This is a genomic window from Streptomyces nogalater, from assembly GCF_039532885.1.
GTDB lineage: Bacteria > Actinomycetota > Actinomycetes > Streptomycetales > Streptomycetaceae > Streptomyces > Streptomyces nogalater.
Genome location: NZ_BAAASM010000069.1, coordinates 179,746 through 223,372 on the forward strand (window position 1 = coordinate 179,746; position 43,627 = coordinate 223,372).

At 72.5% G+C, this 43,627-nt stretch carries 34 protein-coding genes; 18 read left to right on the plus strand and 16 right to left on the minus strand.

Annotated elements, in window-relative coordinates:
* A partial coding sequence (locus ABD350_RS34620) for a CDP-glycerol glycerophosphotransferase family protein (RefSeq protein ID WP_344353048.1) occupies window positions 1–1,205 on the plus strand: 1,205 nt, incomplete at its 5' end.
* A gap of 52 nt (window positions 1,206–1,257) precedes the next feature.
* Here the strand turns inward: ABD350_RS34620 and ABD350_RS34625 are convergent.
* The gene (locus tag ABD350_RS34625) at window positions 1,258–1,671 is read right to left on the minus strand and encodes an organic hydroperoxide resistance protein (RefSeq protein WP_344353049.1); all 414 of its coding nucleotides are present in this window, start codon (window positions 1,669–1,671) and stop codon (window positions 1,258–1,260) included.
* Window positions 1,672–1,772: 101 nt separating this feature from the next.
* Between ABD350_RS34625 and ABD350_RS34630 the strand changes: the two genes are divergently transcribed.
* Entirely contained in the window at window positions 1,773–2,231 is a 459-nt protein-coding gene (locus tag ABD350_RS34630; RefSeq protein WP_344353050.1) for a MarR family winged helix-turn-helix transcriptional regulator, read from the plus strand.
* Here ABD350_RS34630 and ABD350_RS34635 read toward each other — a convergent pair.
* The gene (locus ABD350_RS34635) at window positions 2,185–3,669 is read right to left on the minus strand and encodes a glycosyltransferase family 39 protein (protein ID WP_425584214.1); all 1,485 of its coding nucleotides are present in this window, start codon (window positions 3,667–3,669) and stop codon (window positions 2,185–2,187) included. The genes ABD350_RS34630 and ABD350_RS34635 overlap by 47 nt on opposite strands.
* Window positions 3,670–3,903: 234 nt before the next feature.
* Here ABD350_RS34635 and ABD350_RS34640 point away from each other — a divergent pair, with 234 nt between their 5' ends.
* From ABD350_RS34640 to ABD350_RS34650, 3 genes are all read left to right on the plus strand, one after another.
* The gene (locus ABD350_RS34640; RefSeq protein WP_344353052.1) at window positions 3,904–5,175 is read left to right on the plus strand and encodes a glycosyltransferase 87 family protein; all 1,272 of its coding nucleotides are present in this window, start codon (window positions 3,904–3,906) and stop codon (window positions 5,173–5,175) included.
* Window positions 5,176–5,366: 191 nt separating this feature from the next.
* Window positions 5,367–6,407, plus strand: a complete 1,041-nt coding sequence (locus ABD350_RS34645; RefSeq protein ID WP_344353053.1) for an aldo/keto reductase — start codon at window positions 5,367–5,369, stop codon at window positions 6,405–6,407.
* A 4-nt stretch (window positions 6,408–6,411) separates the two neighbouring features.
* Window positions 6,412–6,831: an SRPBCC family protein gene (locus ABD350_RS34650; protein ID WP_344353054.1), complete on the plus strand. Its 420-nt coding sequence runs from the start codon at window positions 6,412–6,414 to the stop codon at window positions 6,829–6,831.
* A gap of 186 nt (window positions 6,832–7,017) precedes the next feature.
* Here the strand turns inward: ABD350_RS34650 and ABD350_RS34655 are convergent, their stop codons facing one another.
* Complete coding sequence (locus ABD350_RS34655; protein ID WP_344353055.1) at window positions 7,018–7,653, minus strand: TetR/AcrR family transcriptional regulator; 636 nt, start codon at window positions 7,651–7,653, stop codon at window positions 7,018–7,020.
* Window positions 7,654–7,852: 199 nt separating this feature from the next.
* Here ABD350_RS34655 and ABD350_RS34660 point away from each other — a divergent pair, with 199 nt between their 5' ends.
* The 4 genes from ABD350_RS34660 (at window position 7,853) to ABD350_RS34675 (ending at window position 13,540) form a co-directional block, all read left to right on the plus strand.
* On the plus strand, window positions 7,853–8,767 hold the full coding sequence (locus ABD350_RS34660; protein WP_344353056.1) for an ABC transporter permease: 915 nt from the start codon (window positions 7,853–7,855) through the stop codon (window positions 8,765–8,767).
* Entirely contained in the window at window positions 8,760–9,569 is an 810-nt protein-coding gene (locus ABD350_RS34665) for an ABC transporter ATP-binding protein (protein ID WP_344353057.1), read from the plus strand. Before ABD350_RS34660 ends, ABD350_RS34665 begins: the two co-directional genes overlap by 8 nt.
* Before the next feature lie 108 nt (window positions 9,570–9,677).
* Window positions 9,678–11,897 carry a CDP-glycerol glycerophosphotransferase family protein gene (locus ABD350_RS34670; protein ID WP_344353058.1) on the plus strand — a complete coding sequence of 740 codons (2,220 nt, stop codon included), beginning with the start codon at window positions 9,678–9,680 and terminating at the stop codon, window positions 11,895–11,897.
* Entirely contained in the window at window positions 11,894–13,540 is a 1,647-nt protein-coding gene (locus ABD350_RS34675) for a glycosyltransferase family 2 protein (RefSeq protein ID WP_344353059.1), read from the plus strand. Before ABD350_RS34670 ends, ABD350_RS34675 begins: the two co-directional genes overlap by 4 nt.
* 102 nt (window positions 13,541–13,642) lie before the next feature.
* Here ABD350_RS34675 and ABD350_RS34680 read toward each other — a convergent pair whose 3' ends face one another.
* Both ABD350_RS34680 and ABD350_RS34685 read right to left on the minus strand, forming a co-directional pair.
* Window positions 13,643–15,154: a hypothetical protein gene (locus tag ABD350_RS34680; RefSeq protein WP_344353060.1), complete on the minus strand. Its 1,512-nt coding sequence runs from the start codon at window positions 15,152–15,154 to the stop codon at window positions 13,643–13,645.
* A gap of 118 nt (window positions 15,155–15,272) precedes the next feature.
* Complete coding sequence (locus ABD350_RS34685; protein WP_344353061.1) at window positions 15,273–20,219, minus strand: NAD-glutamate dehydrogenase; 4,947 nt, start codon at window positions 20,217–20,219, stop codon at window positions 15,273–15,275.
* A gap of 668 nt (window positions 20,220–20,887) precedes the next feature.
* Here ABD350_RS34685 and ABD350_RS34690 point away from each other — a divergent pair.
* Complete coding sequence (locus ABD350_RS34690; protein ID WP_344353062.1) at window positions 20,888–21,454, plus strand: DJ-1/PfpI family protein; 567 nt, start codon at window positions 20,888–20,890, stop codon at window positions 21,452–21,454.
* Between the two features lie 112 nt (window positions 21,455–21,566).
* On the opposite strand, the gene ABD350_RS34695 is transcribed toward ABD350_RS34690, so the two are convergent.
* Both ABD350_RS34695 and ABD350_RS34700 read right to left on the minus strand, forming a co-directional pair.
* Window positions 21,567–22,235: an HAD family hydrolase gene (locus ABD350_RS34695; RefSeq protein ID WP_344353063.1), complete on the minus strand. Its 669-nt coding sequence runs from the start codon at window positions 22,233–22,235 to the stop codon at window positions 21,567–21,569.
* Between the two features lie 46 nt (window positions 22,236–22,281).
* Window positions 22,282–22,794 carry a DUF6912 family protein gene (locus ABD350_RS34700; protein ID WP_344353064.1) on the minus strand — a complete coding sequence of 171 codons (513 nt, stop codon included), beginning with the start codon at window positions 22,792–22,794 and terminating at the stop codon, window positions 22,282–22,284.
* A 325-nt stretch (window positions 22,795–23,119) separates the two neighbouring features.
* Between ABD350_RS34700 and ABD350_RS34705 the strand changes: the two genes are divergently transcribed.
* Window positions 23,120–23,584, plus strand: coding sequence for an Rv3235 family protein (locus tag ABD350_RS34705; protein WP_344353065.1), 465 nt, complete (start codon window positions 23,120–23,122; stop codon window positions 23,582–23,584).
* A gap of 149 nt (window positions 23,585–23,733) precedes the next feature.
* Here the strand turns inward: ABD350_RS34705 and secA are convergent, their stop codons facing one another.
* Window positions 23,734–26,547 (minus strand): preprotein translocase subunit SecA, encoded by a 2,814-nt coding sequence (gene secA, locus ABD350_RS34710; protein WP_344353066.1) that lies wholly within the window; start codon window positions 26,545–26,547, stop codon window positions 23,734–23,736.
* A 252-nt stretch (window positions 26,548–26,799) separates the two neighbouring features.
* Between secA and ABD350_RS34715 the strand changes: the two genes are divergently transcribed.
* A complete protein-coding gene (locus ABD350_RS34715; protein WP_344353067.1) occupies window positions 26,800–27,369 on the plus strand; it encodes a GNAT family N-acetyltransferase in 570 nt (189 codons plus the stop codon).
* 77 nt (window positions 27,370–27,446) lie between these two features.
* Window positions 27,447–28,622 carry a winged helix-turn-helix domain-containing protein gene (locus ABD350_RS34720; RefSeq protein WP_344353068.1) on the plus strand — a complete coding sequence of 392 codons (1,176 nt, stop codon included), beginning with the start codon at window positions 27,447–27,449 and terminating at the stop codon, window positions 28,620–28,622.
* Window positions 28,623–28,625: 3 nt separating this feature from the next.
* Here the strand turns inward: ABD350_RS34720 and ABD350_RS34725 are convergent, their stop codons facing one another.
* The 8 genes from ABD350_RS34725 to mtnA all read right to left on the minus strand — a co-directional run bounded on the left by ABD350_RS34725 (window position 28,626) and on the right by mtnA (window position 37,726).
* The gene (locus ABD350_RS34725) at window positions 28,626–29,372 is read right to left on the minus strand and encodes a response regulator (protein WP_344353069.1); all 747 of its coding nucleotides are present in this window, start codon (window positions 29,370–29,372) and stop codon (window positions 28,626–28,628) included.
* A gap of 203 nt (window positions 29,373–29,575) precedes the next feature.
* A complete protein-coding gene (gene hpf, locus ABD350_RS34730) occupies window positions 29,576–30,268 on the minus strand; it encodes a ribosome hibernation-promoting factor, HPF/YfiA family (RefSeq protein WP_382466939.1) in 693 nt (230 codons plus the stop codon).
* Window positions 30,269–30,580: 312 nt separating this feature from the next.
* Window positions 30,581–31,264, minus strand: a complete 684-nt coding sequence (locus tag ABD350_RS34735) for a hypothetical protein (RefSeq protein WP_344353087.1) — start codon at window positions 31,262–31,264, stop codon at window positions 30,581–30,583.
* On the minus strand, window positions 31,261–31,434 hold the full coding sequence (locus ABD350_RS34740; RefSeq protein WP_344353088.1) for a hypothetical protein: 174 nt from the start codon (window positions 31,432–31,434) through the stop codon (window positions 31,261–31,263). Before ABD350_RS34740 ends, ABD350_RS34735 begins: the two co-directional genes overlap by 4 nt.
* Before the next feature lie 413 nt (window positions 31,435–31,847).
* Window positions 31,848–33,680: an LpqB family beta-propeller domain-containing protein gene (locus tag ABD350_RS34750; RefSeq protein ID WP_344353071.1), complete on the minus strand. Its 1,833-nt coding sequence runs from the start codon at window positions 33,678–33,680 to the stop codon at window positions 31,848–31,850.
* The gene (gene mtrB / locus ABD350_RS34755) at window positions 33,670–35,781 is read right to left on the minus strand and encodes an MtrAB system histidine kinase MtrB (RefSeq protein WP_344353072.1); all 2,112 of its coding nucleotides are present in this window, start codon (window positions 35,779–35,781) and stop codon (window positions 33,670–33,672) included. The genes ABD350_RS34750 and mtrB overlap by 11 nt, the downstream gene beginning before the upstream one ends.
* Window position 35,782: 1 nt before the next feature.
* Window positions 35,783–36,472, minus strand: a complete 690-nt coding sequence (mtrA, locus tag ABD350_RS34760) for a two-component system response regulator MtrA (RefSeq protein WP_187279108.1) — start codon at window positions 36,470–36,472, stop codon at window positions 35,783–35,785.
* A gap of 108 nt (window positions 36,473–36,580) precedes the next feature.
* Window positions 36,581–37,726 (minus strand): S-methyl-5-thioribose-1-phosphate isomerase, encoded by a 1,146-nt coding sequence (gene mtnA / locus ABD350_RS34765; protein ID WP_344353073.1) that lies wholly within the window; start codon window positions 37,724–37,726, stop codon window positions 36,581–36,583.
* A gap of 140 nt (window positions 37,727–37,866) precedes the next feature.
* On the opposite strand from mtnA, the gene ABD350_RS34770 reads away from it, so the two are divergent.
* Genes ABD350_RS34770 through ABD350_RS34790 form a run of 5 tightly spaced genes read left to right on the plus strand, consistent with a single transcriptional unit; the run spans window position 37,867 to window position 43,525 of the window.
* Window positions 37,867–39,252 (plus strand): DUF7847 domain-containing protein, encoded by a 1,386-nt coding sequence (locus ABD350_RS34770; protein WP_344353074.1) that lies wholly within the window; start codon window positions 37,867–37,869, stop codon window positions 39,250–39,252.
* 4 nt (window positions 39,253–39,256) lie between these two features.
* Complete coding sequence (locus ABD350_RS34775) at window positions 39,257–40,030, plus strand: DUF4129 domain-containing protein (RefSeq protein WP_344353075.1); 774 nt, start codon at window positions 39,257–39,259, stop codon at window positions 40,028–40,030.
* Window positions 40,027–41,226, plus strand: coding sequence for a DUF4350 domain-containing protein (locus ABD350_RS34780; protein WP_344353076.1), 1,200 nt, complete (start codon window positions 40,027–40,029; stop codon window positions 41,224–41,226). Before ABD350_RS34775 ends, ABD350_RS34780 begins: the two co-directional genes overlap by 4 nt.
* Window positions 41,226–42,215, plus strand: a complete 990-nt coding sequence (locus tag ABD350_RS34785; protein WP_344353077.1) for an AAA family ATPase — start codon at window positions 41,226–41,228, stop codon at window positions 42,213–42,215. Before ABD350_RS34780 ends, ABD350_RS34785 begins: the two co-directional genes overlap by 1 nt.
* Window positions 42,215–43,525: a DUF58 domain-containing protein gene (locus ABD350_RS34790; protein ID WP_344353078.1), complete on the plus strand. Its 1,311-nt coding sequence runs from the start codon at window positions 42,215–42,217 to the stop codon at window positions 43,523–43,525. The genes ABD350_RS34785 and ABD350_RS34790 overlap by 1 nt, the downstream gene beginning before the upstream one ends.
* The last annotated feature ends 102 nt before the right edge of the window (window positions 43,526–43,627 follow it).

Here is a 43,627-nt window from a genome sequence, read left to right on the forward strand (position 1 = left end):
CCGCCGCGCGGGCCGGCGCCGGCTGGGCCGCGCTGCACGCCCGCCGCCCGCTGGACGAGGGCCTCGTGGTGTACTCGGCGTCCTCGCACCGGGGCGTGCTCGGCGATCCGGCGGCGGTCTACCACGCGGCCCGCGAGTTCGCGCCGCACCTGCGCGGGGTGTGGGTGGTGCGGGACCAGGAGACGGCGGCGGGGCTGCCGGACGGGGTGGAGCACGTGATCGTCGGCTCGCGGCGCTACCGGGAGGTCACCGCGCGCGCGAAGTTCTTCGTCAACGACGTGAACTGGCCCGGCACCCTGGCCAAGCGGCCCGGCAGCGTGCACATCCACACCCACCAGGGCACCCCGCTGAAGTACCTGGGCGCCGATCTGCGGGACAAGCCCGGTGCCCGGCTCGGCTTCGACGTACCGCGGATGCTGCGCCGGGCCGACCGCTGGGACTACAGCCTGGTCGCCAGCCGCCACGCCGAGCTGGTGTGGGAGCGGGCCTACCCCTGCCACTTCACCTCGGTGCGCACCGGCAGCCCGCGCAACGACGTGCTGGTGCGCGGCGGGTCCGGCGGTTTCCGGGAGCGGCACGGCATCCCGGCGGACCACACGGTGGTGCTGTACGCGCCGACCCGCCGGGACTACCGCCGCGGCGGGCACGTGGACCGGATCGACCTGGCCCGCTTCGCGGCCGATCTCGGCGAGGGGTACACGCTCGTGGTCCGGCTGCACCCGTCGCTGGCGAACGGGCCCGCGCGGGGCATGGGCCTGGCGGAACTGGCCCGGCGCCGGATCGTGGTCGACGCCACCGACGAACCGCACCTGGCGGACGTCCTGCTCGCGGCGGACGCGCTGGTCACCGACTACTCGTCCCTCATGTTCGACTACGCCGTCCTGGACCGGCCGATCGTGATCCACGCCGACGACTGGCCCGCGTTCACCGCGAGCCGGGGCACCTATCTCGACATCACCGCCGAGCCGCCGGGCCATGTCACCCGCACCTGCCGGGAACTGTCCGGGCTGTTCGGCTCGGAGGGCTGGCGGGATGAGGAGTCGGCGCGGCTGCGCGCGGCGTTCCGGGCCCGGTTCTGCGAGTTCGAGGACGGGCGGGCCGCCGAGCGGGTGGTGCGGACCCTGCTGCTGGGCGAGCCGATGTCCGGCCCGGCGTCCCGGGTCCCGGGCCAGTCCGGGTCCCGGGACGCGCTGTCCCCGGCGTAGCGGAGCACCCGGCTGCCCGCTCACCCGCTCACCCGGTCACGCGGTTGCCCGGTTACTCGATGACGAGGTCGACGTCGATGTTGCCGCGGGTGGCGTTGGAGTACGGGCAGACCTGGTGGGCGGTCTCGACCAGCTCGCGGCCGGTCGCCTCGTCCACCGTGTCGGGCAGTTCGATGCGCAGGGTGACCTTCAGCCCGAAGCCCTCGCCCTGCTTGCCTATGCCCACCTCGGCGGTCACGGCGGCGTCGCTGACGTCGACCTTCGCCTGACGGCCGACCAGGCCGAGGGCGCTGCCGAAGCAGGCGGCGTACCCGGCGGCGAAGAGCTGCTCGGGGTTGCTGCCCTGACCGTCGCCGCCCAGCTCGACCGGCATCGCCAGGGCGAGGTCGATCCGGCCGTCGGAGGAGACGGCACGGCCCTCGCGGCCGTGGGTCGCGGTGGCGACGGCGGTGTAGAGCGCGTCCATGGAGACCATCCCTCTCGGATGCGGGAGTTCGTTACGGCCATAAGTAGAGCACACAACTAAATTGTGCACAACTAAATGTCGCCCAGAGCTACCCTGGTGGCATGACCGAACCGGAGTGGCTCCGCCTGGACCGCCAGATCTGCTTCTCCCTGCACGCCGCGTCCCGCGCCTTCAACGGCGTCTACCGCCCCCTCCTCGCCGACCTCGGGCTCACCTATCCCCAGTACCTGGTGATGCTGGTGCTGTGGGAGGAGGGCGACCTGCCCGTCAAGAAGCTCGGCGAGCGGCTGCGGCTCGACTCCGGCACGCTGTCCCCGCTGGTCAAGCGGCTGGAGGCGGCCGGCCTGGTACGGCGCGAGCGCAGCGCCGAGGACGAGCGGTCGGTCCTCGTCCGGCTCACCGGGGAGGGCGCGGCGCTGCGCGAGCGGGCCTTCGAGGTGCCGCGCCGGATCATGTCGGCCACCGGCTTCGACCCGGCGGAGATCGGGGAGCTGCGCGAGCGGCTCGACCGGCTCACCGCCGCCCTGGACGCGGCGGCGCGGACGGAGGCCACCCGCTGACCGGGCGGACGTAGAGCCGTACGGTCGCCACGCCCCGCACGGTCTCCTCACGGCCGGCGAACTGCTGCCAGAGCACGGTCACCTTCGCCCGCTCCACGGGGTCGCGCGGCACCCAGCGGGCGCCGAGCAGCCGGCGGTCCCCGACGACCCACACCCGGTCCAGCCGCGCCAGCCTGCGGCGCAGCTCCGCCACGCCGGCCTCGCGCCCGTACAGCGTCCCGGACTTTGCCGCCCCCGCCACCCGCAGCACGTCCCGGGTCCCACGGAACGGCCGGGGATAGGTGAGCGCCACGTTCCGCATGGCCGCCGGCACGAACATCACGGCGTCCCCCTCCCCCAGCCGGCGCCCGGCGGCCCGGGAGACGGCCCCCAGGTCGTCCGCCCGGGCACCGGGCTCGCGGTCCGCCCGGAGGAGGGGGAACTGGTGGAACACCGAGAGCGCGACGGCGGCGACCCCGAGCAGGGCGAGGGCGCGGGAGTCCGGGAGGCGGCACCGCGCCCCCCGGCCCCCCGGCCGCAGCCGCTCCACCGCCCCCGCCACCCGCTCCGCCCCGCAGGCCACCAGCAACGGCGCCCCCGACAGGGCGTAGAGCACATACCGGTCGACGTACAACGGCGACGCCTGGGACACCAGCATCAGCACCAGCGGCGGCACCACCGCCACCGGCAGCGCCACCCCCGCACACGTCAACTCCCCCCGCCGTCCGACCAGTCGCAGCAGCCCCAGGCAAGCGAGCGCGACACACACCCAGTACACCGAGTCGGCCGGTCCCAGGAACTTCCGCAGCAGCCCCCCGGCCGTCTCCGCCGTGGGCGCCCGCAGCCACGCCAGCTGCGCCGACTGGCCCCGCGACACCAGCACCATCGGCAGCAGCGCGAGGACGACCGCCGCCGCCGCGCACCCCCAGCCCCGCCACACCCGCCCCCCGGCCCGGGCCAGCGCCAGCGACACCGCGTGGGCGAGCAGCAGCAGCACGGCGAACTCGTGCAGCCAGCAGGTGAGGGCGAGGACCACGCCGTAGGGCCACCAGGAGCCGCTCGGCACGGCGCGGACGAACAGCAGGGTCGCCGCGGTGGCACCGGCCGCGACCAGGGCGTAGGAGCGGCCCTCCTGCGCGTAGTGCCCGGCCATCGGTGTGACGGCGTAGAGCAGTCCGGCCCACAGTCCGGCCCGCGGCCGGACCAGCCGGCTGCCGAGCGCGGCCACCAGCGCCGCCGTACCGGCCGCCGCGCACACCGACGGCAGCCGCAGCACGACCTCGCCGGGGTGGACGGCGAGAACGGCGTGCAGCAGCAGGTAGTACAGGCCGTGCACCGCGTCCACATCGTGCAGCAGATGCCAGATCTGGGGCACCGTACGGCGTCCCACCTGGAAGCTGACGGCCTCGTCGCGCCACATGCCGCCCCGGTCCAGCCGCCACAGCCCGAGGACCAGCATCACCAGCGCGGGCACGGCCCAGGCGGCGGCCCGCCGCAGCCGTTCCCGGTCGGGTGGCCGGCTCGTTGTACCGGTCGGTGCGCCCGTGGGCGTGCCGGCCGCTCGACGCGATCGCGGTTTCACAGGAAGCCCGACGTTCACCATGGCCCGATCTCTTGCGATTAGCCAATATTTGCGGCCTTTGACGGCGTATCAGCATGGATACACCATCCGCACCGCTTAGGCTCCCATGTGATGAACCGTCTCCGTGTCACCCCCGGACCGATCGTCACCCTCGCCGCCCTGTGGGTCCTCACCCGTGCCCTGATGCTGTGGCTGACCGCGCACAGCGGCCCCCGGCTGCTGGGCGGGGGCGCGGTGACCCGGGAGGTGTGGCGGCTGTACTTCCACTGGTACGGCGTGCTCGCGCACGGCTCCTTCCCGGTGCACGACACGCTGTGGCAGTACCCGCCGGGCGCGGGTGCGGTGCTGCTGGCGCCGGGTCTGCTGCCGGGCCTGACCTACTTCCAGGCGTTCGTGCTGCTCACCCTGGCCGTGGACGCGCTGACCGTGGCGGCGCTGCTGCGCGCCGGCGGCCGGCCCGGCCGCAGCCTGCTCGGCGCGGCCCTGTGGACCGGCGGCCTGCCGCTGCTGCTGCACCTGCCGCTGGCCCGCTACGACGTCCAGGTCACCGGCCTGGCCGTGCTGTCCCTGCTGGCCACGGCCCGCTCCCCGCGCGCGGGCGGCGTGTTCGCGGCGCTGGGCGCGCTGGTGAAGGTGTGGCCGGCGCTGGTGCTGCTGGGCACGCCCCGGGGCCGGCCGACGCGCACGGCGTGGCTGTCGGCGGCGTGGACCGGGGCGGGCTGCCTGGCCGTGCTCGCGGTCTTCTTCACCCACCCCTTGTCCTTCCTGCGGGAGCAGGGCGGCCGGGGCGTGCAGATCGAGTCGCTCGGCGGTACGGCGCTCAATCTGGCCCGGCACTTCGGCTGGTCCGGCCGGTCCCGCTACCAGTACGGCGCGGTGGAGCTGGTCGGCCCGTACGTACGCGCGGTTGCCGTCGCCTCCCTCACGCTGACCCTGCTCTCCTTCGGGCTGCTGGTGCTGTGGCGGGTGCGGGCGCGGCGCTTCAGCGAGGCGACGCCGTTCGACGCGGCGCTGAGCGCGGTGCTGCTGTTCACGGTCACCAGCCGGGTGATCAGCCCGCAGTACATGATCTGGCTGATCGGGCTGGCCGCCGTCTGCCTGACCTCGCGGCACACCGGCCAGCGGGCGGTGGCGGTACTCGTCCTGGCGGCGTCCGCGCTGAGCACGGTGGCGTTCCCGATGTACTACCGCGAGGTGATCGACGGCACCTGGGCGGGCTGCCTGCTGATGCTGGCCCGCAACGGGCTGCTGACGACCGCCGCCGTGCTGTCCTTCGTACGGCTGTGGCGCTCCGCGCGCCCGCCGGCCGGCGAGACCGGGCCCACGACACGGCCCCGGCCCGACTCCGACCGCCTCCCGGACCGGGCACTGAGCGCGTCGTAGGGGGGCACCCTTCACGCGGGCACCCTTCACCCGGGCCCCCATTTGCATTACCCCGCGCCTGCAATTATTGTCGTCAGCAGTTAAAGCGCGTCTGCAATTAACTGGGCCACGCAACCGCTCCGGCGGGTGCGGCCGCGCACCCGGCGCCAGGGCGGCCCCGGCGCGCAGACACCGATCGAGAAGGCATCACCATGTCACTGAAGAACCTCCTTCCCGGCCGGCTCGGCTTCGGCACCGCCCCGCTGGGCAACATGTTCCGCGCGATCCCCGACGAGGAGGCCCGCGCCACCGTCGAGGCCGCCTGGGACCAGGGCATCCGCTACTACGACACCGCCCCCTTCTACGGCGCCGGCCTCGCCGAGGAGCGCCTGGGCCAGGTCCTGTCCACCAAGCCCCGCGACGCCTACGTGCTGTCCACCAAGGTGGGCCGGGTCATCCTCGACGAGCCGGAGACCGACGTCCCCGACTTCGGCGAGAAGGGCGGCCTCTTCGAGCACGGCAACCCCAACAAGATCCTCCACGAGTGGACCGCCGACGCCACCGAGCGCTCCATCGAGGGCAGCCTGAAGCGCCTGGGCGTCGACCGGCTCGATATCGTCTGGGTGCACGACATCGCCCAGGACTTCCACGGCGACGCCTGGATCGGCAAGTTCGAAGAAGCCCGCACCGGAGCCTTCCGCGTGCTCTCCCGCCTGCGCGACGAGGGAGTCATCAAGGCGTGGGGCCTGGGCGTCAACAAGACCGAGCCCATCGAACTGACCCTCGCCCTGGACGAGCCGCGGCCCGACGGCTTCCTCCTCGCCGGCCGTTACACCCTCCTCGACCACGAGCACGCTCTGCAGCGGCTGCTGCCCATGGCCCAGGAGCAGGGCGTCGACATGATCGTCGGCGGTCCCTACAGCTCCGGCATCCTCGCCGGAGGCAGCCACTTCGAGTACCAGCAGGCCCCGCCGGAGATCGTCGAGCGCGTCGGCAGGCTCAAGGCCCTCGCCGAGAAGCACGGCATCGGCATCAAGGCCGCCGCGCTGCAGTTCTCCCTCGCCCACCCGGTCTCCGCCGCGGTCATCCCGGGCGCCACCCGCCCGAGCCGGATCGCCGAGGACGTCTCCGCCCTGAACGAGGACATCCCGGCCGCCTTCTGGCACGACCTGCGCGCCGCCGGCCTGGTAAGCGCCGCCGCCCCGCTGCCCGACGCCGCCTGCCCCCCTGCCCCACCCCAGCACGAGGAGTAAGACCGTGGCCTCGACCTCCGTCAGCCGCATAGTGCCCGCCTCGCCCGACAAGGTCTGGAGCCTCATCGGGGGCTTCGACGCCCTGCCCGACTGGCTCCCCTACATCCCCGAGAGCACCGCGCTCGAAGGCGGCCGGGTACGCCGGCTGAAGAACCCCGAGGGCGAGGTCATCATCGAGCGCCTCGTCGGCTTCGACGACGCCGAGCGCCACTACAGCTACACCATCCTCCAGGCCCCGTTCCCCGTCGACGGCTACGTCTCCACGATCCGCGTCCACGCGGTGCCCGGTCAGGACAACGCCGCCGAGGTCCAGTGGTCCGGCCGCTTCCACCCGGCCGGCGCCACCGAGGACGAGGTCGTCGACCTGTTCACCGGCATCTACCGCGAGGGCCTGGAAGCCCTCCACCAGACCCTCGCGGCCTGACACCGGCCCCACCCCCGCACAGCCCCGGGCACGCACCCCCGCGTACCGGGGCCGCGGTATATCCGGCCGGGCGCGCCGGAGGGCGAAGTGCGCTGCCGCGGGGCGCGTGGCCGGGTCGGCGCCTTCCCGGTCGTGGCTCCGGCGCGCGGCGGGGCCGGGCCGGTCCCCGTCGTCGGCCGGCGCCCGTTACAGCGCCCTGAGGGCCGCCGCCGTGGTCCGTGCCAGTTTCTCCAGGTAGCCCTTCGGCGGCTTGGGGGCGCGGATCACCACCGAGCGCCAGTACAGGGGACCGGAGATCAGGTCGAGGGCCAGGTCCGGGTCGGCCCCGGCGCGCAGTTCGCCCCGCTCTTCCGCCGCCACCACGATCCGGCTGGCCACGCCCTCCTGGCCGTCCCGCAGGGCCTTCCGGAAGGCCTGGGCGAGGTCGGGGTTGCGGGCCGCCTCGGCCTGGAGGTCGGGGATGATCTGGGACGCGACCGGGTGGCGCAGGGCGCGGGACGTGACCTCGTACAGCAGGCGCAGGTCGCCCTCCAGGGAGCCGGTGTCGGGCGCCGGGAAGCCGGTCACCGCCATCGCCGAGACCACGTCCAGGACCAGGTGGAGCTTCGACCGCCAGCGCCGGTACACCGCCGTCTTGCCGACGCCGGCCCGGCGGGCGACCCCCTCGATGGACACGCGGGCGTAGCCGACGGCGGCCAGTTCCTCGAAGACCGCCGTCCGGATGGCCTCGGTCACGTCCTCCCGGAGCACGGCGGCCCCGGCGGGCGCCCGGCGGCGCGGACGCGCCGGCGGCTCGTCGGCGGAGGCGGCGTTCGTCGTCATACCGCACAGCATAGGCCGTGACGACGAAACGGTTGCGTTCCGACGTGGGCTGACCTACGCTCACGTTGCGACGATACGGTCCCGTCCCGACGTAAGAGCACGTGAAGAGAAACGTAAGGAAACGCCGGCCGACGGGCACCGCGGCGCTCCCGGCGCGAGCCGGGCGCGGCATCCCCTCCCCCGAGCGAAAGCAGCGGATGTGAGCCAGGTCCTCCACGCACCGCCCCCCACCAGGGCCCCGGCCGGCGACGATCTCGCGGCGCTCGCGGCCCGGCACGGCTTGTCGGTCAGCGGCGCCCGCCCCTCCCTGCCGCAGTACGTCCGTCAGCTGTGGGCCCGCCGCCACTTCATCGGCGCCTTCGCCACCGCCAAGCTCACCGCGCAGTACAGCCAGGCGAAGCTCGGCCAGGTCTGGCAGGTCATGACCCCGCTGCTGAACGCGGCGGTCTACTACTTCATCTTCGGCGTGCTGCTCGGCACCAAGCAGAACGTGCCGGACTACGTGCCGTTCCTGGTCACCGGCATCTTCGTCTGGACGTTCACGCAGAGCTCGGTCATGGCGGGCACCCGGGCGATCTCCGGCAACCTCGGCCTGGTGCGGGCCCTGCACTTCCCGCGCGCCGCCCTGCCGATCTCCTTCGCCCTCCAGCAGCTCCAGCAGCTGCTGTTCTCGATGTGCGCGCTGGCCGTCATCCTGCTCTGCTTCGGCGTGCCGGTCGCCGCCTCCTGGCTGCTGGCCGTCCCGGCGCTCGTCCTGCAGTTCACCTTCAACGCGGGCGTGTCCATGATCATGGCGCGGCTGGGCGCCAAGACCCCGGACATCGCCCAGCTGATGCCCTTCGTGCTGCGCACCTGGATGTACGTGTCCGGCGTGATGTGGAGCATCGACAAGATCGCCGAGCACGACGATCTGCCGCGTCTCGTCACGGTTCTGCTACAGATCAACCCGGCCGCCGTCTACATCGACCTGATGCGTTTCGCCCTGATCGACAGCTTCGACGCCGGTCAACTGCCCCCGCACGTCTGGGCGGCGGCGGTCGGCTGGGCCCTGCTCGCCGGGGTCGGCGGCTTCATCTACTTCTGGAAGGCTGAGGAGACGTACGGTCGTGGCTGAGCACCCCTCCGAGAAGGTTCCCACCGTCGTCGCCGACCGCGTCGACATCGTCTACCGGGTCAACGGCACCGGCGCGGGCCGCGGTTCGGCCACCGCCGCCCTCAACCGCATCCTGCGCCGGGGGCAGGCCGAGAAGGCGGCCGGTGTGCGCCGGGTGCACGCGGTGAAGAAGGTGTCGTTCGTCGCCTACAAGGGCGAGGCGATCGGACTCATCGGCACCAACGGCTCGGGCAAATCGACCCTGTTGAAGGCGGTCGCGGGCCTGCTCCCGGTGGAGAGCGGACACATCTACACCGACGGCCAGCCGTCCCTGCTGGGCGTGAACGCGGCCCTGATGAACGACCTCACCGGGGAGCGGAACGTCTTCCTCGGCGGTCTGGCCATGGGCATGTCCCGGGAGCAGATCAAGGAGCGCTACCAGGACATCGTCGATTTCTCCGGCATCAACGAGAAGGGCGACTTCATCACCCTGCCCATGCGCACGTACTCTTCCGGCATGGCCGCGCGACTGCGCTTCTCCATCGCGGCCGCCAAGGACCACGACGTCCTGCTCATCGACGAGGCGCTGGCCACCGGCGACCGCTCCTTCCAGCGGCGTTCGGAGGAGCGGATCCGGGAGCTGCGGCAGCGGGCCGGCACGGTGTTCCTGGTCAGCCACAACAACAAGTCGATCCGCGACACCTGCGAGCGGGTCCTCTGGCTGGAGCGCGGCGAACTGCGCATGGACGGGCCCACGGAGGAGGTCATGAAGGAGTACGAGGCCTTCACCGGCGAGAAGAAGCCGGCGGGCGCGAAGGCGTAGGGTGCGACCTTCCGGCGGGGTCGTCACCGACGTATCCCTTTTATATGTCTCTTACATGATGTTGTGGAAGATGTGCCGGACCATCACCAGCCTAAGGAGTCCACCGCGATGCCCCAGTTGAGCCTGATCGTCTATGGGCCGAATGCCCAGGGGCATCTGACGGACCTACTGGACTCCCTGACGGCCCATCCGCCACCCGACACCGAGGTGATCGTCGCCGCCGTCGGCGACTGGGCGCGCGAGACGGCCGAGAGCCACGCGCCCGGGACGACCGTCGTACCGCTGCCGGACGGCACAAAGGACGCGGAGGCCCGCGCGGCCGGTGCCGCCCGGGCCACCGGCCACTGGCTGCACTTCGTCCACGCCAAGGACGGCCTCCCGCCCGGCGGTCCCCGGCTGATCGCCGAGCGGACCGCCGAACTGGACGCCGCGGCCGCCGCGGACGGCACGGACCCCGTCGACGTGCTCCTGTTCGACCACGTCAGCACCGACTGGCAGGCCGCCACCAGACCCTCCCCCGACGGCCGCCGGCTGGCCGCCGCCGGCCGGGCCGCCCGGCCCCTGGACGAGGCCGCCGACCTGCTTCGGCTCGCCCCGCTGCTCGGCAACCGCGCCCTGCGCACCGCTTTCTGGCGGGCCCACGAGGAGCTGCACACCGAAGCCGACGAGCCGCGCGCCGCCCACGCCGCCCTGCTGGCCGCCGGCCGGGTCGCCTGCCTGACCCAGGCGGCGTACGAACGCCGCCTGCCGCGTCCGGAGAGCCTGCCGCCGCGCGCCCCCGAGGACCGGTTCGCGCTCATCGACCGCTACGAGTGGCTGCTCCCGCTCGCCGGGGACCGCCGCGCCCCCCGCGCGGTGCTGTACGACCTGATGGTGCGTGACCTGGTCACCACCTTCGCCCGCGAGGACCTGCCCGACGCGGTGGCCCGCGAGTTCTTCCGCCGCGCCTCGCTGGCCGCGGTCCGCTGGCGCCCCGAGAACCACCAGCGCCCGGCCGGCCTGGACGGCATACGGCACGCGCTGCTGGAAGAGGGCGCCTACACCCGGTACCGCGCGCTGCAGGCCGCCAACCGCACCCGCCGCGCCGCCCGCGCCACCTTGCGCACCCGCAAGCGGCAGCTGGGCACCAAGGTCCGCGAACAGCAGTACCAGCGCGCGCTGAGCCGCCCGGTCAACCCCGACCTCGCCGTGTTCGCGGCCTACTGGAACCGCGGAGTGGCCTGCAACCCGGCCGCGATCGCCGCCAAGCTCGGCGAACTCGCCCCGCACATACGCCCCGTGTGGACGGTGAGCAAGAAGAACGCGGCCCTGCTGCCGCCCGGCACCGACCACGTGATCCCCGGCTCCCGCCGCTACTGGGAGACCATGGCCACCGCCAAGTACCTGACGAACAACGTCAACTTCCCCAACGCGATGGTCAAACGCCCCGACGCGATCCATCTGCAGACCCACCACGGCACCCCGCTCAAGCGGATGGGCATGGACCAGCGGGACTACCCGGCCGCCGCCCAGGGCCTGGACTTCGCCGCGCTGATGGCCCGCGTCGACAAATGGGACTACAGCCTCAGCGCCAACAGCCACACCACCCGCATGTGGGAGCGCGCCTACCCGTCCCGCTACACCTCGCTGGACTACGGCTACCCGCGCAACGACGTCTACTACACGGCCACCGCCGCCGACGTCCGCGCCGCCCGGGAGCGCCTCGGCATCGCCCCCGGGCAGACGGCCGTGCTGTACGCGCCCACCCACCGCGACTACGAGGCCGGCTTCACCCCCCGCCTCGACCTGGCCGCCCTCGCCGACCGCCTCGGCGACGACACCGTCCTGCTGGTGCGCGCCCACTACTTCTACGGCGGCGCCGCCGCCCGGCTGACCGGCCTGCGCCGCTCCGGCCGGATCATCGACGTCTCCGTCTACGACCCCGTCGAGGAGCTGTGCCTGGCCGCCGACGCCCTGGTCACCGACTACTCGTCGATCATGTTCGACTACGCCAACCTGAACCGGCCGATCGTGATCTACGCCGACGACTGGGAGACCTACCGCACCACCCGCGGTGTCTACTTCGACCTGATGGCCGACCACCCCGGCCAGGTCGCCCGCACCCAGGAGGAACTGACGGAGATCTTCCGCTCCGGCGCCTGGCGCGACGAGAACGCGGCCAAGGCACGCGCGGCGTTCCGGCACCGGTTCTGCGAGTACGACGACGGGCGCGCCGCCGAACGGGTCGTACGGCGGGTGTTCCTCGGCGAGCCGGAGGAGGCGCTGCCCCCGGTCCTCCCTGTCGAGCAGCGCACCCCTGCCCCGACGCCCGAGGAGGCCACGGCATGACCCGCCCCGACGTGACGGTCACGATCATCGTCCACAACGACGCGGCCCGCCTGCCCCGCGCGGTCGCCTCCGTGCGCGCGCAGACCCACGCCGACATCGAGATCGTCATCAGTGACGACCACTCCACCGACGACACCCCCGAGGTGGCCCGGCGGCTGGCGGCCGAGGACGACCGCATCCGCACCATCCGGCTGCCGGAGAACAGCGGCGGGTGCAGCGCCCCGCGCAACCGGGCCATCGAGATCTCCCGGGCGCCGTACCTGATGTTCCTGGACAGCGACGACGAACTCCCGCCGCGCGCCGTGGAGGTGCTGCTCGCCGCGCACCGGGAACGCGAGGTCGACTTCACCATGGGAGCGGTGCGCCGGGTCCGGGTCGACAACGGACGCCGCTCCACCTGGATGCCCCACCTGGTCGCCGAGCGCCGCACCCTGGAGGGCATCGAGGAGGACCCCCGGCTGCTCTTCGAGCACCTGGCGACGAGCAAGATGTACACGCGCGCCTTCCTCGACCGCCACCGGCTCCGCTTCCCCGAGGGCATCCACTACGAGGACCAGCTCTTCTCGGCGCAGGCGTACTGCCTGGCGAAGGCGTTCACGATCGTCCCGGACCCGGTGTACGTCTGGTACATCGAGCCGTTCGCCGCCGCGGCCTCCGCCTCCATATCCAACCAGCGGGACCGGATATCCAACGTCCGCGACCGGGTGCGCGTCCAGCAGCTGATCGACGAGTTCCTGCTGAGCAGCGGGCACGAGGGGCTGCGGGAGGACAAGGACTTCAAGTTCCTCAAGCACGACTTCCGCATGTACGCCGGCGATCTGCCCTACCGGGACGACGCGTGGCTGGCCTCCTTCGCCGAGATCATGAACCCGTACCTGGACACGCTGTCCCCCGAGGCGTACGGCAGGCTGCCGCGGGCCGAGCGGGTGGTGCTGGAGCTGCTGCGGCAGGGACGCACGGACGAGGTACGGCTTGCGGCGCGCGGGCTGGGGCACGGGGTGGCGCCGCGCCGGGTGACGACCGACGGCGCGGGTGTCCCGTACTGGGGCGAGACGCCGCCGACGACGGAACGGGCCCGCCGCGAACTGGACCTGTCCGAACTGGAGCTGGACACCCGGCCGTTTTCGACCGCCCAGTTCCGCCACGAGATCACGGACCTGGCCTACGATCCCGGCGCGGTCCTCACCCTGACGGTCCGCACCTACGACCCGGGCCTGCGCCTGCCCGTCGGCCCCCAGCGCGCGTCCCTCCTGCTCACCCCCGGCAAGCGCCGGATGACGGTCCCGTTCCGCCTGGACCCGGTGCGCCCCGGCGTCTTCACCGGCACGGTCCGCCTCGACCTCGCCTCGGCGTCCCTTCCCGTCCAGGGCTTCGACGGCTACCGCCACCCTCTGATCCGCCTGGACCACCAGGGCCTGGCCAACTCGTCCGTGCTGCTCGCTCCGCCGGACTTCCCCGCGCGCACGGCCCGCGTCCCGCACCACACCGTCACCGTCGAACCGGAACCCCGCAACCCCGGGCGGCTGCAGATCCGCTGGGCGCCGGTGGGGGCGACGGCCCGGATCCTGCGCCCGATGGCCCGCCGGGTCGCCCACCCCCGCCTACGGAGTGCCGCGCGGCTGGTGGCGAGTGTCCTGAAGTAGGCGACGCGTGCGAGGCGCCGTCGTGCGCGTCCTCCCGGCCGGCCGCGAGTACGTCGTGGCCGGCCGAGTGGTTTCCCGCGCCCCCGGCGGGACGCCGCCGGCTCAGGGAACCACTCGGTACAGCACCTGCCCACGGGGCCCCACGGCCGTCTTGTGAAGCCACGGTGCCGGGGCGCCCCCGACCACCCACCGCGCCCCGTACTCGCGCAGGATCCCCCGCCGCTCCTCGGACCCGGTCGCCGCCGAGAAGTACCGCTCCACCGCCGCCTCCCGCCGCTTCGCGTCCGGCAGGAACACGTCCGGATACCCGGGCGCCACGGTGTACGGCCCGTACGCGGGGATCTGCCGGGCCGGGAACCTGCGGGCCATCACCACATCGCCGTACCGCACCCCGGCCCGTACGATCCACTGGTACCCCGCCCACGGCTCCCGGTACTTCACCGCGACCGCCTGGGGCAGCGCGTCCCGGCGCACCACGTACCCGAGCGTCCCGGCCTGTGTCCACACCCCCGCCACCAGCGCCACGAGCAGCACGCACGCCCATGCCCGGCGCGCCGCCCACCGCCCCGCCGACACCGCCTCCAGGGCGGCGGCGAGCTGGGCCGGGATCAGCGCGGCGGGCAGGGCGCGGCCCCAGGAGTAGTGGCCGGTCAGCCAGCCCGCCGCGGCCATCGCCACGCCCAGCAGGAAGAACAGGGCCAGCGGATCCCGGCGGTCCCGGCGCAGCCGGAACCCGAGCGCCACCACCCCGAGCAGCACATACCCGAACCGCCCGGCCAGGTCCCGGTACAGCGACCGGTGGACCGCCTCCAGGTCCCCGCCGGCGGAGAACAGCGCGAAGAAGTCGTAGTACGGCCAGAGCCACAGCACCAGCAGGCCGAGGAGCGGTCCGGTGCCGAGGCGGAGCAGCGTCGCACGCGCCGGGCGGGCCGCTGCCACCATGGCCAGTGCGCCCAGCGTCGCGACCACCCCGGTGAACTGATGGCACAGCAGGATCCCCGCCCACAGCGCCCCGAGCGCGGGTCCCGCGCCCCACCCGGCCGGCCCGCGCGCCGCCCGGGTCAGCCATGCCCAGAAGTGGAAGGTGAGCCCGAGCGCGAACACGCTCGGGTACGACACCGTCAGGGCCAGGGAGTTCAGGCCGAGGAAGCCGCTCCAGGCGAACAGTGCCGGGCCCCACAGGAACAGCAGGCTCAGCAGGGCCAGGGCGGGGGCGGCGCGGTGCGCGGTGAGGGTGCGGACGTAGCGGTGGACGCCCGTCACCAGCAGGGCCAGCCCGGCGAGCGCGGCCAGGCGCAGGACCACGAAGACGGACAGGCCCGTCACCTTGGCGACGATGCCGAGCAGCAGCGTCCACGGCGAGTAGTACGGGCTCGGCGTATCGGCGTCGACCAGCGGGTTGCCGGGATGCGGCAGGCTGTGCCGCAGCCGCTCGACCGTGGCCGCGTGCATGCCCAGGTCGCCCGCCCACGGCAGCCGGACGACGACCAGGAGCAGCAGCACCAGGACCAGTGCGGCGGCGCCCTGCGCCGATATCCGGCCGGCGCGGGCCGCCGGGCCGCGCGGCGCCGCCGTGCGCTGCTCCGGTTCGGTGTCGGATGTCGTGGTGTGCATGATCCACCGACCTTACCGCCGCCCGTGCCACTGCCGCCCGGAGCGAGGAAAGGCCCCCGGACGGACGGAAGGCGCCCGGGGCCACCACGGGCCCCGGGCGCCTTTCACCGCCAAGGAGCTACGAGTGCGTGCGCAGCAGCGTCCGCATGGTGCGCATCGCCACCGACAGGTTGGCGAGGTCGAAGGAGTCCGAGCCGCGGATCTCGTCCAGCGTGGTGCGGGCCCGGCTCAGGAGCGCCGCGTTCTTCTGCTCCCACGCCTTGAACCGCTGCTCCGGCGTCGAGGTGCCGTTGCCCACCGCGAGGATGTCCGCGGTGAGGGCCGCGTGCGCCGCGTACAGGTCCTCGCGGATGGAGGCGCGGGCCATCGACTGCCAGCGGTCGGTGCGGGGCAGCTCGATGATGCGGTCCATGAGCTGGGTGATGTCCAGCCGGTCGGCGAGGTCGTAGTACACCTCGGCGACGTCCAACGGCTCCTTGCCCATGCGGTCGGCCACCGAGACGATGTCGAGCGCCGGGAAGGCGGAGGAGAAGCCGGCCACGCGGGTGGCCAGCTCGTCCGGGACGCCGACCGCGGACAGCTCGTCGTACACGTGCTCGTACCACTCCAGGTCCGCGCCGCGCAGCAGCTTCGGCAGCTCCTGCCAGACCCGCTCGACCCGGTCGGCGAAGAACTCCACCGTCTCGGCGAGCTGGAGCGGCTGCGGCCGGTTGTTCAGCAGCCAGCGCGTGCCCCGCTCGACCAGGCGGCGCGAGTGCAGCCGGATACGGGTCTGCACGGCCGCGTCGACCTTGTTGTCCAGTGCCTCGACGGCGTCCCACACCGGTGCCGCGCAGAAGATCACACGGGCCGCGGTCTGGGCGCGGACGATCTCCTCCAGGGAGGCGCCGGTCTCCTCGCGCAGCCGGTGCAGATACGTCGTACCGCCCGTGTTGACCGTGTCGTTGACCAGCACGGTGGTGGTGATCTCGCGGCGCAGCGGGTGGTGGTCGATGGCGTCGGCGAACCGCTCGCGCAGGGCCGTCGGGAAGTAGGCGTGCAGCAGACCGCGCAGGTAGGGGTCGTCCGGCAGCGAGGTGTGCAGCAGCTCCTCGGCCACCGTGATCTTCGTGTACGCCAGGACGACGGCCGTCTCCGGGCCGGTCAGGCCCTGGCTCTGGCCCAGCCGCTCGCGGATCTGCCGGTCGGTCGGCAGGAACTCCAGCGCCCGGTCCAGGTGGCCCTCGCGCACCAGGTGGCGGATGAACCGCTGCTGGGCGTGGAGCATGTCCTTGGCCTGGAACAGGGCGTTGGCCAGGGCGGTGTTCTGCGCGTAGTTGTTGCGCAGGACCAGCGCGCCGACCTCGTCGGTCATCTCGGCGAGCAGCTTGTTGCGCTGCTTGACGGTCATGTCGCCGTCCGCGACCAGGCCGTTCAGCAGGATCTTGATGTTCACCTCGTGGTCGGAGGTGTCCACACCGGCGCTGTTGTCGATCGCGTCGGTGTTGATCTTGCCGCCGTGCCGGGCGAACTCGATCCGGCCGAGCTGGGTCAGGCCCAGGTTGCCGCCCTCGCCGACGACCTTGGCCCGCAGGTCCTGGCCGTCCACGCGGATGGCGTCGTTGGCCTTGTCGCCGACGTCGGCGTTGGACTCCGTGGACGCCTTGACGTACGTGCCGATGCCGCCGTTCCACAGCAGGTCCACCGGCGCCTTGAGGATGGTCCGCATCAGGTCGGCCGGGGTCATCTTGGCGACCTTGCCGTCGATGCCGAGGGCCTCGCGGATGTGGCTGTTGAGCGGGATCGACTTGGCGGTGCGCGGGAAGATCCCGCCGCCCGCCGACAGCAGGCTCGTGTCGTAGTCGGCCCAGCTGGAGCGGGGCAGCTCGAACAGGCGGCGCCGCTCGGCGTAGGAGGTGGCCGCGTCCGGGTTCGGGTCGATGAAGATGTGCCGGTGGTCGAAGGCGGCGACCAGGCGGATGTGCTCCGACAGGAGCATGCCGTTGCCGAACACGTCACCGGACATGTCGCCGATGCCGACGACCGTGAAGTCCTCGGTCTGCGTGTCCACGCCCAGCTCGCGGAAGTGCCGCTTGACCGACTCCCAGGCGCCGCGCGCGGTGATGCCCATGCCCTTGTGGTCGTAGCCGGCCGAGCCGCCGGAGGCGAAGGCGTCGCCGAGCCAGAAGTCGTAGCTGTTGGCGACGTCGTTGGCGATGTCCGAGAAGGTCGCGGTGCCCTTGTCGGCGGCGACGACCAGGTAGGTGTCGTCGCCGTCGTGCCGGACCACCTCCCGCGGCGGCACGACCTCGCCGGCCACCATGTTGTCGGTGATGTCGAGCAGCGCCGAGATGAACGTCTTGTAACTGGCGATGCCCTCGGCCAGCCAGGCGTCGCGGTCCACGCCCGGGTCGGGCAGCTGCTTGGCGACGAAGCCGCCCTTGGCGCCGACCGGCACGATCACGGTGTTCTTCACCATCTGTGCCTTGACCAGGCCGAGGATCTCCGTACGGAAGTCCTCGCGCCGGTCCGACCAGCGCAGGCCGCCGCGCGCGACCTTGCCGAAGCGCAGGTGCACGCCCTCCACCCGCGGCGAGTACACCCAGATCTCGTACGCCGGGCGCGGCGCGGGCAGGTCCGGGATGGCCTGCGGGTCGAACTTCATGGAGACGTAGTCGTGCGGCTCGCCGCCCGGCCCCTCCTGGAAGAAGTTCGTGCGCAGGGTCGCCTTGATGACGGTCAGGAACGACCGCAGGATGCGGTCCTCGTCCAGGCTGGCGACCTGCTCCAGGGCCGCGTCCAGCTCCTCCAGCAGGGCGTCGGTGATCTCCACGCCGGCCTGCTGCCGCTCCGGGGACATCCGGGCCTCGAACAGGGAGACCAGCAGCCGGGTGGTGTGGACGTTGTTGCGGAGGGTGTCCTCCATGTAGTCCTGCGAGAAGGTCGAGCCGGCCTGCCGCAGGTACTTGGCGTAGGCGCGCAGCACCATGGCCTGCCGCCAGGTCAGCCCGGCGCTGAGCACGAGGGCGTTGAAGCCGTCGTTCTCGGCCTTGCCGGTCCAGGTCGCGGCGAACGCGTCCTGGAACCGCTCGCGGCCGTCGTCGCCCAGGTAGTCGCCGTTGCCGCCGCCGAGCGACTTCGGCATGCGCAGACCGAAGTCGTAGATCCAGGCGGTGGTGCGGTCGGCGCAGCGCATCTCGTACGGCCGCTCGTCGGTGACCTCGACGCCGAGCCGGCTCAGCACCGGCAGCACCTTGGACAGCGAGACCGTGCCGCCCTTCTGGTAGATCTTGAACCGGCGCTCGTCGGGCGCGGCGCCCACCGGCTCGTACAGGCTCAGCGAGAAGTCCTTGTCCTCGCTCAGCTGTTCCAGGTGGACCAGGTCGGCGACGGCGGCCCGCGGGCTGTGGTCGGCCTTGTAGCCCTCCGGGAAGGCGTGGTTGTAGCGGCGCAGCACCTCGGCCGCGCGCTCCTCGCCGCACTCGGCGGTCAGCGCCTCGGCGAACGCGTCGGCCCAGGAGCGGGCCGCCTCGACCAGGCGGGCCTCGATGCGCTCCTTGTCGGCGTCCGACAGCTCGGGCAGCTCGGTGCCCTGCGGGACGCGGACCACGAAGTGCAGCCGGGAGAGGATCGACTCGGTGTTCCAGGCGGTGAAGTCGACGCTGGTGCCGCCCAGCTCCTCCTTCAGGATGTCGATGATCCGCAGGCGCACGCCGGTGGTGTAGCGGTCGCGCGGGAGGTAGACGAGGGCCGAGTAGTAGCGGCCGTACTCGTCCTGGCGCAGGTACAGCCGCAGCCGGCGGCGCTCCTGGAGGTAGAGCACGCTGGTGACGATGGCCTGGAGCTCGGCGACCGGCGTCTGGAACAGCTCGTCGCGCGGGTAGGTCTCCATGATCTGGAGCAGGTCGCGGCCATCGTGGCTGTGCGGCGAGAAGCCGGCCCGGGCCAGCACCTCGTCCACCTTGCGGCGGATCACCGGCACCCGGCGCACGGACTCGGTGTACGCGGCGGAGGAGAACAGGCCGAGGAAGCGGCGCTCGCCGACGACGTTGCCGTCCGCGTCGAACTTCTTGACGCCGATGTAGTCCAGGTACGACGGCCGGTGCACGGTGGCCCGGCTGTTGGCCTTGGTCAGCACCAGCAGCTTGTGCTCGCGGGCCTTGGCGCGGGCGTCGGCCGGGAGGCGCTCGAAGGAGGGGCTGACCGGGTGCTGGTCCTCCTTGGCGTGGTGCGGGTCCGAGCGCAGTATGCCGAGACCGGTGCCGGGCACGGCGGCGAGCGTGTCGTCGTCGCGCAGCTGGTACTCGCGGTAGCCGAGGAAGGTGAAGTGGTCCGCGGCCAGCCAGTGCAGCAGCTCGCGGGCCTCCGCCACCTCGGGGCGGGGCAGGTCGCCGGGGGCGGGCTCGCTCTCCAGGCCGTCGGCGATCCGGATCGCCGCGTCCCGCATCTTCTCCCAGTCCTCGACGGCCTCGCGCACGTCGGACAGCACGCGCAGCAGGTCGGCCGAGACCTGCTTCAGGTCGGCGCGGTCGGTCTCCCGGTCGATCTCGACGTGGATCCAGGACTCGATGTGCGCGTCGTGCGGGAGTTCGCCGCCGACCGGCGGGGTCGGCAGCACCTCGATCAGCTTGCCGGTCAGGTCCCGGCGGACCACGAACTGCGGGTGGATGACGACGTGGATGCCACGCCCCTGCCGCGTCAGCTCGTTGGTGACCGAGTCCACGAGGAAGGGCATGTCGTCGGTGACGACCTCCACGACGGTGTGGCTGCACGTCCACCCGTTCTCTTCCACGGTCGGGGTGTGCGCGCGCACGTTGGCGGTGCCCTGCGGGCGGCTCTCGGCGAGCCGGTAGTGCGAGACCGCGGCGCCGAAGACGTCGACCGGGTCGCGGTCGGCGAGGTCTTCCGGCGCGGTGTGCAGGTAGTAGCGCTGGAGGAACGCGAGCACGGATTCGCTGTCCGGGGTGCCGGGGGTGCCCTCGCTCGTCGGCCCGGTCGGTAGGTGCCCCCCGACCGGGCTGTTCTCAGCTACCCGGGCGGCCCTTTCGAGCAGCTCGGCCTTGGCTTCGTCCAGCTTGGTCTGCATTGTCCTCTGGCTCCTGTCGCGCGCCGTTGCGTGACGTAGAAGGAAGTTCTGTCTCTTCCCTTGCGACACAACGCCACGTCCCGGGGTGTCCGGTCGCTATCGACGGTATGCCGCGAGGTGAGATGAGCGGGGAGAATTCGGCCAATTTCATAACGCCGGGCGAGTGTGACGCTGCTCTCGGCACCGCCGTGACCCGGACCGTTCCCGGCGCCGCGGAGGCGTCCGCGCCCCCGTCCCGCCCGCGAAGACCAGCGACTGCCGCCCGGTCACGGAGGTAAGCCGTGCAACCCGGGCGCAGGGCAGGAGCGGCATCGCCCCCGCGAGATATCGCGCTGATCACGCCACAAGGCTATCGCTCCTGCCCCGGGGCGCGTCATGAGCCGCATGTGTACAAAACCGAGTGGTGAAGTTTGACGTTCCGCACAGCGGCGGAACGGGGGCGGGTGACGTATCCGGCCACCCGGCGGGAAGGCCGTCCGTCCGGGCCGGGTCGGGCCGCCGGTCATCCGGTCGCGTCCCCGCGTCCGCCGCCGCACCCTGAAAAGCACCGGGCCCTCTTGGCAAACGCGCCCGGCGGGGGCACGGTGCCAGGGTCCGCCGCGGACCCCAGCGTCCCACCGCGGAGCCCCGAGTTCCACCCTGCTGCACGGAGTCTGCGAGGAGCCGACATGCCCACGAAGATCCTCATCGTCACCGGGGACGCGGCGGAGTCCCTGGAAGTGCTCTACCCCTATCAGCGGCTGCGCGAGGAAGGCTACGAGGTCCATATCGCGGCCCCCACCCGCAAGACGCTCCGCTTCGTCGTCCACGACTTCGAGCCCGGCTACGACACCTACACCGAGAAACCCGGCTACACCTGGCCCGCCGACCTGGCGTTCGCCGAGGTCGACCCCGGTGAGTACGCCGCCCTGGTGATCCCCGGCGGCCGGGCGCCCGAGTATCTGCGCAACGACGCGGAGCTGCGCAAGATCCTCAAGGCGTTCTTCGACGCGGACAAGCCCGTCGCCCAGATCTGCCACGGCCCGCTGCTCACCGCCGCGGTCGACTCCCTGCGGGGCCGCCGGGTGACGGCCTATCCGGCCCTGGAACCGGACATGCAGGCGGCCGGCGCGGACTTCCAGGACACCGAGGCGGTCGTCGACGGCACCCTGGTCTCCTCCCGCGCCTGGCCGGACCACCCGGCGTGGATGCGGGAGTTCCTGCGGGTGCTGCGGGCGGCCGCGCCGGCGGGCTGAGGCCCGCGTACGGCGAACCCGCCGCAGGGGCTTGGCCGCGTCGCGGAGCGGCGGCGCGTCGCGGCCGAGCGCGCGGTTCCCCGCGCCCCGCGGGGCGCGCCTCGCGCCCCGGTTACGCCGCTATCCTGCGCGCCTCCGCGACGGCCTCGGCCAGCGAATCCACCACCGGCACCCCCACGCCCTCCAGGCTGGCCCGGCTGTGCGACCCGCCGCTGTACAGCACGGCCCGTGCTCCCACGTGCCGGGCCGCTGCCGCGTCGTCCGCCGCGTCCCCGATCACCACGGTCCGCTCCGGCTCGGCCACCCCCGCCAGCGCCTGAAGGTGCCGCACCATGTGCTCGGCCTTGCTCCCGCCGGACGGCCCGGTCCGCCCGTCGACCCGTACGAAGTGCGGCTCGATGCCGAAGCCCCGCACCACCGGCACCAGTTCCTCGTGCCCGTACATGCTCAGCAGCGACTGGCTGTGCCCGTCCGACCGCCACCCGGCGAGCAGTTCCGTCGCCCCCTCGGTCAGCCCGCACCGCACCCGGTGCTCGGCGTAGTGCCGGTGGAAGGCGCCGTCCATCAGCTCCCACTCGGCGTCGCTCGGCAGCCGGCCGAGCAGCCGCTCGTAGAACTTCGGCACCGGTACGCAGTACAGCGAGCGGTACTGCTCCAGTGTGATCGGCGCGAGTCCCAGCTCGGCGAAGGCGGCGTTCGTCGCCCCGATGATCGCGTCATTGTCGTGGAACAGCGTCCCGTTCCAGTCCCAGACGATGTGCGCGCGTGCGTGCGTCCCCATGCCCACGACCGTACCCGCCGCCACTGACAAGCACGGTCGGTCCAGGTCAGCCCCGGCCGACCAGGTTGGGGATCTCCTGCGTGGCGTACCACAGCAGCTCGTGGTCGTCCGCCCCGTCCACGACGAACCGGGCGTCGTCGTCCCCGCCGTCCGCGGCCTGGAGCGCCTGCGCCGCCGCGGCCACCTCCGGCTCCGCGTCGTCGGCGTCGACGTGCACGGAGGCCGCCTTCGCCAGCGGCACCGACACGGTCACGGTCACCTGGCCGAGGGCCAAGGGGTCGAGCCCGCGGTCCGGGTCGACGCTCGCCGCGCCGTCGGGCACGTCCACCGCGACCACGACCCGGCGCCGTACCGCGTCCGGGTCCGCCGCCAGCAGCCGCAGCGAGGCCAGCGCGGCCCGGCCGAGCGCCGCGTACTCCAGCTCCTCGATGTCCTCGGAGAGGTACCACTCGCGCAGGGCGGGCGTGACGGCGTACGCGACGAAGGGGCCGCTCCCCAGCTCACCCGTCCTGTGCGCCTCGGCGAGAGCGGGAAGGGTCAGGGGGACGTAGACGCGCATACTGGCCGCTCTTTCCTGGTCAAAGGCTCCGCTGGGCCCCGGGGAGAGCGGCTGGCGCGTCTCCCGGAGGGCCTTCAGGATACGTGCGCCCGTCCCCTTTCGAGCCCCTGCCCACCCCCGTCGAGACGTCAGTTCCAAGCCGCTGATTCACCCTGTCCGGCCGCTTGTCCACGGGGTCCGGGCCCCTCGTCTCACCCTGATAGGTGAACTTTCCGGCCCCCTCCCGCCGGTCGTTCCCCGCTTGTCCGTGCCGTCCGCACCCCGTACAAGATCCCCACCACTTGTTACCGCCCGGTACCCCCGGGCCCGCCGAACGGGGTTCCCCATGAACAAGGTGATGAGCCGTACCGTCCAGCCCCGCCCGCGGCACCGCCCGCCGACCCGCCGCGACACCCGCCGCCCCGGCGGAGCCCCGTCCCGCACGGCCGGCCGCGCCCACAGCCCCCGTACGGCCCCGCTGCCGGACGCACGCCGGCCCCGCCCCACCGACCTCTTCGCGGACCGCCTGCTCGCCGTCCTGAGCGGCCAGCGGCCCGTCCACTGGATGCTCCGCCACACGGCGGGCCGCGCCTACGACGATCTGGCCCGCCTGGCCGAACGCAGCCCCCTGCGCGCCCGCGGCACCCGCCCGGTCGTCCAGGACATCGGCTACTACGTCCCCAGCGAGGGCGCCCTGGAAGTCTTCGCCCGGGTCACCACCGGCGACCGCCTGCGCGCCATGGCCTTCCGGCTGGAAAGAGGCCAGGACCTCCGCTGGCGCTGCACGGCGGTCGAGACAGGCCCTGTGTGATCCCCGCCCCGGTCGCGGCCCGCGGCATCGCGGAAGGGCCGGGCCCTCTGGGGAACCCGGCCCTTCCGGACCGCCGGCCTCGTCAGGCGCCGGCGTCACCTCCGGCGCCGCTTCCGGCGCTGCTTGCGGCGTTACTGCTGCTTCCGCAGTTACTTCTTACGACGCCGGCCGCCCTTGGCCTGCCGCCGCCGCTCCGCCCGGGTCAGCCCGTCCGACTCGGACCGCACCGGCTCCTCGTCCTCCAGGTCCCGCTCCACGATGCCGCCCTCACCGTCCACCGTCGGCGCGGAGAAGTGCAGTTCCCGGCGCTGCGGAACATCCAGTCCCTTCGCGCGGATCTCGGGACGGGCGCTCGTCTGCGCCGGCACCGTGTCCTGCGCGCCCTCGCCGGCCGGCTGGGCCTGCGCCTCGACCGGGACCTCCTCGACCTGCTGCTCGACCTGGACCTCCAGGTTGAACAGGTAGCCGACGGACTCCTCCTTGATGCCGTCCATCATCGCGTTGAACATGTCGAAGCCCTCGCGCTGGTACTCGACCAGCGGGTCCTTCTGGGCCATCGCGCGCAGGCCGATGCCCTCCTGGAGGTAGTCCATCTCGTAGAGGTGCTCGCGCCACTTGCGGTCCAGGACCGACAGCACGACCCGGCGCTCCAGCTCACGCATGATCTCGGAGCCGAGCTGCGCCTCGCGGGCCTCGTACTGCTCGTGGATGTCCTCCTTGATGGACTCGATGATGAACTCGGCGGTCAGACCGGCCCGGTCGCCGGCCGCCTCCTCCAGTTCGTCGATGGTGACCTTCACCGGGTAGAGCTGCCGGAAGGCGCCCCACAGCCGGTCCAGGTCCCAGTCCTCGGGGAAGCCCTCGGAGGTCTCCGCGGTGACGTACGCCTCGATCGTGTCGTCCATGAAGTGCCGGATCTGCTCGTGCAGGTCCTCGCCCTCCAGGACGCGGCGGCGCTCGCCGTAGATGACCTCGCGCTGCCGGTTGAGCACCTCGTCGTACTTCAGGACGTTCTTACGGGTCTCGAAGTTCTGCGTCTCGACCTGTGCCTGCGCGGACGCGATGGCGCGGGTGACCATCTTGTTCTCGATCGGCACGTCGTCCGGCACGTTGGCCATGGACATCACGCGCTCGACCATCTGGGCCTTGAACAGGCGCATCAGGTCGTCGCCCAGCGAGAGGTAGAAGCGGGACTCGCCCGGGTCGCCCTGACGGCCGGAGCGGCCGCGCAGCTGGTTGTCGATGCGCCGCGACTCGTGCCGCTCGGTACCGAGGACGTAGAGGCCGCCGAGCGCCTCGACCTCCTCCTTCTCCGCCTTGACGGCCTGCTCGGCCTTCTGCAGGGCGGCGGGCAGGGCCGCGGCCCACTCCTCGATGTGCTCCTCCGGGTCGAGGCCGCGCTGGCGCAGCTCCGCCTCGGCGAGGTCCTCGGGGTTGCCGCCGAGCTTGATGTCCGTACCACGGCCGGCCATGTTGGTGGCCACCGTCACCGCGCCCTTGCGGCCCGCCTGGGCCACGATCTGCGCCTCGCGCTCGTGGTGCTTGGCGTTCAGCACCTCGTGCTGGATGCCGCGCTTGCTGAGCTGCTGCGAGAGGTACTCCGACTTCTCGACGGAGGTCGTGCCGACGAGGATCGGCTGGCCCTTCTCGTGCTTCTCGGCGATGTCGTCCACGACCGCCTCGAACTTGGCCACCTCGGTGCGGTAGATCAGGTCGGACTGGTCCTTGCGGACCATCGGCCTGTTGGTCGGGATCGGGACCACGCCGAGCTTGTAGATCTGGTGGAACTCGGCGGCCTCGGTCATCGCCGTACCGGTCATGCCGGACAGCTTGTTGTAGAGGCGGAAGAAGTTCTGCAGGGTGATCGTGGCGAGCGTCTGGTTCTCGTCCTTGATCTCCACCCCTTCCTTCGCCTCGATCGCCTGGTGCATGCCCTCGTTGTAGCGGCGGCCGGCGAGGATACGGCCGGTGTGCTCGTCGACGATCATGACCTCGCCGTCGATGACGACGTAGTCCTTGTCGCGCTTGAACAGTTCCTTGGCCTTGATGGCGTTGTTCAGATAACCCACGAGCGGGGTGTTCACCGACTCGTAGAGGTTGTCGATGCCCAGCCAGTCCTCGACCTTGCCGACACCGGACTCGTGGATGGCGACCGTGCGCTTCTTCTCGTCGACGTCGTAGTCGCCGGTCTCCTCCATGCCCTTGAGCGGGTTGCCGGCCTCGCCGCGCTTGAGGCGGGTGACCAGCTTGGCGAAGTCGCCGTACCACTTGGTGGCCTGGTCGGCCGGGCCGGAGATGATCAGCGGCGTACGGGCCTCGTCGATGAGGATGGAGTCGACCTCGTCCACGATGGCGAAGTTGTGGCCGCGCTGCACCAGCTCGTCCTTCGACCACGCCATGTTGTCGCGCAGGTAGTCGAAGCCGAACTCGTTGTTCGTGCCGTAGGTGATGTCGCACGCGTACTGCTCGCGGCGCTGGGCCGGGGTCATGCTGGCGAGGATGCAGCCGACGTCCAGGCCCAGGAACTTGTGGACGCGGCCCATCATCTCGGAGTCGCGCTCGGCCAGATAGTCGTTGACCGTGACGATGTGCACGCCGTCGCCGGACAGGGCGTTCAGATAGGCGGGCAGGGTGCCGACGAGGGTCTTGCCCTCACCGGTCTTCATCTCGGCCACATAGCCGAGGTGGAGCGCGGCACCGCCCATCAGCTGCACGTCGTAGTGGCGCTGGCCGAGGACGCGCTTGGCGGCCTCGCGGACCGTGGCGAACGCCTCGGGGAGCAGGTCGTCCAGGCTCTCACCGTCGGCGTACCGCTGCTTGTACTCGTCGGTGAGGGCCCGCAGCTCGGCGTCGGAGAGGTCGACGAAGTCCTCTTCGATGGAGTTGACCTGGTCCGCGATGCGGTGCAGCTTGCGCAGGATCTTGCCTTCGCCTGCACGCATGATCTTCGAGAGGACGGACACGGGGGCTGGTCTCCTTGCCGGTCGGGCCTGGGACGGTCGGTTTTCCTTCTGACTACTGAGCAACGGCCATCGTATGCGAGGACCCGGCCGCGCCGGGAGGTCTGGCGACCCGACGGCTGCTTCATCCAGGACAACGGACGGGGTATCCGGATGGTGCCGCTTCGGCGCGAGGAATCACGCGAATTGTGATCGCGCGCTCACGCAGCGCGGAAATCCGTGGCCCCGGCCGGGTGCCCCGCGCAGAATCGGGCGATGGAACACGTCACGCTCACCACGGACCGAATCGTCCTGCGCCCGGTCGGCCCCGAGGACACCGACGCGGTGTACGCGGCCGCGCAGGATCCGGCCATCCAGCGCTGGACGACGGTTCCCTCGCCCTATCTGCCCGAGCACGCGGTCGGCTTCACGGAGCGGATCGTCCCCGACGGCTGGGCGCAGGGGTCGATGTTCACCTTCGGCGTGTTCGTCACCGGCGGCGAGCTGGCCGGCATGCTCGCCCTGACCACGCGCTCGCCGGGCACAGCCGAGATCGGCTTCTGGGCGGCCAGGGAGCACCGCGGCCGGGGCTACGTCGTGGAGGCCACGCTCACCGCCTGCCGCTGGGCCTTCACCGAGGCCGGCGTGGACCGGGTCGAGTGGCGGGCCGAGGTCGGCAACCACGCCTCCCGCGCGGTGGCCGAACGCGCGGGCTTCACCGTCGAGGGCGTGCTGCGCTCCGGCGTCGCCAACAAGGGGGTGCGCCGGGACTGCTGGATCGGCTCGCTGCTCCCCTCGGACCTCGGTCTGCCATCCACGGCCCCGTATCTGCCCGCGCGCCCCTGAGGCCCCGCGCGCTGCGGACCTCCGGCGAACGCGCTGGTCGTCGCGGACTGTCGGTGCCACCCTCTATCGTCCGGGGCATGACGACCCTTCCGCGTCCCACCACCACGCTCACCGCGGACGAAGCCCGCCGGATAGTCCTGCGGGCCCAGGGCCTGCTCGGCGCGCCCGACCGGCGCGCGGGGGTCCGCGGGGTGCTGCGCCGCCTCGGCGCGGTCCAGCTCGACACGATCTCGGTCCTGGCCCGCTCCCACGAACTCGTGCCCTACGCCCGGCTCGGCGCGGTCGGCCGGGGGGCGGTGGAGGCCGCGTACTGGACGGACACGCACGCCTTCGAGTACTGGTCGCACGCCGCCTGCCTGCTGCCCATCGAGGAGTGGCCCTACTTCGCCTTCCGCCGCCGCGCCTTCCGCGACCGTCCGCACTGGCACCACGAACTGCCCGACGGCGTCTACGACCAGGTCGTCAAGCAGTTGCGCGCGGAGGGCCCGCTGACCGCCACGGAGCTGGGCGGCGCGAAGCGGACGAACGACTGGTGGGACTGGTCGGGCACGAAGATCGCCGTGGAGCGGGCGCTGATGTACGGCGAGGTGGTGTGCGTGGAGCGGCGCGGCTGGAAGCGGGTGTACGACCTCGCCGAGCGCGCCGTCCCGGCCGCGCTGCTGCACGACGAGCCGGACGACACCGAGTGCCTGCGGCGTCTGGTGCGGCTGGCGGGCGAGGCGCTCGGCGTGGGCACGCGCGCGGACATCGCCGACTACCACCGGCTCCGCGGTGAGCAGGTGGACTCGGCGATCGCGGACTCGGGTCTGGTGCCGGTCGAGGTGGAGGGCTGGTCGAAGCCGGCGTGGGCCGACCCGGCGGCCCTGGCGGCACCGCCGCGCGGCCGGCACCGCACCACGCTGCTCTCCCCCTTCGACTCCCTGATCTGGGAACGGGCGCGCACGGAGCGGATCTTCGGCTTCACCCACCGGCTGGAGGCGTACGTCCCCAAGCCCAAGCGGGTGCACGGGTACTTCGCGATGCCGGTGCTCGCCGGCGGCCGGCTGGTCGGGCGGGTCGACCCGGCGCGCCAGGGCCGCACGCTGGTGGCCAGGCAGGTCACCCTGGACGGCCCGAAGGCGGTCCCGGCGGTGGCCCGCGCCCTGACCGAGGCGGCGTCGTGGGTGGACTGCACCGACGTCCGCGTGGAGCGGACGGACCCGCCGGAGCTGCGCGAACCCCTCACCAGGGAACTCGCCGGGCTCCTCGGATAGGCGCTAGCGGATCTCCAGGATCTTCTCCCGCATCGCGTAGACCACGGCCTCCATCCTGGAGTGCAGCTGGAGCTTCTCCAGGATGTTGCGGACGTGGTTCTTCACGGTGTTCTCGGAGATGAACAACTCCTTGGCGATGTCCCGGTTGTTCATGCCCGTGGCGACGAGTTTGAGGACCTCCAGCTCCCGGTCGGTGAGCCGGGGCGCGGGCACCAGCCGGCGCTCGTCGGTGCGCTGGATCATCGACTTGAACTCGGTGAGGAGTTTGGACGCCATCGACGGGCTGATCTGCGACTGCCCGTCGGCCACCGCGCGAATGGCGGTGGCCACCTCGTCGGTCGAGATCTCCTTGAGCAGGTATCCGGTCGCGCCCGCCTTGATCGCGTCGTAGAGGTCGGCTTCCTCGTCGCTGATCGTCAGCATGATGATCTTCGCGCTGGGGGCGACCTCCTTGATGGAGGTGCAGGCCTCGATCCCGCCGCGCTTGGGCATGCGGACGTCCATCAGGATGATGTCGGGCAGCAGATCGGCGGCCTTGTCGACGGCCTCGGCGCCGTCGCCCGCCTCGCCGACGACCTGGATGTCCTCCTCGGCCGCGAGCACGATCTCCAGACCGCGCCGGAAGAGGGCGTGGTCGTCCACGACCAGGACTCTGATCGGCTCCTTGCGCGGCGCGTCCGCGCCCGGGTCCCTGCCGATGACAGCGTCGTCGGCGTCCCCGTCCCGCATCGGTCCGAAGGTGTCCGCCATCGTTCCTCCCCCTGAAGGCTGTGGCCTGTGGTCCCGTGCCATCGCCAACCCAAGGCAACGGCCCACCGGTTGGGCCGGTGCGGCCATGATTTCATGCCCGGACGGCACCGGGGTGACGTGCGGGGCGCGAAGTGGTCGCACGCCGGTGCCCCTGGGGGCGCACGCTCGCTCCAGGGGCACCGGCTCAGCTTCAGCCGGGTGGGTCAGCCGCCCAGCGTGCCCCCGGCCGTGGGTGCCTGCGCCTCGGCGACCATCGGGTCCGTGCTGAGATGGATCACGCCGTAGTCGTATGCGTGCCGCCGGTAGACGACGCTCGGTTCCTTCGTCTCGGAGTCGACGAACAAGTAGAAGTCGTGGCCGACCAGTTCCATCTCGTAGAGGGCCTGGTCGAGGGACATCGGGGCGGCGACGTGGGTCTTCTCGCGGACGACGAGGGGGCCTTCACCCTTGACCTCCAGGGAGCCGATCTTCTTGGTCGGCACTCCGTCGGAGTCCTCCTCCGAGACGGGCAGACCGTCGCCGTTCAGCGTCGCCACGCCCGGGACGTGGTCGGGGACCTCCGCCGCCGAGATCCGGCGCGCGCCTCGACGCGAGAACCGCTTGTCGTGCTGCTTGCGCAGCCGCGCGTCCAGCTTCTCCGCCGCCAGGTCGAGTGCGGCGTACGGGTCGCTGGCCGCTGCCTCCGCCCGGATCACCGGACCGCGGGAGCGGAGCGTGATCTCCACTCGGTCACAGCGGTCGGCCTGTCGGGGGTTGGGCTCCTTGGACACCTCGACGTCGAGGCTGATCACCTTGGCATCGAGCCTCTGGATCTTCTCCAGCTTCAGCTTCTCGGCCACGTGCTTGCGGAACCGCTCGGGCACCTCGGTCTTGCGGCCCTTGACGACGATGTCCACGCAGAACTCCGTTCCCGGATCGCTCCGCTCCATCGGCGGAGCGTCTCCCTTTCGCACCAGGTCCGGTGATCACCGGACCTCGGACTCGGTGACTTCCACCTCCTCCTCCCCCATGGGCGAGATCTCCACCCCACCGCCGCGGGTGATTGCGGAAAACCCGCACACGGCATTCGGATTTGCGAGGTGTGTGGCCTGCGCCTTTCCTCACAACCGAACATATCTCGCCCGGAGCGATGTCGTCACCCTCTCTGCCGCCGCACCTCCATTCAGGCGAATTAAGCTCTCACTACCTGCAACGATGCACGTTGACGATCAGTTCCTGCTTATTTCCAGGGAATCGGCGGGAGCGGCGATCACGGCGGCACGCAGCATCCCCGCGCGGGCGTTCGACACCGTCTTTTCCGGTGCACTGTGCACCGACTCCGTCCTCTCCGGCTCTCCACCGATCCGTCGTTCCTCCCTACCTTCCCGGGTTATGGCCCGATACACGGCCCTTCCGCCATTGGCCCCGATTACCACGGTCTCCCGCAGGGCACGCGCCGCCTCCGCGAGACTGGCGCCCGTCGTCATGAGGTCGTCGACGAGCACGACGCGCCGGCCGTCGCCGAGCAGCCGGCCGCCACCCGGGGTCACCTCCAGCGCCCCGGCGAGGTTCGCCAGACGCCGCGGCGCGTCCAGCCCCGCCTGGTCGGCCACGGCCCGCCGCTGCCGCAGCACGGCCGCCACCCGGGCCGGCGTCCCGGTGCGCCGCAGCTCCCGCGCCGCCGCGAGCGCCATCCGCCGCACCGGGTCGTGCCCACGCGCCCGCACCGCCCACCGCGCGGAGGGCACGGGAACCAGCAGCAGCGGTTCCCGCCAGGAGTGCCCCACCGACCCGGCGCCCAAGTCCCCGCCCAGGCCGCCGACACCTATGCCACCGGGGCCGAGGCCGCCGCCGTCCGCGTCACCACCGTCCGGGTCACCGCCGCCGACGCGGGCAGGGACCCGGACACTCACACCAGCACCACCAGCACCACCAGCACCACCAGCACCACCAGCACCCGCACCAGCACCGCCGGTACCAATCCCGCGCGAGCCGAAACTCCCCGCGCCATGGCCGCCCACGCCGCGCCCACACACGCCCCGGCCCCCGCCGCCGAGGCCGCCCACGCCGAAGCCGCCCGCATCCTCGCCGGCCTCCCCGAGGCCCGCCCGCACGGCCCGTGCCAGCGCCACGCCCAGCGCTCCCGCGAGAGCCAGCGCGCCCCGCTCCTTGTGGGCCAGCAGCAGCGCACGCACCTCCGCCGCGTAGGGAGCCACCGCGTGTACCACCGGCAGCCCGGCCGGCGCCGGTACCGGCCGTGCCCGCCGGGGCACGGCCCCGTCCAGCAGGGCACGGCACCGCGGGCACAGCGCCGTACGAGGTGCCCCGCAGCCCGCGCAGTCGGCCGGCAGCACCAGGTCGGTGAAGTCCTGCCACCACCCCCGCATGACCACCACTGTGCCCGCGCCGCCGCCGGCCCGCCACCCCTGTGGAAAACCGCCTGTGGATAACCGGGAAACGAGACGGCTGCCCGGGAAACCGCAGGTCTCCGGCGTGTCAGCCCGGGTAGACCGGCGCCGAACCGTCCTTGTCGACCTTCTGCCACTGCGCCCCGGACGGCAGCCGGACGATCCCGTCCTCCGAGTAGGCCACCAGCGGCACCCGCTCGTCCTCGGACGCGGCGATCGCCTTGACGCTGGTGAGCGCGCCCGGGGCGGGGCCGTCCAGCGTGGACCCGTCGGCCTGGACGTACCGCATCTGCTGCACGCCCCCCTGTTCCTGGCCGACGACGAGCAGTCTGCTGTCCCCGGCCCAGGAGATGGCGCTGACCTGCTCCAGGTCCGGTGTCGCCGAGCGCAGCCCGTCCACCGAGATGCCCTGTCCCGTTCCGTCGTCGTGCTGGATCCGGCCGATGAACAGGGACTGCTTGCCGTCCTTGGCCACGACCAGCGCGATCCGTGCCCCGTCGGCGGCCACCCGCGCGTTCGTGATCCGTCCCGGAAGGCCGGGCACGGTGACCGGCACCGCTTCCTTCTCGCCCTCTTGCAGGACGTACAGGCGGGACCGGCGGCGGTCGCCGTCGGCCACCCACAGGTCGCCGTGGGCGTCCCAGCTCGGCGTGGTCAGCCGCTCGTCGGGAGTGGCGCCGTCGCTGGTCACCAGGGGCTCACCGAACGAACTGCCCGACGCCAGCGAGGCCACGTACAGCGACCTGCCCCCGTCGGCGACCCCGGCCGCGGTGTGCTCGTCCCGCGACACGGCCACCGACCGCAGCTCCCTGTCGCCCTCGCCGAGCGGACCCGGCACCGGAACGGAGCCCGTACCGGTGCTTCCCGTCGGCATCCGCACCACCCGGTGCCTGCCGTCGATGAAGTACACGTACTCCGGACGCTTGGACGACCCGTGCCAGGCGACGGTCTCGGCGCGCTCCCCGGTCACTTCGCACAGCCGGTCGTCACCGGCCCCGCGCAGCTCGACGGACTTCAGCGTCGGCGCCAGGTTCCGCAGGGTGAACAGTACCTGCGTCGCCATCTCGGTGCACTTGCCCGACGCGACCTGGGACGCCTTGAGGTTCAGCGGCACGGTCACCTTGTTCTGGTCGTCCGGCGTCAGCCCGGACACGCCCTGTTGCAGCGCCGTACCGGTCGGGAAGCTGGACCTGACCACCGGCCCGAGCCAGGCGGTCGGCCCGTTCAGCAGCGACCGGACCATCTGCGTCATCGGGTCCACCTTGCCGCGCACGAACACCGGATCGGCGACCGCGACCGGCTGCCGGCCCGCCCCGGCCGCCGTATCGGAGGCGAAGTAGTACTTGTCGACGGACGTGTAGTTGCGCTGGAAGTCCGACTTGCCCATGACGACGCCGTCCGGCAGCCCGTCGATGCGCCACTGCCCGCTCTTGGGGCTCTTCGTCAGGTGCAGCTTCTTGCGGTAGGGGCCGCCGGCGGGCTGGTAGGCCTGCTGCGCGTCGACCGTGGCGACCCGGGTGCCGGTCAGTACACAGGTGACGCTGTTGGTCTCCTCCCGGCCGCCGGGGCTGCAGTCGGTCTCGATGCTCGGCCCGTTCGCCAGGACGGTGGTCGACCGCTCCGGCCGCCAGTTGCTCGCCGCCTCGGCCGACAGGTACTTGCGTGCCGTGTCGTACTCCGGGTCGTCGCTGGTCAGCGCCTCCAGGAAGCCCTGCATGATCTCGCCCGGGCCGGCACCGTCGGCCGGCGGCATGGCGAACACCCGCACCCCGGTGTCCTGCCGCGGCGTGGATTCCACATCCCGCAGATCCCCGCTGTCGGGCATCGAGGCGCACCCGGCCAGCAGTACGACACCCAGGGCGGCGCACGCCACCGCGCGCCCCGGCCGCCGCCGTGCGCCCCCCACGCGGTCAGCGACCACGAAATGCCTCCCCTGGCTCCGTCGAGTCCTGCGGCGCGGCGGCGTCCGGCCGGGTCGGTCCCGCGTCCGGCGCCGGGCGCGCGGCGGACCCGTCACCGGGACGCCGTACGCCGCCGGTGGGCCGGGGCACCACGCGCGCGCCGTTGCCCTTGCCCGGCAGGGCGGTCGGATCCGCGGCCGGGGTGCCGGTGGTCAGCCGTGGCGCGATCGGCGTCCGCGGGGGCAGCGCGGGCGCCTGCGCGCCGGCCTGCTGCACCGGGACGGTGGCCCGTTTCTCCTCGCCGGCGCCCGGCTCACCGCCGCCGTCGAGGCCGCGGTTACGGCGCGAGTCCTTGGGCTCCAGCGGTATCGGCGAGCCCCGCAGCGGCTCGTCCGCGGTCCTGGGCAGCGTCAGCCGGAACTGGGAGCCGCCACCGGGCTCACCCCAGGCCTGCAGCCAGCCGCCGTGCAGTCGGGCGTCCTCCAGGGCGATCGACAGCCCGAGGCCGGTGCCACCGGTGGTACGCGCGCGTGCCGGGTCGGCCCGCCAGAAGCGGCTGAAGACCCGGGACGCCTCGCCGGGCTTCAGGCCGACGCCGTAGTCCCGTACGGCGACGGCCACCGCTCCGCCCGCGGCGGCGAGCTTGACGACGACGTCCTTGCCCTCACCGTGCTCGACCGCGTTGACGACGAGGTTGCGCAGGACGCGCTCCACGCGCCGGGCGTCCGCCTCGGCGACGACGGGCTGCTGGTCGCCGACCACCCGTATGTGCGTGCCCTTGCGCTCGGCGAGCGGTTCGGCGCCGCTCACCACCCGCCGGACGACCTCCCTGAGGTCTATCGGCTCGGCCTCCAGCGCGGCGGCGCCGGCGTCGAACCGGCTGATCTCCAGCAGGTCGGCGAGCAGCGACTCGAACCGGTCCAGCTGGTCGGCGAGCAGCTCGGCCGACCGCGCGGTCACCGGGTCGAAGTCCTCGCGCGCCTCGTGGATGACGTCGGCGGCCATCCGGACGGTGGTCAGCGGGGTGCGCAGCTCGTGCGAGACGTCGGAGACGAACCGCCGCTGCATCCGCGACAGATCCTCCAGCTGCTGGATCTTGACCTGGAGGTTCTGCGCCATCTTGTTGAAGGCCTCGCCCAGGCGCGCGATGTCGTCCTCGCCGGTGACCTTCATCCGTTCCTGCAGCCGCCCGGCGGACAGCCGCTCCGCGATCCCGGCCGCCATCCGCACCGGCGTGACCACCTGCCGCACCACCAGCCAGGCGATGGCGCCGAGCAGGACGACGACGAACAGCCCCGCCGTGGCCAGGGTGCCCTTGACCAGGCTGAGGGACTTCTCCTCCTGCGTGAGCGGGAAGAGGTAGTACAGCTCGTACGGTCGGCCGTTGGGGTCGTTGACCTGCTTGCCGATGGCCAGCCCCGGCTGCGACTCCTTGCCGCCGAAATAGACGATCCGTGTGTTGCTCTGTACGGCCGTCGTACCGCTGTTGACCCGCTCGCGCAGCTCGGCGGGCACGCTGGAGGTCGGGTTGACGTTCCCGGAGCCGCGCGGGCTGCGCCCGCCGCCGCTGTCGTCGCCGACGGGCAGCGTCACCACGTCGAAGGCGCCCGCGCCACCGCTGGACAGCGATTCCACGAGGTCGCTCATCCACTGGATGACGTTCTGCGACTGCCGTCCGTCCACGGTCGCCGTACCGTCACCGGTACCGGCCGCCCCGCCGGCGCCGGTGCCGCTCACCGCCTCGTCGGCTTTCTGCTTGGCCACCGCGAACCCGCCCGTGGCCTGGCTCTGCGACGCCTTCACCTTGGCGTCCAGCAGGCCGTTGCGCACCTGCCCGATCACGACGAAGCCCAGCAGCAGGACGACACCCAGCGACATCACCAGGGTCGTCGCGACGACCCGGAGCTGGATGTTGCGCCGCCACAGCCGCATCACGGGCAGCAGCGGACGGCGCACCCAGCGCAGGAACAGCCGCAGGACCGGGCTGCCCTGCACCCCGCCGTGCGGCAGCCCGCCCTCGAACAGCCTCCTGAGGCGCGCACTCACCACCGTCCGGCCGACAGGCCGCCCCGGACGGTTCCCGGGTCCGCCGGGAGCCGAAGCGGCACTGTCCCCGGACATGTCAGCTCGGTCCGGCCTTGTAACCGACACCACGGACGGTCACCACGATCTCCGGCCGCTCCGGGTCCTTCTCGACCTTGGAACGCAGCCGCTGGACGTGCACGTTGACGAGCCGCGTGTCGGCGGCGTGGCGGTAGCCCCACACCTGCTCCAGCAGCACCTCACGGGTGAACACCTGCCACGGCTTGCGCGCGAGCGCCACCAGCAGGTCGAACTCCAGCGGGGTCAGCGCTATCGACTGCCCGTCCCGCTTCACCGAGTGCCCGGCGACATCGATGACCAGGTCACCGATGGTCAGCTGCTCCGGCGCCGGCTCCTCGGACCTGCGCAGCCGCGCCCGGATCCGGGCCACCAGCTCCTTCGGCTTGAACGGCTTGACGATGTAGTCGTCGGCGCCCGACTCCAGGCCCACCACGACATCCACCGTGTCGCTCTTGGCCGTGAGCATCACGATCGGCACCCCGGACTCCGCCCGGATCAGCCGGCACACCTCGATACCGTCCCGCCCGGGCAGCATCAGGTCGAGCAGCACCAGATCGGGCTTGCTCTCACGGAAAGCGGCCAGCGCCTTGTCGCCGTCGGCTACGAAAGACGGCTCAAAACCTTCACCACGCAGCACGATGCCGAGCATCTCGGCCAGTGCGGTGTCGTCGTCGACGACAAGGACTCGTCCCTTCATAAACGACATCATCCCATTCTCATAACAGCGACAGGCGCCCTGGTGAGGCAGGTCACTGGCCGGTGACCCTAGTCGTACAGGGCCGTCACTGTCTGCCCCCGGCCGCCGGCGGCGGCCCGGTCACGCGGGTTCCGCGGCGCGGCGGGACCGGGCGCAGACCCCGGCCAGGGACTCCGCGGTCACCGGGGAAACGGCTCCCTCCTCGGTGACGATGGCCGTCACCAGCTCGGGGGGCGTCACGTCGAACGCCGGGTTGTACGCCTGCGTCCCCAGCGGTGCCACCGGAATCCCCCCTGCCGCCCCGGTCGCCGCCACCTGGGGTGCCACGACCTCGGTCACCTCGAAGCCGGGCCGCTGCTCGACCTCGATGGACGCCCCGTCGGGAGTGCCCGGGTCGACCGTCGTCACCGGGGCCACCACGATGAACGGCACATGGTGGTACCGGGCGAGCACGGCCAGCGGATAGCTGCCCACCTTGTTCGCCACCGAACCGTCGGCCGCGATCCGGTCCGCCCCGATCAGCACCGCGTCCACCTCACCCGCCGCGAACAGCGAGCCCGCCGCGTTGTCGGTGAGCAGGGTGTACGGCATGCCACTGCGGGCCGCCTCGTACGCCGTCAGGCGCGCCCCCTGCAGCAACGGCCTCGTCTCGTCCACCCACAGCCGCCGCAGCCGCCCCGCCCGGTGCGCGGCGAGCGCCACCGCGAACGCCGTGCCCTCCCCGCCCGACACCAGCGAACCGGTGTTGCAGTGGGTCAGGATCCGGTGCCCGCCCGCCGGCAGCAGTTCGTCCAGCAGCGTCAGCCCGTGGGCCGCCATCCGGGCGCTGGCCTCGGCGTCCTCCCGGTGCAGTGCCCGCGCCGCGGCCAGTGCCGCCACGGCCGCGGCGGTGGGCTCACCGGTGCGGACCAGCGCCGCCCGGTGCGCCGACTCCGCCCGCCGCACCCCGACGGACAGGTTCACCGCGGTGGGCCTGGCCCCTTCCAGCGCCCGCGCCGCCTCGGCCACGTCGAAGCCGCGCGCGGCGGCGAGCGCGACGCCGTACGCCCCCGCGATCCCGAGCAGCGGTGCGCCGCGCACGGCGAGCGAACGGATCGCCTCCACCAGCGCCGACGCATCCGTACACACCAACTCGACCTCTTCGACCGGGAGCCTCGTCTGATCGAGAAGGACCAGTACGGGCCCCTCTGGTGGTTCCTCCCATCGGATCGCCGGTATCCCGGTCGGCCGCTTGTCCACGCCGGTTCGCGCCTGCTGATCAGCCATGCCGTCAGTCTGCCCCGGATCCGGCGGACAATTGAAGAAGTCCCGTCCCCACTGCGGCCGGTACCCCGATGACCGGCCCATGGCACGATGGCTGCCAACCCGCCGCGTCGACCGCGGACGGGCACCGAGAAGGAGCTTCGATGACAGACACTCCGGGCTGGGCCTCGCCCGGATCCGCCCCGTCGTCCGAGGGGCGGGAACCCGGTGCGTCCGGCCCCGCCGAGCCCGCCGACCGCCCCGGCCCCACCGAGCCCGCGCCGCAGCAGGGCCCGGACCCGCAGGGCCCAGGCACGAAATGGTCCAAGGAGCAGCCCCCGCCCGCCCAGTGGTCGGCACCCACCGGTGCCCCCGGGGCGCCGGGCCCGCACCAGACCCCGCCGCCCCCGCCGCCCGGCCCCGGCTGGGGCGGTCAGCCCCCAGGCGCCCCGGGCCCGGGCGGCTACGGCGGTCACGGCGGCGGATACGCGGGCCCGCCCGCCGGCTACGGCGGCGGCCACCCGGCCTGGGGCGGCTGGGGCGGACCGCCGCCCGCCGCCAAGCCCGGTGTCATCCCGCTGCGCCCGCTCGGTGTCGGTGAAATCCTCGACGGCGCCGTCTCCACCATGCGCACCTACTGGCGCTCGGTCCTCGGCATCTCGCTGGCGGTCGCCCTGGTCACCGAGACCGGCCTGGTCCTCCTGCAGGGCTTCGTCCTCAACGACGCCCTCACCAGCACCTCGCTCGACAGCCAGACCGCCACCCCGGGCGAGGTGCTGCGCAGCCTGCGCGACACCATGATCGGCACCGGACTCCTCACGGTGGTCTCGGCAGCCGCCACCATCGTCGCGACCGCCCTGCTCACCACCATCACCAGCCGTGCCGTGCTCGGCAAGCCGGTCAGCACCGGCGAGGCCTGGCGCGAGGCCCGCCCGCGGCTGCTCAAGCTGTGCGGTCTGCTCATCCTGCTCGGCCTGATCGTCTTCGGCGTGCTCGCCGCCGGCGCGCTGCCCGGTCTCCTGGTCCTGATCGCCAGTGACAGCGACGCCGCGGGGGCCGCGCTGATGGCCCTCGGCATCCTCGCCGCCATCGTCGTCGCGGTGTGGCTGAGCATCCGCTACTACCTGGCCGCACCCGCCCTGATGCTGGAACGACAGGGCATCCGCAAGTCCATGAGCCGATCCGCCCGCCTGGTGCGGGGCTCCTGGTGGCGCGTCTTCGGCATCCAGTTGCTCGCCGGCCTGATCGCGAACATCGTCTCCGCGATCGTGACCATCCCCTTCGCCGTCATCGGCGCGGCCGCGAGCGGCGACGGCATGGCCGACTTCCTCGGCACCAACGACGGACACGTCGGCTGGGCGTTCCTGATCATCCGGTCCGTCGGCTCCGTGATCGGCACCACGCTCACCCTCCCGATCAGCGCCGGCGTCACTGCGCTGCTCTACATCGACCAGCGCATCCGCCGCGAAGCCCTCGATCTGGAACTGGCCCGCGCCGCCGGTGTCCAGGGACACGGCACCGGCGCCCCCGGTCCCGTCCCCGGGAGCTGACACGGTGAGCTTCACGGGGGGAGTACTCACGGCGGCGCTCCCGTCGGGCGCGACCACGGTCGTACGGGTGTGGCGCGCGTCGGACCGTACGCTCCTGGCGACCGGCGGCTCGGGTGACGAGCCGCCGGTGACCATCCCGCGCGATCCCGCGCGGGAAGCGGCCCGGCGCGAACTGTCCGAGCGGATGTACCACGAGAACGATCCCAGCCTGTTCCAGCGCGCGCTGAACGCGTTCTGGGAGTGGCTGGACCGGCTGTTCGGCACGGCCGCGTCGGCCACCCCCGGCGGCGCGGTCGGCCTGTTCGTCGTCATCCTGTTCGTCGTCGCCGTCCTGGCCGCCCTCTGGTGGCGCCTCGGCACCCCCCGCCGCCGACCCGCCTCCGCCCCGTCCCTGTTCGACGAGCGCACCCGCAGCGCCGCCGAACACCGCGCGGCCGGCGAAGCACACGCGGCCCAGGGCCACTGGAACCAGGCCGTCCAGGAACGCATGCGGGCCGTGGTCCGCTCCCTGGAGGAACGCGCCCTGCTCGACGTCCGCCCGGGCCGCACCGCCGACGAAGCGGCCGCCGAGGCCGGCCGCGCCCTGCCCGCCCACGCGGACCGGCTGCGCGCCGCCGCACGCGCGTTCGACGACGTCACATACGGCGGACGCAGTGCCGACGAGCAGTCGTACCGCCGCCTCGCCGAACTCGACCACGACCTGGAGATCACCAGGCCGACCCTCGCCGGCAGCGCCGCCGGCACAGCCCACCGCGCCCGCCAGGGGGCGGCCGAATGACCACCGAGGCCCCGCCGACGACCACCACCTCCACCGCGCCCACCGGCCGCCGGATGTGGACGCGGACACGCGGCATCGCGCTCGCCGTCGTCCTGATCCTGGCCGCGGCCGTCGCCATGGCCGCCGTGCGCTCCACCGCCCGCCACGGCGAACTGGACCCGCGCTCCGCCGACCCCTACGGCAGCCGCGCCGTCTTCGAACTCCTCGCCCAGCGGGGCGTCTCCACGCGCGTGGTCACCACACTCGACGCGGCACGCTCCGCCGCCGGCCCCGACACCACCCTGCTCGTCGCCGTACCCGATCGGCTGACCCACCGGCAACAGACCGCGCTGCACACGGCGACGGCGGACGCCGGCGGGCGTACCGTCCTGGTCGCCCCCGGCGGCTGGTCCGTCGAACGGCTCGCCCCCGGGGTCACCGCGGACCCCGCCACCAGCGGCCACTCCACGCTCGCCCCGGACTGCGCCCTGCCCGAGGCCCGCCGCGCGGGCACCGCCGACACCGGCGGCGTCCGCTACACCACCACCCACCTCGACGCCGACTCCTGCTACCCCAGCGAGCGCCTCGCCACCCTGCTGCGTCTCCCGGCGGTCTCCGGGAGCGGCGACACCGTCGTGCTCGGCGCGCCCGACATCCTCTACAACGACCGCCTCGACGAGGAGGGCAACGCCTCCCTCGCCCTTCAACTCCTCGGCTCCCGCCCGCATCTGGTCTGGTACCTCCCCTCGCTGTCCGACGCCTCCGGCGCCCGAACCGGCGACCAGAAGGGCCTGTTCGACCTGCTCCCCACGGGCTGGCTCTGGGCCACCCTGCAACTCTTCATCGCGGCGGCCCTCGCCGCCTTCTGGCGGGCACGCCGATTCGGCCCCCTCGTAGCCGAGAAACTCCCCGTGGCGATCCGCGCCTCCGAGACCACCGAGGGCCGCGCCCGCCTCTACCACAAGGCCAACGCCCGTGACCGCGCGGCCGACGCTCTGCGCTCCTCCACCCGCACCCGCCTCGCCCCCCTCGCCGGCGTCCCGGTCGCCCAGGCACACACGCCCGAGGCTCTGCTTCCCGCCCTCTCCGCCCGCCTTTCCGGCGACGGACAGGTCCTGCACTCCCTCCTCTTCGGACCGCCGCCCGGCGACGACGCGGCCCTCATCGCACTCACCGACCAACTCGACGCCCTCGAAAGAGAGGTACGCCGTTCATGATGGACCCGACCACTGACAACGCCGGGCAGAGCGGGGACGCGGGCACCGCCCGCACCGCGCTGGAAGCCCTGCGCGCCGAGATCGCCAAAGCCGTGGTCGGCCAGGACCCCGCCGTGACCGGCCTCGTCGTCGCCCTCCTCTGCCGCGGACACGTACTGCTGGAAGGAGTCCCCGGGGTCGCCAAAACGTTGCTCGTCCGGGCCCTCGCATCCGCCCTGGAACTCGACACCAAACGTGTCCAGTTCACCCCGGACCTGATGCCGAGCGACGTCACCGGCTCCCTCGTCTACGACACCCGCACCGCCGAGTTCTCCTTCCAGCCCGGCCCGGTCTTCACCCACCTGCTCCTGGCGGACGAGATCAACCGCACCCCGCCCAAGACCCAGTCCTCGCTGCTGGAGGCCATGGAGGAGCGTCAGGTCACGGTCGACGGCATCCCGCGCCCGCTCCCCGAGCCGTTCCTCGTCGCCGCGACGCAGAACCCGGTCGAGTACGAGGGCACCTACCCGCTCCCGGAAGCACAGCTGGACCGGTTCCTGCTGAAGCTCACGATCCCCCTGCCCTCCCGTCAGGACGAGATCGACGTCCTCACCCGGCACGCCTCGGGCTTCGACCCGCGCGACCTGCGCGCCGCCGGCGTACGCCCCGTCGCCGGCCCCGCGGACCTGGAGGCGGCCCGCGCCGCGGTCGCCAAGACGACCGTGTCACCCGAGATCACCGCCTACGTCGTGGACATCTGCCGCGCCACCCGCGAGTCGCCGTCACTCACCCTCGGCGTCTCCCCGCGCGGCGCCACCGCCCTGCTCGCCACCTCACGCGCCTGGGCCTGGCTGACGGGCCGGGACTACGTCATCCCCGACGACGTGAAAGCCCTGGCCCTGCCGACCCTCCGGCACCGCGTCCAACTGCGACCGGAGGCCGAAATGGAGGGTGTGACCGCCGACTCCGTCATCAACGCCATCCTCTCCCACGTCCCGGTCCCCCGCTGATGGCACTCACCGGACGCGCCGCTCTCCTCGCGGCCCTCGGATCGATCCCCGTCGGCCTCCTGGAACCGGGCTGGACGGGCATCCTCGCGGTCAACGGTCCCCTGGCCCTGGCCTGCGCCTGCGACTTCGCGCTGGCCGCGCCGGTACGCCGTCTGCTGCTGACCCGCTCCGGCGACACCACCGTGCGTCTCGGTGACACGGCGGACGTCACGCTGACGGTGACCAATCCGTCCCGCCGGCCCCTGCGCACGCAGCTCAGGGATGCCTGGCCACCGAGCGCATGGCAACCGGGCACCGGGACCGAGGCGTCCCGGCACCGGCTGACCGTCCCCCCGGGCGAGCGCCGGCGCGTGACGACCAGGCTGCGCCCCACCCGCCGCGGCGACCGCTCGGCCGACCTCGTCACCATTCGCTCCTACGGTCCCCTGGGTCTGTTCACCCGCCAGGGCACCCACAAGGTGCCCTGGACGGTACGAGTCCTGCCCCCGTTCACCAGCCGCAAGCACCTTCCGTCGAAACTCGCCCGATTGCGTGAACTCGACGGTCGTACCAGCGCGCTGACCCGTGGGGAGGGCACGGAGTTCGACAGCCTCCGCGAGTACGTGCCCGGGGACGACACCCGTTCCATCGACTGGCGCGCCACGGCCCGGCAGTCCTCCGTCGCGGTACGCACCTGGCGTCCGGAGCGCGACCGGCACATCCTGCTGGTCCTGGACACCGGCCGTACCTCGGCCGGCCGAGTCGGCGACGCCCCACGGCTCGACGCCTCGATGGACGCGGCCTTGCTGCTCGCGGCCCTCGCCTCGCGCGCGGGCGACCGGGTGGCACTGCTGGCCTACGACCGCCGGGTACGCGCGCTGGTCCAGGGCCGCACGGCCGGCGATGTCCTGCCTTCCCTGGTCAACACGATGGCCATGCTGGAACCGGAACTCGTCGAGACCGATGCGCGTGGTCTCACCGCCACCGCACTGCGTACGGCACCTCGGCGCTCTTTGCTCGTGCTTTTCACGACGCTGGACGCGGCACCGGTGGAGCAGGGGCTGCTTCCCGTGCTTCCCCAGCTCACTCAGCGTCATACGGTTCTGGTCGCGTCGGTGGCGGATCCGCACATTGCCCGCATGGCGCAGGCCCGGGGCAACGTGGAGGCCGTCTACGAGGCGGCGGCAGCGGCTCATGCGCGTAACGAACGCCGACGCACTGCCGAACAGCTCCGTCGTCATGGGGTGACGGTGGTGGACGCGACTCCGGAGGAACTGGCGCCGGCACTCGCGGACGCCTATCTGGCGCTGAAAGCGGCGGGCCGGCTCTGAGAACCCTCGCAGTCCCTTCGGGGACGTCATACATCCATAACGCAGAAAACCCCCGCACCATACGATGCGGGGGTTTTCCCTAAAAATTGTTCGGCGGCGTCC

Bases quoted from the DNA above. Each gene is read 5' to 3' on its own strand.
- ABD350_RS34625 (WP_344353049.1), bottom strand. From the start codon at position 1,671: ATGGACGCGCTCTACACCGCCGTCGCCACCGCGACCCACGGCCGCGAG.
- ABD350_RS34630 (WP_344353050.1), top strand. From the start codon at position 1,773: ATGACCGAACCGGAGTGGCTCCGCCTGGACCGCCAGATCTGCTTCTCC.
- ABD350_RS34635 (WP_425584214.1), bottom strand. From the start codon at position 3,669: ATGCTGGTCCTCGGGCTGTGGCGGCTGGACCGGGGCGGCATGTGGCGC.
- ABD350_RS34640 (WP_344353052.1), top strand. From the start codon at position 3,904: ATGAACCGTCTCCGTGTCACCCCCGGACCGATCGTCACCCTCGCCGCC.
- ABD350_RS34645 (WP_344353053.1), top strand. From the start codon at position 5,367: ATGTCACTGAAGAACCTCCTTCCCGGCCGGCTCGGCTTCGGCACCGCC.
- ABD350_RS34655 (WP_344353055.1), bottom strand. From the start codon at position 7,653: ATGACGACGAACGCCGCCTCCGCCGACGAGCCGCCGGCGCGTCCGCGC.
- ABD350_RS34670 (WP_344353058.1), top strand. From the start codon at position 9,678: ATGCCCCAGTTGAGCCTGATCGTCTATGGGCCGAATGCCCAGGGGCAT.
- ABD350_RS34675 (WP_344353059.1), top strand. From the start codon at position 11,894: ATGACCCGCCCCGACGTGACGGTCACGATCATCGTCCACAACGACGCG.
- ABD350_RS34680 (WP_344353060.1), bottom strand. From the start codon at position 15,154: ATGCACACCACGACATCCGACACCGAACCGGAGCAGCGCACGGCGGCG.
- ABD350_RS34685 (WP_344353061.1), bottom strand. From the start codon at position 20,219: ATGCAGACCAAGCTGGACGAAGCCAAGGCCGAGCTGCTCGAAAGGGCC.
- ABD350_RS34690 (WP_344353062.1), top strand. From the start codon at position 20,888: ATGCCCACGAAGATCCTCATCGTCACCGGGGACGCGGCGGAGTCCCTG.
- ABD350_RS34695 (WP_344353063.1), bottom strand. From the start codon at position 22,235: ATGGGGACGCACGCACGCGCGCACATCGTCTGGGACTGGAACGGGACG.
- ABD350_RS34700 (WP_344353064.1), bottom strand. From the start codon at position 22,794: ATGCGCGTCTACGTCCCCCTGACCCTTCCCGCTCTCGCCGAGGCGCAC.
- ABD350_RS34705 (WP_344353065.1), top strand. From the start codon at position 23,120: ATGAACAAGGTGATGAGCCGTACCGTCCAGCCCCGCCCGCGGCACCGC.
- ABD350_RS34715 (WP_344353067.1), top strand. From the start codon at position 26,800: ATGGAACACGTCACGCTCACCACGGACCGAATCGTCCTGCGCCCGGTC.
- ABD350_RS34720 (WP_344353068.1), top strand. From the start codon at position 27,447: ATGACGACCCTTCCGCGTCCCACCACCACGCTCACCGCGGACGAAGCC.
- ABD350_RS34725 (WP_344353069.1), bottom strand. From the start codon at position 29,372: ATGGCGGACACCTTCGGACCGATGCGGGACGGGGACGCCGACGACGCT.
- ABD350_RS34740 (WP_344353088.1), bottom strand. From the start codon at position 31,434: ATGCGGGCGGCTTCGGCGTGGGCGGCCTCGGCGGCGGGGGCCGGGGCG.
- mtrB (WP_344353072.1), bottom strand. From the start codon at position 35,781: ATGTCCGGGGACAGTGCCGCTTCGGCTCCCGGCGGACCCGGGAACCGT.
- mtrA (WP_187279108.1), bottom strand. From the start codon at position 36,472: ATGATGTCGTTTATGAAGGGACGAGTCCTTGTCGTCGACGACGACACC.
- mtnA (WP_344353073.1), bottom strand. From the start codon at position 37,726: ATGGCTGATCAGCAGGCGCGAACCGGCGTGGACAAGCGGCCGACCGGG.
- ABD350_RS34770 (WP_344353074.1), top strand. From the start codon at position 37,867: ATGACAGACACTCCGGGCTGGGCCTCGCCCGGATCCGCCCCGTCGTCC.
- ABD350_RS34780 (WP_344353076.1), top strand. From the start codon at position 40,027: ATGACCACCGAGGCCCCGCCGACGACCACCACCTCCACCGCGCCCACC.
- ABD350_RS34785 (WP_344353077.1), top strand. From the start codon at position 41,226: ATGGACCCGACCACTGACAACGCCGGGCAGAGCGGGGACGCGGGCACC.
- ABD350_RS34790 (WP_344353078.1), top strand. From the start codon at position 42,215: ATGGCACTCACCGGACGCGCCGCTCTCCTCGCGGCCCTCGGATCGATC.